Below are 56460 nucleotides of genomic sequence, written 5' to 3'. Positions count from 1 at the left end.
GCTCGGCCGACATCGTGCCGAGCAGCAGCATCTGGCTCGACTCGCGGACGATCTCGCTGCTCAGCATCTGATACAGGAAGTGCTGCATCGGCTTGATTTCGCGGCACGCCGCTTCGAGCGCGCCGAACGGGATGATGCACACGACGCTGTCCTCGAGCGCAATCGCGTCGCAGCAGTGCTGGCCGCCGCCGATGCCGTCCATCCCGAGCGTTTCGCCGGCGATCTGGAAGCCCGTCACGTGCTCGCGGCCGTCGCGATGCATCATCACCGTCTTGAACGAACCGGCCCGCACCGCGTAGATGCTGTGGAACGGATCGTCGGCGCGGAACAGCGCGTCACCCTGGCGAACGTGCCGGGTCGCGCAGATGATTGCGTCGAGCAGGCCGTATTCGGCCGCCGTCAGGTGCGGCGGCAGGCATATCGAACGCATCGCGCAGCCCGAGCAGCGCGCGGCGGGATAGGCGGGCGCGTCGGCGCGCGCGACCGCGTGAATCGGCGCGCGCGGCCTCGGGGCGACGAGCGCGTCTGCGACGCTGGCGGTGGCTGTTGACATGGGTCACTCCGGCACGGTCAGGGGTGGTGCATGCGCGCATGCACCAGGGATTCGATCACGCGGCATGCGGCGTCGAACTCGGCGGTCTTGTCGAAGAAGTAGTCCGCCCCGGCCGTCGCGCATGCCTCTCTGAATGCCGGTGCGGAATGGTTGGTCAGCACGATCGTCACGATGCGCGGCATGGCCTTCGACAGCATCCCGATCAGCTCCAGGCCGCTGCCGTCCGCAAGGCGCAGGTCGACGATCACCACCTCGGCCCGGCTGTCGTGGATATGCGCCCACGCGCCCTGGCCGTCCTCCGCTTCGCCCACCACCACGACACCGCGGATCGCGCCGACAAGCAGCGCGATCCTGCGCCGCACGGGGGCGGCGTGGTCGACGAGGAACACCCGGAGTGCGGCGGGCGACGGGCTGGCATTCATGGGGCCAGTATCGTGCTGCGCCGCCAAAAAGAAAATCGGCCGAATTGGAAGTTTGCGTAGGCCGGATCGTCGCGTTGTAGGGGTTTTCCTACAACGCGTGCGATAAATCGGCGTGGGCGCATGCGGGCCGCAGGCGCGCGCGCATGGCGGGACCGATGGTGCAGTGCGCGAAAACGGCCGGTTTCGCGGGCCGCGCCGTGAACGTTAACCCGCCCGGCGTGCGGCGAGCGCGTCGCGCGCGGTGCGGCACGCGGCAAGGTCCCACGCCGCGCAGCCGACGCTCTTGAACAGCAGCGGGCCGCCGCGCACGAACCTGCCGTTCAGCACGTCGGCGAGCGAGGCGACCTGCTGCCAGTCGACCTGCGCGAGGATCAGGTCGCCGGCCTCGTGGCGCGCGCCGGCCGGGTCGTCGACGACGAGCCGGCTCTGGCGCACGGTATTCGCGTCGATTTCGGCGGCGTCCGCCGTGAACGCGCCGACGCCGACCACCAGCCGCCCTTCGCGCGCCGCGTCGCGATAGACGGGGGTGCGGCTCGTCGTCAGCGTGACGACGACGTCGATCGCGTCGGGAATCGCGTCGCCGTCGAGCGGAACGAGCCGCGGCGCGTGCGCGCGATGCGCGTCGCAGAAGGCGGCCGCGCTTTCGGCGCGCGCGCCGCGCACGTGCAGGCGCGCATCGGGAAAGATCGTCGCGAGCGCTTCCGCGTGATTGGCGGCCTGCTTGCCGGTGCCGATCAGCAGGATGTCGCGCGGCGCGGCGCCGTGCAGCGCCTGGATGCCGAGCGCGGTGACGGCCGCGGTGCGGCGGCCGGTGACGGTCGGGCCGTCGAGCACGAAGCGCATCTCGCCGGTGGTCGCGTCGCAGGCGATCACCTGGCCGAGTATCGTCGGCAGCCCGCGTGCGCCGTTGCCGGGACACACGTTGACGAGTTTGTGGATCGCGAGATCGCGCGCGCTCGACGGCATCGACAGCATCACGCCGCCGGCCTGCAGCGGCACGACCAGACGCTCGGGGCTGACGATCTCGCCCGCCGCGTAGTCGGCGACGGTTTGCCCGAGCGTGACGAGCAGCGCGCGATAGTCGAGCAGCGCGGCCGTGTCGGCCGCATCGAAAACGGGAGTCTGGGCAAGGGCGGTCATCGTGTGCGTCGGTGGCGTCGGTGAACGTGGACGACGGGCGCGTCGTGCGCCCGCGGCTGGACCGCCGATTACGCGACACGTGGCAGTCTGGATCGAATCTATACCAGTTGCCCGCTCGCCGGCAAGCCAGAAAATAAAGCGCGGCGCCGCTTTTGGTTCTAATATCTGTCCAGAATGCCGCGCCTGCGGGCCGGCGCCGGCACAACTCCGGTATAGTGCGAACCCGTTTCAATCCACGCCCGCGACCGGGCAGGAGCCACGCATGATGTCTGCGCGTCCCGAATCACTGGAAGGCGGCTTCAGGCCGCTGCAAATCTACGAGCAGGTCGCCGAAAGGATCCGCGACGAGATTCGCGCGGGGCGCTACGCGGCCGATGCGCGGCTGCCGTCCGAGCGCGAGCTGGCCGCGCTGTTCCAGGTCGGCCGTCCGGCCGTGCGCGAAGCGCTCGGCGCGTTGCAGAACGAAGGCCTCGTGTTCACGAAGCGCAATTCGGGCACCTATGTCGTATCGGCGCCGCTCGACGTGCTTGCGCAGCGCGGCGACATGCGCGACGCATCCGAAGCCGACTTCAGCCCGACGTCGACGCTCGACGTGCGGCTGATCCTCGAGCCCGCGATCGCGCGCCTCGCGGCCTCGCACGGCCGCGCGGACCCCGTCGCCGAAAGCTATCTCGCGCAGATGGAAACCATCACCGACGTCGACGACCCGCAGCAGCGCGCGTTGTGGAACGAGAGCGACCGGCTGTTTCACCGGCAGCTCGCGCTGATGACCGGCGATGCGCTGATCGTGAAGATCGCGGACGAAGTCGCCAGGACGATGGACCAGCCGCTGTGGAAGCGGCTGAAGGACGACGGCATCTACGACGCGGGCCGCGTGCGGCTCTACGTGTCCGAGCACCGGCTGATCTACGAGGCGATCGTGTCGGGCGACGCCGACGCGGCCGCGTTCTACGTCGAGCAGCATATCCGGCGGGTGCGGCGCGACATCGCGCCGAAGTGACAGGGCGGGTGTCGTGGTTTGCTGTGCGACCAGAATTGCGGAAATTATTCTGAAATTGCTTGCGCAGCAACCACGCGTGCCCTACATTGGTCGCATGTCAAACCAGTTCGCCTGCTGAACCGAAGGGCGCGCCGATGGCACCATCGACGTGATCCGCAGCCGACAGCCGCGGCCGTCGTGCCACTGAGCAGCACACCCGCCGCCGTCCTTCGCCTTCACGCTCGCACACGCCGATGAAAATCTCCCGATCCCTGTCCACCGTCGAAGTCCACACCGGCGGCGAAGCGTTTCGCATCGTCACGAGCGGGCTGCCGCGCCTGCCCGGCGACACGATCGTGCAGCGCCGCGCGTGGCTCAAGGAGAACGCCGACGAGATCCGCCGCGCGCTGATGTTCGAACCGCGCGGCCACGCCGACATGTACGGCGGCTACCTGACCGAGCCCGTCTCGCCGTCCGCCGATTTCGGCGTGATCTTCGTGCACAACGAGGGCTACAGCGACCATTGCGGGCATGGCGTGATCGCGCTCGCGACGGCCGCGGTCGAACTCGGCTGGGTGCAGCGCACGACGCCCGAGACGCGGGTCGGCATCGACGCGCCGTGCGGCTTCATCGAGGCCTTCGTCGAATGGGACGGCGATCACGCCGGCCCGGTGCGCTTCGTCAACGTGCCGTCGTTCATCTGGCGGCGCGACGTGTCGGTCGATACGCCGTCGTTCGGCACGGTGACGGGCGATATCGCGTATGGCGGCGCCTTCTATTTCTATGTCGACGGCGCGCCGTTCGACCTGCCCGTGCGCGAATCGGCGGTCGAGCGGCTGATCCACTTCGGCGCGGAAGTGAAGGCCGCCGCGAATGCCGCGTATCCGGTCGTGCATCCGGAGATTCCGGAGATCAATCACATCTACGGCACGATCATCGCGAATGCGCCGCGCCATCCGGGCTCGACGCAGGCGAACTGCTGCGTGTTCGCGGATCGCGAGGTCGATCGCTCGCCGACCGGCTCCGGCACCGGCGGCCGCGTCGCGCAGTTGTACCAGCGCGGCTTGCTCGCGGCCGGCGACACGCTCGTCAACGAGTCGATCGTCGGCACGATCTTCAAGGGGCGCGTGCTGCGCGAAACGACCGTCGGCGACCTCCCGGCCGTGATTCCGGAAGTCGAGGGCAGCGCGCATATCTGCGGGTTTGCGAACTGGATCGTCGACGAGCGCGACCCGCTGACCTACGGCTTCCTCGTGCGCTGAGCGGCGGCGCCGGGCCGCCGCAGGGCGGCCCGCCGCGCGAGTTTTGGTACGATGCAGCCTTTTCCGGAAGCTCCCCAACCGCGTGAATCGCCGAAACGTGTCGTCAGTGCGTGACCTTCTTGCCAAATGGGTCGCGCGCGCCCAACCCGTCGCGGCTGCCGCCGCCGTGCCCGTCAAGCGTGTGCTGGCCGTTGCCTGGCACCATCTGCGTCATCCGACGCGTCGCGGCGTGCTGCTCGCGGTCGCCGCCGTGCCGTCGCTGTTCCTGCTGTACGCGCTTGCGCTGGTGCCGTTCACGCCGAGCATCGGCGACATCCGCAAGGCGCGCGTCGACCAGCCCGCGCAGGTGCTGTCCGCCGACGGCAAGCTGCTCGCCGAATTCAAGCCGTCGAACCGCGAGTGGGTGCCGCTCAAGCAGATCTCGCCGCACATGGTCGACGCGCTGATCGCGACCGAGGACCATCGCTTCTACCAGCACCACGGCCTCGACTGGAAGCGCACCGCGTCGGCCGCGCTGCATACGTTCTCGGGCGCGCGCCAGGGCGGCTCGACGATCACGCAGCAGCTCGCGCGCAACCTGTATCCGGACGAGATCGGCCGCGCGCCGACGCTCACGCGCAAGCTCAAGGAAGCGATCACCGCGCTGAAGATCGAGGCCGTCTACAGCAAGGACCAGATCCTCGAGACCTATCTGAACACGGTGCCGTTCCTGTACAACGCATACGGCGTCGAGATGGCTGCGCGCACCTACTTCGACAAGTCGGCCGACGAGCTCGACGTGCTCGACAGCGCGACGCTCGTCGGCATGCTGAAGGGCAACAGCTACTACAACCCGGTGCTCAATCCCGAGCGCGCGCTGCAGCGGCGCAACACGGTGCTCGGCCAGATGGTGAAGTACGGCAAGCTGTCGCCGGCGCAGTTCGCGCAACTGCAGCGCCGGCCGCTGCGCGTCGATTTCGAGCGCCAGAAGGAGCCGCCGGGGCCCGCGCCGCATTTCGCGCAACAACTGCGCAAATGGCTGATCGCATGGGCCGATCGCAACGACTACAACATCTATTCGGACGGCCTGATCGTCCGCACGACGATCGATGCCCGGCTGCAGCAGATGGCGACGCAGGCGCTGATGCAGCAGGCGAACCAGCTGCAGGGCATCGCGAACAATGCGTGGAGCGGCCGCGACGGCTGCGGCACCGACAGCGAGGTGTTCCGCACCTTCATGCGCGAGTCGCCGGAGTACAAGGCCGCGCAGGACGCCGGCAAGGACGACGCGGCCGCGATGAAGCAGCTCGCGGCCGATCGCGGCTTCATGCGCGCACTGTGCAAGACGAAGACCGACGTGCAGGCCGGCTTCGTCGCGATCGACCCGCGCGACGGGCAGGTCCGCGCGTGGGTCGGCAGCCGCGATTTCACGAACGAGCCATTCGACCATGTGGTGCAGGCGCGGCGCCAGCCGGGCTCGACGTTCAAGGCGTTCGTGTACGGCGCCGCGTTCGCGGGCGGCATGAAGCCGGACGACACCTTCATCGACCAACCGGTCGAGATTCCGCTGAAGGGCGGCGAGATCTGGCGGCCGAACGACGACGTGCCGCCGACCGGCAAGCCGATGACGCTGCGCGACGCGGTCGCGCTGTCGCGCAACCGGATCACCGCGCAGGTGATGGAAAAGGTCGGCCCGGCGGCCGTCGCGCGGCTCGCGCGCGACATGGGCGTGCGCGAAAGCCCGCTCGAACGCGTGCCGTCGCTCGCGCTCGGCACGAGCCCGGTGACGTTGAAGGAAATGGTCGCGTCGTACGCGACCATCGCGAACGGCGGGCTGTATGTCGAGCCGCAGATGGTCACGCGCATCGAGAACCGTCAGGGCGAGGTGCTCGCCGAATTCGCGCCGGCGCCGCCCGAGCGTGCGCTCGACGCCGAAACGGACAAGACGCTGCTCAGCGTGATGCGCGACGTCGTCACGCGCGGCACCGGTTCGAGCATCCGCACGCGCTTCGGTATCCGCGGCGATGTCGCCGGCAAGACCGGCACGACGCAGGACAACGCGGACGGCTGGTTCATCCTGATGCAGCCCGGGCTCGTGGCCGGCGCGTGGGTCGGTTTCGACGACGGCCGCGTGACGCTGCGCAGCGATTACTGGGGGCAGGGCGCGCACAGCGCGCTGCCGATCGTCGGCGATTTTTTCCAGCGCGCGCAGCGCGCACGGCTTGTCGACACGAAAGCGAAATTCGATACCGAGCCGTCGCCGGGATGGTTCGAATCGCTGCGCGAGCGTACGACGGACCTGTTCGATGCGTGGTTCGGCCGCGACGAGAAGAAGGCGCCGCCGACAGTCAGGGCGCAGCGGGCGCCGCGCAAGGTCGACGAGACCGAGGCCGGCGCGGCGTCGACTGCGTCGGCGGCAGCGGCTTCGGCGCCGGAAGCCGCGTCCAGCGGCATCGTCGAGGAATGGGTGCCGGCATCCGAAGTGGCGGCATCGGCGGCCGCGCTGTCGGCCGGGGCTTCGCAGTCCCAGTCGCAGCCCCAACCGGTCACGCCGCCGGCCGCTGGCGCCGGCCCGACCAATGGCGGCAACGCAGGCAGCGGGGCCGCCGCGCCGGGCCTGACGGCGCCGCCTGTCGCGCCTGCCTCGCCGGCCCAGCCGCCGGCACCGGCGCCTGTCGCGCCCGACACGGGCGCCGGCAGCGGCGCGCAGTAAAAGGGTACGTTCAGGTTTTACGCGCGGCTGCCGTAATCCAGTTGTCACGACAGCCGCGCGGCCGCGCCGCCCCTCACCGATGCGCAGTTCATCCGACTATGTCGTGCTCGCGCGCGACGATTTCGCCGCCGGCGCACCGCTCGGCTTCGATCTCTACGACGCCGGTGGCGCCGCGCTGCTGCCGGCCGGCGCGACGCTCGACGATCCGGCCCAGCACGCCTTCCTGTTCAAGCATTTCCGGCCGGTGCGCCGGCGCGACGCGGCGCAAGCCGATCCGCGCGCGACCGGCGCGATGCCGCCTGCGACGCACCTGGGGCTGTTGCCCGGCGCGGCGATCGGGATTCGCCGCCGGGTCGGCGCGACGCGCGCATTGCAGCGCTGCCGGCTGATCGGCGTCGGTGCGTCGGGCGCGCTGTTCGTCGAGCCGCAGCACGGTGGCGCGCTCGAGTTCGCGCGCGGCGACGATGTCGAGGCGGTGGCGATCGGTCGGGCCGCGGTGTCGCGCTTCGCGGCGACCGTCGAGTCGGTGCAGGCGGGCGGCGCAACGCCGTTCATCACGCTATCGCCGCCGGGCTTCGTCGATCGGCTGCGCAGCCGTGCGGAGCCGCGCGTGCCCGTGCGGATTGCCGCGTGCTGCGCCGGCGGCACCGACGAGGCGCGAGGCATCGGAATCGTGCGGGACCTCAGCCTGAGCGGGCTGTCGATCGCCGTCGAGCGGACCATCGCGCGCGTCGGCGAAGCGCTGTGCGTGCAACTGCCGTATCTGGCGGGCGAGCGCGTCGCGCTGCTGGCGCTCGACGGCACGGTGCGCGCGGTTCATGCCGATCCGGGCGCACCGGCGCTGACGCTGCATCACGCGGCGTTCGGCGAGATCGACGCTGAGGCTGCGATCCGGCTGAAGGCGCTGCTGTTCGACCGGCTGATGGCATCGGCCGACGCGGATGGCGGGCGCTGACGGCGAGGCGCCGGCCGGCCCGAATGATCAAGTGGGATTCGCGTCGCTCACGCCAATAATCATCTGACGATTCGGCGAAACGGCCGGCGATTGTATGGATTCCGTCAACAGTGAATTCGCGTTTTAGGTATTTACCCTGATAGTCACGCCTCCTAGAATTCAACTCATGCGCAACGACCCACGCGTCCGAAGCGCCTGACAAAACAATCTGGAGGTAATGCATCATGAAATCGCTGATCAAGGCAGTTGCGCTGGCCGCTCTGGTGGCCGCCCCGGTCGTGTCGTTCGCCCAGTCCAACCAGCAGCCGCTGACGCGCGCTCAAGTGCGTGCCGAACTGGTTCAGCTCGAAAAGGCCGGCTACAACCCGAACGACTGGCTGAACTACCCGGAAAACATCCAGGCCGCACAGGCAAAGATCGCCGCCGCACAGGGCGATGCAACGGGCTACGGCTCGAACGCCGCCGCGACGTCGCAATCGGGCGAGCGCGTGGTCGCGCCGGCCGCCAACGATCGTTCGTCGGTATTCTTCGGCCACTAAGCCTGCGCGCTGGCCGGGCGGCCCGCGCGGTCGCCCTCCAGGCCAGTCGAAATCAACCCGCACGCGGATTCGCGTGCGGGTTTTTTGCATTTTGTTTTTGCATTTTGCCGATCGATCGCGCCTCGCATCACGCGGCTGACAACCGCACGCGCGTGCGCTAGCATCGCGGTCGGTGACGCAGCGGGACGGCGGCCGACACGCGTTCGCGCGCGTCGGCCGCGCCCGCGGCGCCGTGCTCCGAGGCGCGGCAGGACGGCCAGTCCGGCACCGGGTTCCACGACTTCAATCAACAACAAAGGAGCATCCATGCGTGTCTTGACCGGTCTGCTGTGCTCGCTCGTGCTGGCGGCGAACGCCCATGCGCAGGCGAATTGCGCGAATGCGTCGGACCAGGCGTCGATGACGGCGTGCGCCGAGCGCGCGTACCGGCAGTCCGACGCGGTACTGAACCGGACCTATCAGGCCGTGACCGCGCGGCTGCGCGACGCCCGTCCGCTCGACGACAAACTCGTGGCCGCGCAGCGCGCGTGGATCGCGTATCGCGATGCCGAATGCCAGTTCTCGAGCGCGAACGCAGAGGGCGGCAGCGGCTATCAGATGGTCGTGTCGACGTGTCTCGACGACCTGACGAAAGAGCGGACCGAAACCCTGAAGGCCTATCTGTCCTGCGAGGACGGCGACCTCGCGTGTCCGGTGCCCGCCAAATAAGCTCCCGGCTTGCCGCCGCCGGCTGCCTGCGCTGCGGCCGGCGTGTTACTCCGGTCGCCGTTACACGTCGTCCGTCTCGTCGAGCAGTTTGTGCCGCAGCGCGTAGCGCACCAGCGCGGCTTCGTGCGGCATCTGCATCTTTTCGAGGATGCGCGTCTTGTACGTGCTGACCGTCTTCGCGCTCACGCACAGCGCCTGCGCGATCTCGGTCAGCGTCTGGCCGGCGGCGATGCGCCGGAACACGTCGAATTCGCGATCCGACAGACGCTGATGCGGCAGCGTCTCGGCCGGCTCGTTCAGGCTCTGCGCGAACTGCTCGGCCATCGCGAGGCTCACGTAGACGCCGCCCGACGCCACCTTCGTCACCGCGCCGACCAGCTCGGCGCTGGCGCTTTCCTTCGTCAGATAGCCCGACGCGCCCGCGCGAAACGCGCGCACCGCGTATTGCTGCTCCGCGTGCATCGTCAGCACGAGCACCCGCAGCGCGGGCTTCTCGTCCTTGATCTGCTTGATCAGCTCGACGCCGTTGCGGCCCGGCATCGACAGGTCGAGCACCAGCACCTGCGCGGGCGTCGCGCGCACCAGCGCGATCGTCGACGGACCGTCGTACGCTTCGCCGGCAACCTCGAAGCCGGTCGCATTCTGGAGAATGTGCCGCAGACCGTCGCGCACGAGCGTATGGTCGTCGGCGATGAGCACCTTGATCATGTGATGAGGGTTTCCTGTTGAACGGTGCTGAGCGGAAATGCGACGGTGATCGAGAAGCCGCGCGCGAGCGCGGTGTCGATCGTCACGCTGCCGCCTAGCATGTGCGCGCGTTCGCGAATGCCGATCAGGCCGAACGATTTGTCTTCGTGCGCGGGGCCGCCAGGCGGCGCACCGCGGCCGTTGTCGGCGACGTGCAGCACGCAGAAGCCTTCCTCGACGTCGAGCCGCAGCGCGACGCGCGTTGCATCCGCATGACGCGCGACATTCGTCAGCGCCTCCTGCACGATGCGGAACAGCGTGGTCGCGCCCGTGCTGGTGAACGTGATGCCGCCCGTCTCGATATGGCGCTCGACATCGATGCCGTAGCGGTTCGTGAAGTCGTTCGCGAGCCATTCGATCGCGGGCACGAGGCCGAGATCGTCGAGCATCACCGGTCGCAGATCCGCCGCGATGCGCCGCACCGATGCGACGGTCGCATCGATCAGCCGGCGCATGCCCTGCAGGTGCGCGAGCACGGCGTCGTCCGGTTGCGCGCGGCCCGGCGCGCGCAACTGCTGCTCGACCACCGACAGGTCCATCTTCAGCGCGGTGAGCTGCTGGCCGAGATCGTCGTGCAGTTCGCGCGCGATGCGCGTCTTTTCCTCTTCGCGCACCTTCTGCAGGTTCGCGGACAGCTCGCGCAGCTCCTCGCGCGACTGCTTGATCGCATTTTCGGCCCGCAGCCGCTCGGTGATGTCGCGCAGCATCACCGTATAGAGCTTGCCCGACGCGTCGCGGATCTGCGAGATCGACGCCTCGATCGGGAATTCCTCGCCGTTGCCGCGCAGCCCGAACAGCACACGCTGGCGGCCCATCTGCCGTTCGGACACACCCGTCACGCCGAACTGGTCGACGTGCTTCGCATGCGCGGCGCGGAACCGCTCGGGGATGAAGCGCGACAGCGGCGCACCGATCGCCTCCATCGCGGACACGCCGAAGACCTGTTCGGCCATCGGGTTGAAGATCACGACCGTCTGCTTCTCGTCGATCGTGATGATCGCTTCCATCGACGAACGGATGATGCCCATCATCCGCGCCTCGTTCAGGATGCCGCGGCTGCTGGCGCCGGCATCGACCGCCGCCGCGAGCCGGCCGCGCACCAGCGCGTACATCAGCGCCGCGAACGCGAACGACGCAATCAGCCCGGCGGCGAGCACCGTGCCGGCCGCGCGCTGCGCGCCGGTCGCGCTCGGCCGTCCGTCCGCGGAATAGGCGAGCGTCAGCGCGGTGCCGCCGAAATTCAGCACTTCGGTGCGCTGCATCAGGTCGGGCGACATCGACGCTTCTTCGGTCGTCGTCTCGGCGCTGGCGATCGGCCGCCGATCGCCGTCCGCCTGCATCGTCAGGTCGAGCCCGCGCTCCGCTTCGAGGGCGCGTTCGATCAGCCGGCGCGGACTCAGCGCCGCGAACAGCATGCCGTCGATGCCGCCGTCGTGCGGGGACGATGCGCGCGACGAAGCCATCGCGGGCAGGAACAGCGTGAGCGTGCGTGCGTCGTGCGACACGTCGTCGTCGGTCGGGTGCACGCCGAGCGCGACTTCGCCGGTCTGCAGCGCGCGGGCGAGCGGCGCCGCGTCGGACGCGCCGAAGCGCACGACGGGCGCGGTCGACGCCGGCGCGCTGAGCGTCGCGGCCGCGAGCGGGCCGGTCGGCAGCGCCGTCGTGCCGGCAAGCGCGCTGCGCGTCGCGGCAGGCAGCGGCGCATAGCCGAGCTGTCGAATGGGCGAACGGCTGCTGTCGAAATCGAGCGTTTCGGCGTACCGGTCCCATTGTGCGGACGTCATCTGCGGTACGAGGCCGAACGCGCCGCGGGCGCTTTCGAGCACGGCGACGCCGGACTGCAGCTCGTGGCGCAGCATCGCCGTCACGCGCGTCGTGCGGCGTTCGAAGCGTGCGTGGACGACGCTCTGCCATTGCTCGCGCACCAGCAGCGCGACGCCGAGCGACAGCGCTGCGCCGACGAACAGCGCCACGGCGCCGGCCGCGAGCGGCTGGCGTAACATGGTCGGAAAGCGCGTGGGCCCTCGGGCGCCACGGGTCTGGGTTCCATTGGCGGTCATTCGATGGCCATTCTGTTGTCGGCGCCGCCGAGGGCACGTCGGCGGCGCAAGCTGACCGGGCAAGGGCTGCGCCCGCAGTGTGCGACATCTGTTTTCAAGATGAAATTGTGCGCGTTTTATACGGTTTTTGTAATAGGGTCGGCTAAAAATGCAAGGGCCGGCGCGAGAGCGGGGCGCGCCGGCCGCGCTTGACGCGTATCAACCGGCGTGTCGGCGCGTGAGGCAGACTGTTCGGCAGGCGGGCCGGCAAGGGGCCGGTTCGCGGATGCGGGGCGCCGCGGCACGATGCGCTGCGCCCCGGTCGGAGGGACGGACATGTACAAGCGGATTTTCGTTGCGCTCGACGGTAGCCCGAGCGCGCGTCTCGCGCTGAACGAGGCGATCCGGATCGCGGCCGCGTCCGGCGGCACCATCACCTGTGCGTATGTGGTCGAGCACCGGCCGCAACTCGTCGATGTCGGCGCCGGCTTCACCGAAGCTGGCGACAACGGCGCATCGGCCGCCGATGTCGCGACGGCCGTACTCGACGCTGCGAAAGCGGTGCTGGCGGCGCAGCACGTGGCGGGCACCGTGCGTGCGCTCGACGCGTACGGCGAGGACGTCGCGACCGTGCTGATGCGCACGGCGGCCGAAGCCGATGCCGACCTGATCGTGATGGGCACCAGCGGACGCCACGGCTTGCGCCGGCTGCTGCTCGGCAGCGTCGCGGAATCGCTGCTGCGCGCGGCCGACCGACCCGTGCTGCTGGTGCGGCACGACGAGCCGCCCGCGCGCGCATAACGGGCGACAGGCGGTCGGGGCGGGAAGCGGTCGTCGAGCCGACGCCCGGCGCGACGCGCACCCGGTTGCATCCCGACACGCACTTCTGGCAGCATCGACACGCATCCGCTTCATCGTCGCATCCGTCCTCCGGATGCGGCACGGTCGCCGCGCGCATGGCCGCGACGATCGACGCAGCGGCATACGACGGCGTTCCGGCCGCTTCGGCGGCGGCGTCGTTTGCCGCATGCACGGTCCCTTACTTCACCGATACTTCGCCATGTCGATTTCCGCTGCCGACCTGATCCGCCAGTTCGATCTCCAGCCGCACCCCGAGGGCGGCTACTTCCGTGAAACCTACCGCGCGACCGAAGCCGTCGTGCGTCCGGCCGACGGCGCGCCGCGCGCTGCGTCGACCGCGATCTACTATCTGCTGTGCGACGGCGCCTATTCGTCGTGGCACCGGATCCGCTCGGACGAAGTCTGGCATTTCTATGCCGGCGACCCGCTCGAGGTGTGGGTGCTCGACGAGCGCGACGGGCTGACGATTCACCGGCTCGGCAATCCGCTGACGCATCCGGGCACCGTGTTCCAGGCGGTCGTCCCGGCCGGTCGCTGGTTCGGCGCGCGCTGCGCATCGCCCGACCATGTCGCGCTGGTGGGCTGCACGGTCGCGCCGGGGTTCGAGTTCGCGGAGTTCGAGCTGGCGGATGCGGCGGCGCTGGCCGCTGCATTTCCCGACTATGCGGAGCACGTCGCGCGGCTCGCGCAGCGCCCGCGCGCGTGAGATCCGGTCGCGCGGGCCGCATGCGTTCCGCGCGACGTCCGCCAAACCCGTTTAGAATGCCCGTCATGCAGCGGCGGCGGTGGCAAGGCCGCGCCGGCCGCTGCACCGCCGGATCGACGGCCGCTGCCGTCGTCCGGCCCGCGTGGCTTTCCAGGAGCGCCGTCGTGTGGCACTTTCCCATTGCAATTCCGTCGTCGCTCGGCCCGTGGGCCGTGTTCGCGAGCGTGCTGATCACGCAGCTCGGCGTGCCGGTACCGGCCGTGCCGATGCTGATCCTCGGCGGAACGATGGCGGCGATGGGGCAGGCGTCGTGGGCCAGCATGTTCGCGGCGGCGATCGGCGCGACGATGCTGGCCGATTCGCTGTGGTTCTTCATGGGCCGCACGCGCGGCCGGCGCCTGCTGAACGGGCTCGTGCGCTTCTCGCTGTCGCTCGACACGACGCTGCGCTTCGCGCGTAACGTATTCGAAAGATACGGCGCGCCGCTGCTGGTGCTTTCCAAATTCCTGCCGGGCCTCGGCCTCGTGTCGGCGCCGCTGCTCGGCACGACCGCGATCGGCGTCGGCGTGTTCCTGATCTGGGACCTGGCCGGCGCATCGCTGTGGGCCGCGTTCTGGCTGATCGGGGGCGCGGCGGTCCACGACCAGATCGTGCAGTTCGTGCTGTGGGTGCGCGCGAGCGGCGGCACGATCCTCGACGCGTTCCTCGCGATCTTCATCACGTTCCTGCTGTACCGCTGGGTGCGTCGCATCCAGTTCCGCCGCTATCTCGCGCAGGTGCGCATCTCGCCGCCGCAACTCGTCGAGATGATGACTTCGGCCGAGCCGCCGCTGATCTTCGACGCGCGGCCGAAAGCGATCCGCGAGCGCGAGCCGTACCGGATCGCCGGCGCGGTGCCGGTCGATCTCGATTCGCCGGACCTGCTCGATCCGGAAGTGCTGAAACGGCCGATCGTCGTCTACTGCGTGTGCCCGAACGAAGCGACGGCCAAGCGCATCATCGCGAAGATGCAGCGCAAGAAGATGATCCACAACATCAAGGCGCTGAAGGGCGGCCTCGATGCTTGGGAGAAGCATGGCTACCCGGTCGAGCCGCTGCCGGCCGATCTCGATGCGTCGCGGTACTTCTTGCGCCCCGAGCACGGCGCGCTCGAAGGCGAATATACGGTGCGGGCGACGTTGTCGAAATAACGCGGCCATTACCTCGCACGCATCCGAATTCCACCGCCATTTTCCCGAATCGTCATTTCCGAGAAAATCGGCTGGCGTTAAACCGCCGATCTTTCCTATAATCGCGCCTGCATATTGCGTGCGCTTGAATGCGCACCTTTGACGCGCGTTCGTTCGCGCCGAAAACGAAGGTTCCCGTTGCCGCTCGTCACGCGCACAGCCGCGTCGCACGGGCCGCCCGGTCGTATTCCGCGAAAGGCCCGAGCCGTTTTCCGGATTGTTCCGGAACCGGCCGATAATCCGCGGCGATTCCAGTCGGATTGACGCAATATCCGCGTCGTTTTCCAGCGGGAAAACGGCAGCGGGTATTTTTCGTTTTCGGTTGCCGTTATCGGCATGAACGGTCGCGCATTGACTTCACACAATGACGGCGGCCGGTTCGCGGCTGCCAGGAGACGGACTTGAAACACCAGCAAGACCAGCTGCACCGCGGGCTGGAAGAACGACACATCAACCTGATGGCGCTCGGCGCGACGATCGGCGTCGGCCTGTTCCTCGGCTCGGCCACCGCGATCCGCACCGCCGGCCCGGCCATCCTGCTGACCTATCTGCTGGGCGGCATCGTGATTTTCCTGATCATGCGCGCGCTCGGCGAGATGGCGATCACCAACCCCGTCGCGGGCGCGTTCAGCCGCTATGCGCGCGACTATCTCGGCCCGCTCGCGGGCTACCTGACCGGCTGGACCTACTGGTTCGTGTGGATCGTCACCTGCATGGCGGAGATCACGGCGGTCGGCGTCTACATGCACATGTGGTTCCCCGGCGTGCCGAACTGGATCTGGGCGCTCGCGGCACTCACGGCGATGGGCGCGGTGAACTTCATCGCGGTCAAGCTGTACGGCGAATTCGAGTTCTGGTTCGCGCTGATCAAGATCGTCACGATCGTGCTGATGATCGTCGGCGGCGGGCTGATGATCGCGTTCGGCATCGGCAACGGCGGCATCGCGACCGGCATCTCGAACCTGTGGGCGCACGGCGGCTTCATGCCGTACGGCCTCGGCGGCGTGATCGGCGCGCTGCCGATCGTGATGTTCGCGTATCTCGGCGTCGAAATGCTCGGCCTCACGGCCGGCGAGGCGCGCAATCCCGAGAAATCGCTGACGAAGGCCGTGAACTCGGTGTTCTGGCGCGTGCTGATCTTCTACATCGGCGCGCTGTTCGTGATCATGTCGCTCTATCCGTGGGACCAGATCGGCACGCAGGGCAGCCCCTTCGTGATGACGTTCTCGCGACTCGGCATCCCGGCCGCCGCCGGCATCATCAACTTCGTCGTGCTGACCGCGGCGCTGTCGTCGTGCAACAGCGGCCTGTTCAGTACCGCGCGGATGCTCTACAACCTCGCGCAGCAAGGGCAGGCGCCGCGCGTGCTCGGTCGCGTCAACCGCAACGGCGTGCCGGTGTACGGCGTGATCGTATCGGTCGTGCTGCTGCTGATCGGCGTGCTGCTCAACTATCTCGCGCCGCAGCACGTATTCGTGTGGCTGACGTCGGTGTCGACGTTCGGCGCGATCTGGACGTGGTGCGTGATCCTGATCGCGCAGATGCGCTTCCGCCGCACGCTGTCGGCCGACAAGGTCGCGCGCCTGGCGATCCGCGTGCCGTTCTATCCGCTCGGTTCGTATGTCGCGCTCGCGTTTCTCGCGTTCGTCGTCGTGCTGATGGCCTTTACGCCCGACACGCGCGTCGCGCTCGTGATCGGCCCGGTGTGGATCGTGCTGCTCGGTATCGCGTATGCGATGTTCTACGCGAACCGTCCGTCTGCGTCGCTGCCGACGAAGTCGTAATCCGGCAAGGCCGCGCGCCGCACGCGCGGCATGCTGCCGCCTGCGCGTGCGTTGATCCCGATCATGCACGCGCGGAGCGGACGCCTTATGCTTGTCTGCATTGCTGGTCCGCGCTTCGCGTGGCCAACCGCCGATTTCCGCCCGCGCCGGCCGCCATGGGCCGTCGCGCCGCGCGGCTGCCGCGCGAAGCTCCGGTCGTCGTTCCGCGACGACGCGCACGCACGGAGGCCTTCGCCATGCAGCCCGCCCGGTCCATCCCGCCACTCGAACGAATCGCACTCGCCGTCGACCAGACGCCCGAATCGCTGGCCGCCGCGCACTATGCGCGCACGCTGCTGCGTCCCGGCATGCAGTTGCGGATCATCTGCGCGATCGACAATCCGCGCCTCGTATTGCCCGACATCCCGCGCATCGACGCGCTGCTCACGTCCGCGCGCGAGGAGATGACACGCGACGCGCAGGCGACGCTCGAACGCATCACCGCGTTGTTCGCCGAAAGCGGCGTGGACGTCGAGCGGGTCGTGATCGATACGTCGGTCACGGGCGGCACGGTGGCCGACGCGCTCGCGAACGACACGTCGGCCTGGCGCGCCGACGTGCTCGTGGTCGGCGCGAATCCGCACCACGGGCTGCTGCGGCTCGTCGAAGGCGCGATGTCGGACACGCTGACGACGCGCGCGCACTGCGCGCTGCTGATCGTGCCGGCGTCCTATGCGCGTCCGTCGGACGGGCCGCTGCAGCGACTGATGTTCGCGGTCGACGGCAGCGAGCCGTCGCTGCATGCGGTTCGCGTCGGGCTCGGCTTCGCGGCGCCGACCACGCTGCTGTACGGCGCATACGTCGTCGATCGCGCGGTTCGTCTGACGGATATCGTCCCGGTGCGCGCGTTCGAGGATGCGTACCGCGCGGAGGGCGAGGATGCGCTGGCCCGCCTCGGGCCGCTGTTTCATGCGACCGGGAACCCGACCAAGCGCGGGATCATCGAAACCCGCCCGACCAGCGACGACGTCGCGCATGCGCTGATGCGCGATGCGGTGCACTGGCGCGCGGAATTGCTGGTGGTCGGCACGCACGGCCGGCGCGGGATCGCCGCGTGGCTGATCGGCAGCGTCGCGCGCCGCGTCGCGCATCTCGCGCAGGTGCCGGTGCTGCTCGTGCGCGGCGGCGACGCGTCGACCGAAAAAGCCGCGACGACTTGATTTGGGTCAGAGACGGCGTGCGGCGCGCGTGAGACAGTGGCGAACCATTCGGCGCGGCGCTCGGTCTATCGCGTGCCTGCGCATTTTCGCAGGCGCGCCGGCCGGCGCGAACCGCCGTCCGATGCAGGACGCGCGGCACGCGTCGGCATCGGCATCGTTTTTCGGCGACGGCCCGCAGCGCGCGGGCCGTCGCCCGATCCGACACTCTCTGGCACGAGGGTAGGCTGCCGACAGGCGGCCTTGGAAGACGGACGGGGTGCGATGCACCCCGTCCGGTTCCGATCCCGGTGTGCGTCCCTGTTCCCGTCCCGAAGAAGAATCGAATGCGTGCGAGCGTCGCTGCTTCAGCCGACACGCCATCGCGTGCACCGGCGTTGCACCGCCGCGAAGCGGCGGGCGGTCGGCGGCACGCGGACATGACGCGCGGCGGCTTGCTGCCGCCGTCGTCGCGATCGCGCCGCAATGCGGTGGTGCATCGGCGCGTTCATGCCGCGCGACGCAGCAACGCGGCATGCCTTCGGCGCGCATTCCGTCGCGCATGCACGCGTTGACGCGCGGGCCACGCGCCTGCCGGGGCGCGCAGCCGCGGCCAGCCGGGGCGCCCCTTGCGTCGCGGCCGGGAAGCTGCGCGCGTGTCGGCATCGACGCGCGCGCAGAGCGCGGCGGCGAAGCGTTGCAGCGCGCGCACCGGGCCTGCGACGCTCTGGTATTTCTCGCGGCCGATCTGCCCGTCCAGCGTGACGAGCAGGCCGGATTCGCGCGCGAGCGCGAGCAGGGTGTCGAGATCGTCGGGCGGCCGGATATCCGGCGCCGCCTTCAATGCGGGCTCGGCGCGCGTGTTGCCCGACGCGCGCCGCTGTCCGTCCCGGTTCGGATGGATGCGATGTGACATGGCTGGTCTCCTGCGCCAGACCCGCATGCCGGCTCGACGGCCGGCTGGGCGATGACCCGGCATGAACGTCGTGTTCATGGCAGGAGTATCGTCTGTCGATTGGGCGCTGCCAATCGGCGCACGCTGAAGTCGCTGTCGGAAATGGCGCGCGCGTATCGGAATCCGCTGACACGGGCGCCGGACGAAGTCCCGCCGCGCGTCAGCTTTCGTCGTCGGCGAACAGCCGGTGCTCGGGCTCGACGGCCGTCCCGTCGACGCACTGCAGGCGCCAGCGCCCGATCGTCGGCGCATGCTGCGCCTGCCGGCACCAGCGGGCTTCCCCCGTCGCGCCGGTCGTGGGCAGCCTGCGGTCGGCGCCGAGGAAATCCAGAAGCACGAACAGCGGACGATCGGCGTCGGGCGCCGCGAGCCGCAGCTCGCCCCGGGTGGCGCTCACCATGCCCCAGGCCGGCACGTGCATGTCTGCGTGACTTTCGCATGACCATTTGCGCTCGCCCGTATCGAGCCAGACGATCGCATACGCGGACGGCGTTTCATCGGTGAAGGTGTCGAGACGAACGGTAAGACGCATGGCGGCCTCCGGACGAAAGTGGTGTTGCGCCGGGCACGTTGCCGTCCCGGCCGGCGAGATCGTGAAAGCCGGGCGCAAGAAACGTGCGGTCGGTCGTATGAGGGAACATGCGGAGTTGCCGGGCCAGACTTCGACTATTTCCGTGACCGATTCGGCGACCGATTCGGCCGGCACGGGCCGCGCGACGCCCATCCGCGCGAAGGTCGCGTACGCAGGCTCGGTTCCGGGAGCAGCCGATTCACGATGCGCATCCCTTGACGCGTCATTTCGACCAGTCTAAGTTGCGCGTTACGCGGACCGTTGACACGCATCAAGCGTGCGACACAGCGGCCGCGGCGCGCCCGGGGTGGCGCGCTGTCGTCCGGTATCGGACGCGTGCGGCGCCCGCCGCGCATCCAGTGCAGTCCTCCGCCAGCGGGCCGGGGTCGGATCGTAACGGCTCTCGTTGATGTCACTCAAACAGGCAGCGGCGCAGCGCATGCCGTGTCTCATCCAACGCGTTAAGCTTCCAGTTGCAGTCCGTTTCGTTACTTCGACCGTCAGGAGTCCGTCGATGGCACAGGACAGTTTGCTTGATTCACTGAAGGAAGTCGCCGAGCAGCGCGAGATCGGCGCGGAACAGCTGCGCGCGATGCTCGACGACGAAGTGCGCGTGCTGTCGGACGGCGCGCGCGTGCACGACTACATCCACGTGTTCGCGATCCGGCATCTGCGCGACCGGATGCGGCAGCAGGCCGAGGCCGACCGCAACGCCGCGCCCGGAACCTCGCGCCCGGACGAGGCCGGTTCCCGTGCGAGCGCAGGTCTATGACGGGCGCTCGCCGGCGCTGACGCTGCGCGAACTGCCCGATCCGTCGCCCGGTCGCGGCCAGCTCCTGATCGACGTGCAGGCGTGCGGCGTGTGCCGCACCGATCTGCATGTGGTCGACGGCGATCTGACCGAACCGAAACGCCCGGTGATTCCCGGGCACGAAATCGTCGGCACCGTTGCCGCGCTCGGCGAGGGCGTGCACGGCTTCGCGCTCGGCGAACGGGTCGGCGTGCCGTGGCTGGGCCACACCTGCGGCCGCTGCGCGTTTTGCGCGGCGGGGCGCGAGAACCTGTGCGACGCGCCGGGCTTCACCGGTTATACGATCGACGGCGGCTATGCGGAGCGCACGGTCGCCGACGCCCGCTATTGCCTGCGCGTGCCGCCGAACTACGACGACGTGCACGCGGCGCCGCTGCTGTGCGCGGGACTGATCGGCTATCGCACGCTCGCGCTCGCGGGCAACGCGCAGCGGATCGGCCTGTACGGCTTCGGCGCAGCCGCGCATATCGTCGCGCAGGTCGCGCGGCATGAAGGGCGCCGCGTCCATGCATTCACGCGACCTGGCGACACGGCCGCGCAACAGCTGGCGCTGCGGCTCGGCGCCAACTGGGCCGGCGGCAGCGACCAGCGGGCGCCCGAACCGCTGGACGCCGCGCTGATCTTCGCGCCGGTCGGCGCGCTCGTGCCGCTCGCGCTGGCGGCCGTCGTGAAGGGCGGCAGCGTCGTATGCGGCGGCATCCACATGTCGGACATCCCGTCGTTTCCCTATGCGCTGCTGTGGGAGGAGCGCCGGCTGCTGTCGGTCGCGAACCTGACACGCGCGGACGGCGAGGCGTTCATGGCGCTCGCCGGCCGGATCCCGCTGGAGATCGAGGCGACGCGCTATGCGCTCGCGGACGCGAATCGCGCGCTCGACGACCTGCGCGCCGGCCGCCTGTCGGGCGCGGCCGTGCTGACGATGCGCTGACGGACGCGCCATTCCGCGCGTTTCGCCGATTTATCGGAACGACCCTCAAGTAAATGACGGCGCTGCCGTTTACCCGGTGAATCCGTCCACCGGGTGCTCACGCTCCCTTACCGAGTCGTTGCCATGTTCTCGTCCATCCGCGCACGCATCCTCGCCGCGTGCGTTGCCATCGTCGTCTTTGCGCTCGTCGCCACCACGCTGATCAACTATTTCATCGCGCACTCGTACAACGACGACGCGATCGACCGGAACCTGACTTCGGTCGCGAGCGGCCACGTCGTCGGGATCGCGGACTGGGTCGCGACCAAGAGCCGGATGGTCGCGTCGCTGCAGGACGCCGCGCTGTCGCCCGATCCGCTGCCGGTGTTCAAGCAGATGGCGGCGGCGGGCGGCTTCACGAACGTCTATGCCGGCTATGCGGACAAGGTGTTCCACTTCTCCGACCCGACCGGCATTCCGCCCGACTACGATCCGACCGGCCGCCCGTGGTACCGGCAGGCCGCGCAGGCCGGCAAGCCGGTGGTCACGCCGCCGTACGTCGATGCCGGCACCGGCAACCTGGTCGTCACGTTCGCGGTGCCGATCCTGCGCGACGGTGCGCTGAAGGGCGTGGTGGCCGCGGACGTCGCGATGGACAGCGTGATCGCGAACGTGAAGTCGATCCACCCCACGCCGGCCAGCTTCGGGATGCTGATCGACAGCAGCGGCCACGTGGTCGCGCACCCGGATGCCAAACTCACGCTGAAGCCGGTCGCCGACGTGTCGCCGGAGCTCGGCGGCATCAGCCCCGCGTCGCTGGCGGGCGCGAGCGCGCCGGTCGAGGTGCAGGTCGGCGGCGACGCGAAGCTGGTGCGCGCGCAGCCGGTGCCGGGCACCGACTGGTACGCGGTGGTCGCGCTCGACAAGTCAGATGCGACGGCCGGGATGCGTTCGCTGCTGACCGCGTCGCTGATCACGATGATCGTGATCGTCGCCGTCGCGTCGCTGATCGTCGGCGCGATCACGGCGACCGCGTTCCGCCGCCTGTCGCAGGTGCGCCAGGCAATGGCCGAGATCGGCTCGGGCGCCGGCGATCTCACGCAGCGCCTGCCGGCCGAAGGCCGCGACGAAGTGGCCGACATCGCACGCTCGTTCAACAGCTTTGTCGACAAGCTGAACGACGTGATGCGCCAGATCCGCGATGCGAGCGAATCGGTGCGCACGGCCGCGAACGAAATCGCGGCCGGCAACGTCGACCTGTCGTCGCGCACCGAATCGGCCGCCGCGAGCCTCGAGGAAACGGCCGCGTCGATGGAGGAGATCACCGCGACGGTCGGCCAGTCGGCGGCCGCGGCCGGGCAGGCCGACGAGCGCGCGGCGGCGGCGTCGCGAATCGCGTCGCACGGCGGCGCGGTCGTGTCGGAGGTCGTCGCGACGATGGCGAAGATCGAGGAAGCGTCGGGCCGGATCGGCGACATCATCGGCGTGATCGACGGCATTGCGTTCCAGACCAACATCCTCGCGCTGAACGCGGCGGTCGAAGCCGCGCGCGCGGGCGAGCAGGGCCGCGGCTTCGCGGTGGTCGCGCAGGAAGTCCGCAGTCTCGCGCAGCGCAGCGCGCAGGCCGCGCGCGAGGTGAAGGTGCTGGTCGAATCGACGGTCGAGAGCGTGTCGGCAGGGTCGGGACAGGTGCGTCAGGCCGGCGAGACGATGCGCGAGATCGTGTCCAACGTGACCAACGTGACGACGATCATCTCCGAGATCACGCATGCGGCGAACGAGCAGACGCGCGGCATCCAGGAAGTGAATCGCGCGGTCACGCAGCTCGACGAGATGGTGCAGCAGAACGCGGCGCTCGTCGAACAGTCGACCGCGGCGGCGTCCGCGCTGCAGACGCAGGCGAACGCGCTCGCGTCGACGGTCGGGCAGTTCAAGGTCGCGTGACGCGACCCGCACGCCGGCCGCGCGCGGGGTGGCCGCCTACGAGCGGCCGCTGTCGCGCATCAGCGCGAGCCGGTTGTACAGCGTCTTCAGGCTGATGCCGAGCGCCTTCGCGGCGCGCGGCTTGTTGCCGTCGAAATGGCGCAGCGTCGCCGCGATGAAGCGCTGCTGCGCATGGTGCAGCGTCGCGCCGAGCGGCAGCGACATCGCGTCGTCGCGCGTCAGCTCGGCCGGCAGCGCCTGCTTCGGCAGCGTGACGTCGATCCCTTCGTCCGCCAGGATGTACGCGCGCTCGATCGTGTTGTGCAGCTCGCGCACGTTGCCCGGCCACGAGTAGGCGCGCAGCGCGGCGATCGCCGCGTCGGTCAGCCGCTTGTGCGAGCGGTGCCGCGCATTGAGCGTCTCGACGTATTCGTGTGCGATCGTCTCGACGTCGCCGTCGCGCTGCCGCAGCGGCGGCACATACAACGCGAAGACCGCGAGCCGGTAGAACAGGTCTTCGCGCAGCCGGCCGTCGCGCACGGCTTCGGCCGGATTGTGGCGCGTCGCCGAGACGATGCGCACGTCGAGCGGAATCGACTCGGTGCCGCCGACGCGGACGATCGCATTCGATTCGATCGCACGCAGCAGCTTCACCTGCAGCGCGGGCGGCATTTCGGCGATTTCGTCGAGCAGCAGCGTGCCGCCGCGCGCCGCTTCGAAGAAGCCCGTGTGCTGCGCGACCGCGCCCGTGAAGCTGCCTTTTTCGTGGCCGAACAGGTGCGATTCCGCGATGTCGGGCGGAATCGCGCCGCAATTGACCGGCACGAACGGGCCGTCGCGGCGCGCACTGAGATCGTGCAGGCGGCGGGCGACGATGTCCTTGCCGACCCCGCTTTCACCGGCAATCATCACGTTGGCGCGGGTCGGCGCGATTTTCTCGATACGGCCGAGCAGCGTGCGCATCGCGACGGAGCGCCCGGACAACCGGCGTTCGTCTGCGCGCTGCCTCGGCCGGTGGCTGGATTCGGTCATTGGCATGAGCGGGCCGATTTGAAAATCGGCGTCGCGCGATTCGGTCGTTGCAATATTTACTATCGACAGCACCGGGCGCGCGAAGGTGCCGCGAAATAGAAATTTCCAATGCAGGTCGCGACGGCGACAGGGGACGTCGATCGATCCGCGGCGCCTCGGTCCGTCCCTCGATCGGCGATGCCTTTTTACAGACGGCGACGGAAAAAACAGACGACATGCCCGGAGGGTCAGGTCGACGCGGAACCGCGCCGATCCTCGCCTCTCTCGCCCGACGCGGAACCCTGTCCGGCGCGCACGTCACGCACGGAAAACCGTCGCAACCGGCCTGAGGTATCGGCGCCACCGCCCCCCGGCGGGTACGTCGTTTGCTTGCGGCTGTTCGCTCGCCCGGCACGCCCGACGGCATGCCGGATTGCCCGAACGGCACGCCGCCGCGTACAGGGAGCCGGTGCGATGCAAGGATGCAATGAGGACCATCACCCGTGAGCTGTTTCGGCAGGGCGCATGGGTCGTGCTCGCCGTCGGGCTGGCGTCCGCGCTCCAGGCGTGGGCGATTCGCCTGGTCGGCATGCATGCGCCGTTTGCGCCGCTGCCTTTCTATGCCGGTGTCGCTGCCGCCGCGTGGTTGACCTCGCTCGCCGGCGGCGTCGCCGCGACCGTCGCCAGCGCGGCCGTGATCGGCGCACTGTGGTGGCGCGATGCGCCGCTGCCGGTGCTGCTCGCCCAGGCGGGCGCGTTCGTCGCGATCTGCTTCGTCGAATGCGCGCTGGTGGCGGCCGTGAAGCCGCTGTTCGCGAACGACGACGCCGGCGACGACGACGCGCGCGTCCCGCACCGCGAACCGGCGCCCGCGTTGCGGCAGCCGGACGACGCGCTGCTGCGCCGCGTGGTCGACGCGTCGCCCGACGCGATCGTCGGCGTCGACGTCGAGCGGCGGATCACGAGCTGGAATCCCGCCGCGCGCAGCCTGTTCGGCGCCGATGCGGACGCGATGATCGGGCGCGACGTGACGTCGCTGATCGTGCCGCGCTGGCTGCGGCGGCATCCGGTCCCCGCATCGTTTGCCGACATGCGCGCGCCGCTCGGGCCGCTCGACGTGCTGTGCGTGCGGCGCGACGGCCGGCGCTTTCGCGCGACCTTCTCCGCGTCGCCGATCGTCGATGCGAGCGGGCGCTGCGACGGCCTGTCGATGACGCTGCGCGAAGCGCGCGAACGCCGTCGCGACGAGCGGCGCTCGCTGCGTTCGCTGCGCGGCGCGCGCGACGCACGCGAGCAGGCCGACACGTCGAACCGGCTGAAGGACGAACTGCTGGCGACGGTATCGCACGAACTGCGCACGCCGCTGAACGTGATCTACGGATGGGTCGAGGTATTGCGCAGCGTCGACGGGCAGGGCTTCGCGCACCAGGCCGTCGACGCGATCGACCGCAGTGCGCGGTCGCTGTCGCGCATGGTCGGCGACCTGCTCGACGCGTCGTCGCTCGCGACGGGCAGGCTGCGCCTGGAGCGCGTGCCGGTCGATCTGGTGCGCATCGTGAACGACGCCGCGCGCGAACTCGGCACGACCGCGCAGGCGCGCGGCGTCGTGCTGACGACCGAATGCGCGATGCCGAGCTGCCTGATTTCGGCGGATGCCGAGCGGCTGCGGCAACTGCTGTCGAACCTGTTGTCCAACGCGATCAAGTTCACGCCGTCGGGCGGCCACATCACCGTGGGGCTCACGCGCGCGGGCGCCAACGTGCGACTGTCGGTGGCCGACACCGGGCAGGGCATCGCGCCCGAATACCTGCCGCATCTGTTCGATACGTTCAGCCGCTCCGGCAATGCGCCCGCGTCGCCGCAGCGCGGGCTCGGGCTCGGCCTGTCGATCGTGCGCAATATCGCGCAGCTGCACGGCGGCGCGGTGGCGGCCAGCAGCGAAGGCGTCGGGCACGGCACGACGATCACCGTCACGCTGCCCGCCGGCTGGGAGCACGACGATCCCGTCGTGCGGGGCCGCGCGAGCGGCGAGCTCCCGGCCGTCGCGCTCGACCACCAGCGCGTGCTCGTCGTCGACGACGATCCGACGACGCGCGCGAGCGTGGCCGCGGCGCTGGAAACGCTCGGCGCGAAGGTGTCGACCGCGCGCTCGGGGCACGATGCGCTGACCGTGGTCGAGCGCGATCCGCCGACCGTCGTGCTGTCGGATCTCGCGATGCCGGACGGCGACGGCTACTGGCTGCTCGACCGCATCCGCCAGTTGCCGGATGGCGTCGGCCGGCTGCCGGTCGTGGCGGTGACCGCGCATGCAGGCGTCGCGGATCGCAACCGCGTGATGGCGGCCGGCTTCGACGCGTATCTGTGCAAGCCGGTCGACATGCCGACGCTGGCGAGCGTGATCGTCGACGTCGCGCCCGACCGCGCAAAAGACGACAGCGACGGAGCCGGCCCCCACCGGTGATGCGCCGGTGCGTGGCGCGCCGGCGGCGCCCGCGGCCCGGCAAAGGAGGCACCATGAAGCGAACGGAAAACATCCGCGGACGCGCGCCGGTTGCGGCGATCGCGAGCATACTGATGCTGTCGTGTGCAGGAATCGCCGTACCTCGCCACGCATCGGCCGGGGAGGGCGCCGGTGCGAAGCTCGCGAGCGAGGCGTCGGCCGTCGGCGGCCAGATCCGCGATGCGACGCTCGCCTCGCGCGTCCGGGCGGCGCTCGTCGCGGAGCGCGGCCTCGCGTCCGGCGACATCGACGTGCAGGTCCACGGCCGCGTGGCCGAGTTGACGGGCACTGTGCCCGACGAACGGCAGCGCGCGACGGCGATCCGCGTGGCACACGACGTCGACGGCGTACGCGGCGTGCGCGACAGGCTGCAGATACGCCGGAAGTAACGTGATGCGCGGGTCAGCGCCGGACCGGTCGGGCGTCGCGCGCCCTGCGGTCCTGCGCGGCACCGGGCAGGAGGGTTCGACATGGACACGATCATCGCGGGCCGTTTCTCGACGCTCGAACAGGCGGAGCGCTGCGCGCAGCAGCTGCGCGGCCACGCCATGCATCGGGACGACGTGAAGGTCTTCTTTCTCAATCCGCCCGGACAGCATGCGCTGTTCTGGCTCGGCGGCGACGCCTATGCGGATTCCGCCGCGCGCCCGGGCGGCATCGGCGCGCTGGAGGGCGTGGGCGTCGGTGCGATCGTCGGGCTGGTCGGGGCCGGGCTGTTGTATCTGGGCGGGCTCCATTCGCCGCTCGCGTGGATCGGGGTGCCGCTCGTCGGCGGCTACGTCGGCGCATTGTGCGGCGCGCTCGGGCGGATGGACGGCGATGCGCCGGAAGGGCACGGCGCGCTGCGCGAATGCGAGAACGGCGTCGTGCTGGCCGCGCACGTGACGCGGCGCACGGAGACGTTCGCGCAGCGCACGCTGCTGGCCTGCGGCGCGCTGTCGGTCGAGCGCGTCGAAGGCGCATGGCAGCGCGGCGCGTGGACCGATTTCTTCACGTCCGCGCATCGGCCCGCATGACGGCGCAGCCCTGCGGCGCGTCGGCCGCCGCGTCGCGACACCGGGAGGCCGGATGAAGCCGGACGATAAGCGCGACGACGCGCATCGTCCGGTCGCACGCGTGCGGCGTGCGATCGCGTCGGCCTTGCTGGCAGTCGCCGGCGCCGCGCTGTCGAGCGCGTCGCCGCATGCCGAGGCACAGACGCCGCCCGCGTCGTCGACGCAGGTCGCGCCGGGCGTGGTGCGCCCCGGCCCGACCCGCGACGAAGCGGACATGACGCGCCGGCCGACCGGCATCGATGCGGAATTCGTCGACAAGGCCGCGATGATCGGCAAGACCGTCGTCCAGGCGAGCCGGCTCGCGCTCGATCGCTCCGCGAATCGGCAGGTGAAGGCGTTCGCGCAGCGGATGGTCGACGACCACGAACGCATCGCGGGTACGCTGCGGCAAATCGGTGCGGACAAAGGCGTGCCGGTGCAGACGCGGATGCTCGTGGATCCGGCGCTCACGGCGCTGCGCAAACGCAGCGGACCGGCGTTCGATGCGGGCTATCTCGAGCTCGCGGGCCCGCGCGCGCACGAGGCGGCGATTCGCGTGTACGAGGCCGAGGCGCGCGACGGGCGCGATTCGCAGCTTCGCGCGTTCGCGACGAGCACGGTGCCGGCGCTCCGCGCACATCTCGCCGCAGCGCGCCAGCTTGCGCGGAAGATCGGCGCGACGCACTGACGGCCGCGCCGGTGCGAAGGAAAGCCGGCCGCGTCGCCGAGCCGGCGGCTCAATTCCGGCGCGGCTCGTCTTCCGGGCCGCCCGGCGACGCCTCGTACGGCGGCGAGTCGAAGTCCGTTTCACCTTCCTCGATCAGCCAGTACGGCGGGCTGCCGTAATACGCGTGCAGCGCCTCGGCCCAGGCCGGGTCCGCCATCGCGGGCCAGCGGTCCTTCGAGAAGCCCGGCGCGGCGCGCACGCGGTCGGTGTCGACCGGCAACACGAAACACTTGCGCTCGACGTCGAGCGCCAGCACGTTCCACGGGACCGCGAGCAGCTTGTCGCCGATCCCGGCCAGGCCGCCCGACGACACGACCGCATAGGCGACGCATCCGGAGCGAACATCGAGCATGATGTCCGCGATCTTGCCGACGTCGTCGCCGTCCATCGTCAGCACGCGATCGCCGGTCAGCGTGCCGGCGGCCATCACGTCCGGCCCCGGCCCGCGCGGCGTGCGCCGGCTGGCGCCGACGATCTGCGCGCCGTCGCGAGACTGTCTGTCCGTAGTCATCGAAAACCTCCTGGTCGAAGCGGCGCGCGCTGCCGTCGCCGGTGCACGCCGGGCCGAAGATCGGCCGAAGTCGCGAACGCGGGCCGCTGCGCGATCAGCGACGTCGCGGCAGCGAGACGTCCTCGAGCGTGTTGGCCAGTTCGTCGCGCTCGGCGCCACCGGCCCGCGTCGCGATGTCGCCGAGCGACACCATGCCGACGAGCTTCAGGTTGCGGTCGAGCACCGGCATCCGGTGCAACTGCACGTCGGCCATCCGCTGCTGGACGTCGCCCACGCCGTCGTCCTCGACGCACCATTGCACGGGCGCGGATGCGACCGCGCGCACCGGCGTGTCGGGCGAATGTCCGTGCGACAGCGCGCGCACCGCGAGGTCGCGGTCCGTCACGATCGCGACCAGTTCGGCGCCGTCGCACACCGGCAGCACGCCGACGTCGAAGCGCTGCATCAATTCCGCTGCTCGGCGAATCGTGTCGGTGGGCGCGACGCATACCACGTCGCGCGACATGATCTCGTTGACGCGATACATGAACGCCTCCTTGATGAGCCGGACGATCGGCAAGCAGGCAACGTGCCGCAAGCGTCGGGCGCGCGTCGGGCCGCGCCGCCGAGGGGACGGAGAAATTTGCCAGCCGGCTTGTACATCTTCCACGGCACACCGCCGTGGCCGGGCCGTCGGCGTCGGTCAGTGTCCGACGCCCGTCATCGCGACGATCGCGAGCACCACGGCGCTCTCGATTGCCGCCAGCGCCGCGACGCTGGCGGCGCCGCTGACTTCCTGCCATCTGCGTTTGATGCGGTTCATCGCTTCACTCCGGATGTCGCCGGCCCGGCGACGCGCCGCCGCGCATCGCGGACCGGTTGCCGCCGTCAGCCGTGATCGCGGGGCGGGGGCGGGGCGTCCGGCGTGCGCTGCTTGCGCTCGCCGGACGGTCTGGCGGGGTCGATACGCGTCCCGCCGCCGACGGCGGGCGGGTCGCTGGCCGGAAACGTTTCTTCGAGCCCTTCGTCGATGCGCTCTTCCGTCTTGTCGTCGGAAGGCGGGCGCGGCTGGCCGGCGGCCGCTGACACGGCGTCGCGGTTGCCGGTGGCGTGAACGGTCATGATCGAAACCTCCTTGTCGATGACGAAAGGCGCAAGCGTCGTGCCCGCGCGGGCGCCGCGGCACAGCGCTTGCGCGCCCCGGCGATCGGCGGGGGCGCGCCGGGGGCATGACGAGCACGCCCCGCCGGCGTGAACGTGAGGACATCGAGATGAATGCACCCAAGGAAAGAATACGTTACGACGCGAACGTATGCGGCGGCGATTTCGCGCATGTTCGCGAGCGTTTCGAGACGTGGAAGCGCGAATCGCTGGTCTATCGGCCCGAGCGGCGGATGTTCGACGGCAAGGACGAGGTTCGTCAGATGAACGACACAGTCTACGAAGGCCCGGAGAGCGCCCAGCGTGCGCTGATCGCGCAGTGCGATCCGTCCGATCCGTTCGCGCTGGCCGTGCGGCTGACCGCGGAAGGGCGCAATATGTGGCTCGTGATGGCCGCCTACGACGACTGACCGGCACGCGACCGGCACACCCTTGCGCGGGGGAGCAGGCACGTCGCTTGCGCACGTCGCCGCGCCATCGACACGCGCGAGCCGTCGCGCAGGAGAGTCATGAACACGCGATCCATGCTGCACCGCCCCGAACCGACGCCCGACGACTATCCCGAGCCGACGCCGCCCGGGCACGACGACCCGGTCGATCCGCCCGTGCCCGTCGGCCCGCCGCACGGCGATCCCCCGTCGCAACCGCCGCCGATGCGGATGCCGGGCGGGAACGGCGCGCCGCAGCCGGCCGCGCGAACCCTGAAAGGAGGACCACCATGGACATTCACGTGCAATCGCCCGACAAGCGCGCGATCGCTCAGGTGCTGGGCCGCTATTTCGAGTCGCGCTCGTTGCGCTATCACATCGAGGAACTGCCGGGCGGCGTGCTGCACATCGGTTTCCGTGCCAGCGGCCGCCCGGTTGCCGTCACCGTGTCGTTCGACGACAACGCGTACGACACCTATACGCACTGGGACGCGAGCCAGAAGCAGCTCGCGCTCGGCCGGCTCGCCGACGGCTTCGCGCAGATGATGGCGAAGCGCAGCCCCGCCGCGCTGGCCGGCGACTACCACGTCGAGCGGTTCTGAACCCCGCTCCGTTCCCGCGTCGAGAACCGGCAAAGTGCCCATATGCCGCGGGCGCTTTGCGTCTGTGCGCGTCGCGCGTAGGATATTCACTTATTCAGCGCATGCTGCAATCGCGCGAGCGGTCGTCCGCGAGGACGGCCGCCCGCGTGCGGCGTGCGTGCCTTTCGTTCATTCTGTGCAATCGACGGAGATCGACCCTCATGGCCCCTGTACGCCCGCTGCTGTCACCCGGCGCTCGCCGGTTCGTATCCGGACTGTCGACGCTCGCCGCGTTCGCTGCCGTCGGAGCCCGCGACGCGTCGGCGCAGACGCCGTCGCCGCTCGGCGAGTGGCAGTATTCGGCGGGCGTGCCGCTACGGAAGCTGTACGAACCGACGCCGTCGACGTGGGACGTGAGCGTCGGCGCCGCGATGACGCTGCAGCCGCGTTATGCGGGCTCCGACCGCTATCGCGTGATGGGCGGGCCGAATCTCGACGTTCGCTATCGGGACCTGTTCTTCCTGTCGACCGGCGAGGGCCTCGGCGCGAATGTGCTGCGCGGGCCGAACTGGCGCGTGAGCCTGTCGGTCGGCTACGACCTCGGCCGGCGGTCGGCCGACGATCTCGACCACCTGAACGGCCTCGACAACATCAACGCCGCGCCCGTGATGAAGCTGGCGGCCGACTACGTGATCTCGAAGGACTTTCCGCTGGTGCTGCGCGCGGACGTGCGGCGCAGCATCGGCGGCTCGAACGGCTGGGTCGGCGATTTTTCCGCGTACATGCCGATGCCGGGCAGCAACGAGCACTTCTTCTGGTTTGCCGGGCCGACCGTATCGTGGGCCGATTCGCGCTACATGAACAGCTGGTTCGGCGTGAACCAGGGCGCCGCCGCGCGCTCGGGGCTGCCCGCGTATTCGTCCGGCGCGGGCTTCAAGTCGGTCGGCGCGGGCGTGACGATGGTCTGGTTCGTGAACAAGCACTGGTTCGTGACGATGGACGGCGCGATCGAGAAACTGGTCGGCCGCGCGGCGCGCAGCCCGATCACGCAGCAGTCGGCGAACGGCGTGTTCGACATGTCGGTGAATTACCAGTTCTGAACCGCACGGGGCGCGCCGACGCGGGACAAAACCCGCGCGCGGCGGGCGTTGCGGCCGTCACATTTGCTATGATTCGAACCTGTACAAACGTACAGTGATCGAATTTCCGTGACGCCATCCTCGCCGACGCCGCCGGCGTTTTATTACCTGACCAATTTCGAACGCGCGCTGGCCTGGCTCGGCGAGCGCTACGACGACCTGCTCGACGATGCCGAGCACGCATTCCTGCGGCATTTCCCGACGCTGCCGCAGGCGTCGCGCGCGCTGCTCGTGCGGATGCTGATGCGCAACGGCGCCGATTTTCGCGCAAGCAAGCTCGTGTACGACGAGATCGGCTGCCCGCTCGAAGCGGCCGAACCGCTCGTCGCGCTCGGCTGGGTCGATCCCGCGCCCGCGTTGACGCTCGACGCGCTGTTCGCGCTGTCGACCAAGGCCGATCTGCTGCGGATCTTTCCGTCGCTCGCCGCGCATGCGGCCGAGCGCAAGCCGGAATGGCTCGAACGGCTGCGGCCCGCGCACGATGCCGCACAGCCGCTCGACGCGTGGTGCCCGACGGCCGGCGACCGCGTGCTGCGCGTGACGGTCGGCGCGCTCTGCGACCGGCTGCGGCTGATGTTCTTCGGCAATCTTCATCAGGACTGGAGCGAATTCGTACTCGCCGATCTCGGCGTGTTCCAGTACGAAAGCGTGCCGTTCGCGCCGTCGTCGCGCGCGTTCCGGCAGCGCGGCGACATCGACGCCTATCTCGCGCTGCACGCATGCCGCGATGCTCTCGATGCATGGCCCGACGAGTTGCCGTTCGACGCGCTGCTGCACGCGATCGACACGGTGGACTGCGCGGCCCAGCCGTGGCTCGCGACGCGTCGCGCGAAGCTGCTGTTCTCGCTCGGGCAGGCGGCCGAGCGCCGCGCCGACTGGGACGCCGCGCTCGACGCGTATGCGCGCAGCGCGTGGCCGGGCAGCCGCCACCGGCGCATTCGCGTGCTCGAACGCTGCGGACGCGATGCGGACGCGCTGGCGCTGGCGCTCGACGCGCGCCGCGGTTTCGAAAGCGACGAGGAGCGCCAGCGTGTCGAACGCATGCTGCCGCGCCTGCAGCGCCGCGCCGGGCAGCCGGTGGAACGCGCGGCCGCGGCGCCGGACGTGCCGCGCGAGACGCTGGTGCTGGCTCGCCCCGACGCATTCGTCAGCGTCGAGTTCGCGGTGCGCGATCATCTCGCGCAGCCCGGCGCGCCGGTTCACTACGTCGAGAACACGCTGATCAATTCGCTGTTCGGGCTGCTGTGCTGGGAACCGGTGTTCGCGGCCGTGCCCGGCGCATTCTTCCACCCGTTCCAGCGCGGGCCGGCCGATCTGCATGCGCCCGATTTCGCCGCGCGCCGCGCGGACGCGTTCGCCGCCTGCTTCGCGCAACTCGATTCGGGCGCCTATCGCGAAACGATACGCCGCCACTATGCGACGAAGATGGGGCTGCAGTCGCCGTTCGTGTTCTGGGGCGTGCTCGGCGACGAACTGCTCGACCAAGCGCTCGCCTGCCTGCCGCCCGCACACCTGCGGCTGTGGTTCGAGCGCCTGCTCGCGGACATCCGCAGCAACCGCTCGGGGCTGCCCGATCTGGTGCGCTTCTGGCCCGACGAGCGGCGCTACGAGCTGATCGAAGTGAAGGGCCCGGGCGACCGGCTGCAGGACAACCAGACGCGCTGGCTCGCGTACTGCGTCGCGCACGGGATCCCGGTGCGCGTCGTCGACGTCGAATGGGCCGGTGCGAGCGTCGCGCCCACGGCCGCGATGGGGCTGTCCGCATGAGCTATGTGGTCGCGGTGCGGGCGATGTGCGAGTTCACCGCGCGGCGCGGCGATCTCGACCTGCGCTTCACGCCCGCGCCGACCGCGCTCGAAGGCATTGCCGGCCACGGCGTGGTGACGTCGAACCGCGGCGCGCGCTACGAGACCGAGATCGCGCTGACCGGCAGCTGGGGCACGCTTACCGTGCGCGGCCGCGCGGACGGCTACGATCCGGTGTCGAACCGTCTCGAGGAAATCAAGACCTATCGCGGCAGCCTCGACGCGATGCCCGCGAACCATCGCGCGCTGCACTGGGCACAGGCGAAGGTCTACGCGCATCTGATGTGCGCTGCGCGCGGTCTCGCGGAAATCGACGTCGCGCTCGTCTACTTCGACATCGTGTCGGAACGCGAGACCGTGCTGACCGAGACGCTGAGCGCAAGCGCGCTCGCGGCGTTCTTCGCGGAGCAGTGCGCCTGCTTCGTCGGCTGGGCCGAGCGCGAGACCGCCCACCGTGCGGCCCGCGACGCGGCGCTGCGCGCGCTTGCGTTTCCGCACGGGCGGTTTCGCAGCGGACAGCGCGAGCTGGCCGTGTCCGTCTATCGCGCGGCCCGCGACGAACGCTGCCTGATCGCGCAGGCGCCGACCGGCATCGGCAAGACGCTCGGCACCGTGTTTCCGCTGCTGAAGGCATGCGGCGAGGGCGAGATCGACCATGTGTTCTTCCTGACCGCGAAGACGCCCGGGCGCGCGCTCGCGCTCGAAGCGGCGGCCATGCTCGGCGCCGGCACGCCGGCGCTGCCGCTGCGCGTGCTGGAACTCGTCGCGCGCGACAAGGCCTGCGAGCATCCGGACAAGGCCTGCCACGGCGAGTCGTGCCCGCTCGCGCAGGGCTTCTACGACCGGCTGCCGGCCGCGCGCGACGCCGCGATCGGCGCGGGGCTGCTCGATCGTGACACGGTGCGCGCGGCCGCGCTCGCGCACGACATCTGCCCGTACTACCTCGCGCAGGAACTGGCGCGCTGGTCCGACATGGTGATCGGCGATTACAACTACTACTACGACGGCAGCGCGATGCTGCATACGCTCGCCCAGCAGAACCAGTGGCGCATCGGCGTGCTCGTCGACGAGGCGCACAACCTGCTGGACCGCGCGCGCAAGATGTACAGCGCGTCGCTCGACCCGTTCGCATTCGCCGCCGCGCGCGAGGCCGCGCCGGCGGCATTGCGCAAGGCGTTCGACCGGCTCGCGCGCGCGTGGGGCGCGCTGAATCGCGCTCAGGCCGAGCGCTACGCCGCCTATCCGGATATCCCCGGGCCGATCGTGTCGGCCGTGCAGAACCTCGTCGCGGCGATCGGCGAGCACCTGGCCGATGCGCCGCGCGCGAACGGCGACGCGCTGCTGCGCTTTCATTTCGACGCGATCCAGTTCGGCGTGCTCGCCGATGCGTTCGACAGCGCATCGATCTTTGACGCGACGCTGCACGGCGAGCCGCTGCCGCGCCAGCCGGCGCTCGACGGCGTCGTGCCCGCAGGCCGGCGGCGGCGCGTGCAGTCGACGCTGTGCGTGCGCAACGTGATCCCGGCCGGTTTTCTCGCGCCGCGCTACGACGCCGCACGTGCGACCGTGCTGTTCTCCGGCACGCTGAGCCCGTTCCATTTCTACCGCGACACGCTCGGGCTGCCCGCCGACACGGGCTGGCTCGACGTCGACGGGCCGTTCCGTGCGGAACAGCTGACGGTGCGCGTCGCGAGCCACGTGTCGACGCGCTGGCGCGATCGCGACCGCTCGCTCGAACCGATCGCGGACCTGATCGCCGCGCAGTATGCGACACGGCCCGGCAACTATCTCGGTTTCCTGAGCAGCTTCGACTACCTGCAGCGCGTGGTGTCGCTGATGCAGGTGCGTCATCCGGACGTGCCCGTATGGGCGCAGGCGCCCGGCATGGCCGAGAGCGAGCGCGACGCGTTTCTCGCGCGCTTCGACGCAGGCGGCCGCGGCGTCGGCTTTGCGGTGCTCGGCGGCGCATTCTCGGAGGGCGTGGATCTCGTCGGCGAGCGGCTGATCGGCGCGTTCATCGCGACGCTCGGGCTACCGCAGGTCAACGACGTCAACGAGCAGATGCGGCGCGCGATGGACGCGCGCTTCGGCAACGGCTACGACTACATGTATCTGTATCCGGGCCTGCAGAAGGTCGTGCAGGCGGCCGGGCGCGTGATTCGCACCGAGCACGACGAAGGCGTCGTGCACCTGATCGACGACCGCTACCGGCGGCGCGAGGTGCGCGACCTGCTGCCGCGGTGGTGGCGGATCGGCTGATGCGGCGGGCGTTCGCGCGCGGCGGGCGCTACAGCACGTTGAGCATTGCGAGCGCGGTTTCCTGCAGATGCGGCAGCACGCGGCGCACGGCCGCGTCGGTCGTTTCCGCGCCGATCGGCATGTTCGTGCTGAGCGCGGCGACGACTTCGCCGTGACGATTCTTCAGCGGCACCGCGATGCCGCGCACGCCCACCTGCAGCTGCTGTTCGATCGCCGCGAAGCCGGCGTCGCGTGCGCGGTCGACCTGTTCGAGCAGGCGCGCCTTGTTGGTGATCGTGTGCGGCGTGAACGGCGGCAGTTCGGTGCTGTCGAGCCAGGCGCGCACGGCTTCGCGATCGGGATGGTGCGCGAGCAGGACGACGCCCGGCGACGTCAGCGGCGCCGGCACGCGCGCGCCGAGCACGAATCCGGTCGTCATCACGCGCGACACGCCGTTGCGCGCGATGAACACCAGCTCCCAGCCGTCGAGCACGCTGACGTACGCCGATTCGTTCAGCGACGCGCTCAGCTGCTGCAGATACGGCTGGACCGTGCGCGGCAGCCGCGCGGAATCGAAATACGACCAGCCGACCCGCAGCACGCGCGGCGTGAGGCCGTACAGCTTGCCGTCGGTATAGACGTAGCCGAGCGATTCGAGCGTCAGCAGGTAGCGCCGCGCGGCCGTGCGCGTGAGGCCGGTGCGCGCGGCGGCCTGGGTGGGCGTCATGCGCGCGTGCTGGCTGTCGAAGGCCTCGAGGATCGCCAGGCCTTTTTCGAGGCCGGCAATCCAGTCGCGTCGGTCGAGTTCGGGCTTTTTCATCGTCTGAGGGCGGCGCAGGGGTGCGCGGTGATCGCGCAGGATTGGGCGATTATCGCGCAGATTCGATGTATCGGATGCGCCGCCTCGACACCGTGCGGCCGGCCGAGCGGCTTTTTGCGATGCCGCCTGCCGGACGATCCTGGCGTCCCGTTGATAGCCCGCGGCATGAAGCGACACGTCGCCGCCGCCGATCGAAGGCGAAAACCGGACGCGGCACGAACCTCATGCGCACCGCATCCGGCACGGCCTTACTCGCCGCTCGTCCACTCCACATTCGCGCCGACCGAACGCAGGTTCTCGACGAAATGCGGGTGCGCGCGGCGGATCGGCAGCGCGTTCATGATTTCCGAGCGGCCTTCGATGCTCGCGGCCACCATCAGCAGCGCGATCGCGACGCGGATGATGTACGGGCTTTCGACACGCGCCGGCGTCAGCTGCAGCCCGCCGAACGTGATCAGCCGGTGCGGGTCCGACAGCAGCACGTGCGCGCCGAACTTCGACAGCTCGCCGGACCAGCCGAGCGCGCCGTCGTAGACCTTGTTCCAGAACATTGCACTGCCTTCCGCGCGCACGCCGAGCGCGATGAAGATCGGCAGCAGGTCGACCGGCAGGTACGGCCACGGCGCAGCCTCGACCTTGGTCAGGATGTTCTGTGTAAACGGCCGGCGCACGCGCAGCGGGCCGTCGCGTTCCGCGCGCGACCAGCCGTCGCGATGCGTGACCTGCACGCCGAATTTCGCGAAGGTGCGGTCGATCAGCGGGAAGTGCTCGGGCGACGAGTTGCGCACGGTAATGTCGCCGCCGGTGATCGCGCCGAGCGCGAGGAACGTCGCGATCTCGTGGAAGTCCTCCGCGAAGCGGAACTCGCCGCCGCCGAGCTTGCGGCCGCCCGTTACGCAGAGCCGCGACGTGCCGAGGCCCTCGATGGCGACGCCGATCATCGCGAGGAACTGGCAGAACTCCTGCACGTGAGGCTCGGAGGCGGCGTTCATCAGCGTCGACGTGCCGTTCGCGGCCGTCGCGCACAGCGCGAAGTTCTCGGTGGTCGTCACCGACGCATAGTCGAGCCAGTGATCGTTGGCCGTCAGCGGGCCGTCGGCGCGGACGATCAGCGAATCGGGCGTGCGCTCGATATGCGCGCCGAAGCGCTCGAACACCTCGACGTGCGGATCGATCTCGCGCACGCCCAGCGTGCAGCCTTTCACGTCGTTCTCGAGGCGCGCGACGCCGAAGCGCGCGAGCAGCGGCGGGATCAGCATGATCGACGAGCGCATCGCTTCCGGCAGCCGATGGACGGCCGGGTCGAAGGTCGTATTGCGGTGATGGAGTTCGAGCAGGCCCGTCGTGAAATCGACCGACACGTCGCTGCCGAGCGTACGGAAGATGTCGAGGATCTTGCGCACGTCGGTGATGTCCGGCACGCCGACGAGCCGCAGCGGCTGGTCGGTCAACAGGGTCGCACACAGGATCGGCAGGACGGCGTTCTTGTTCGCGGACGGCTTGATGTCCCCGCGCAGCGGAGTGCCGCCGTGGACGATGAGATTCGACATGATATGGGGGCGTATCGGGTGACTGACGTAGGCCCATATGATGCCATTGGTCGGCGGCCGGCGTGGAATGTTCGGAGCGGAAAAGGGGCTATCGGCGGGCGGGTTGACAGTGTTTGACCTGTTGCGCGGCACCTTGCGCACGCGCTTGCCCGACGCGCGCCGCGCGCGGGAAAAAGCGACGGCCGGCCGCGACGAGGGCCGGCCGTCGCGTCATCGCAAAGCCGTCACTGCGCGGCCCGCATCCGCGCGGCCACCACCAGCGAGATCAGGCAGCCGGCCGCGAGATAAGCGGCGACGAGGTGCCACGAACCGCCGGCAAGACTGACGAGGCCGACCGCGATGAACGGCGTGAACCCGCCGCCGACGACGCTCGCGAACTGGTAGCCGACGCCCGCGCCGCTGTAACGGTATTCGGCGCCGAACAGTTCCGTGAACAGCGGCTGCTGGACGCTCACGACCATGTCGTGCGCGGCGTTCGCAAGCAGGATCGCGAAGATCACGATCCACGCGATCGATCGCGCTTCCAGCGCGAGGAAGAACGGCACCGCGGACGCGAGGCCGATCAGCGCGCCGATCAGGTAGATGCGGCGCAGGCCGAAGCGGTCGGCCAGCCATGCGAAGCAGGGGATCGTCACGCAGCTGACCGCGCCGACCAGCAGGCCAATGTTCAGGAACAGGTCGCGCGACATGCCGAGGTTCGACGTCGAATAGCTGAGCGCGAACGCGGTGACGATATACATCGTGAACAACTCCGCCAGCCGCAGCGCGACGATCAGCAGGAACGCCTTCGGATGGCGCGTCAGCGCTTCCAGCACCGGCAGGCGCAGCTTGCGGTTGCCGTGCTCGACCTGCTCGACGAACTCCTGCGATTCGTCCATGCTCTTGCGCACCCACAGCCCGATCAGCACCAGCACGATGCTGAACAGGAACGGCAGGCGCCAGCCCCACGACTTGAACGCGGCGTCGCCGAACGTATGGCTCAGGATCGACACGATGCCGGTGGCCAGCACCAGCCCGACGCCGTAGCCGACCTGCACGCCGCTGCTGTAGAACGCCTTCTTCTGCTTCGGCGCGCTCTCGACGGCCATCAGCGCCGCGCCGCCCCATTCGCCGCCGACCGCGAAACCCTGGATCGCGCGCATCAGCACCAGCAGCACGGGCGCCCACCAGCCGATCGTCGCGAACGTCGGCAACAGGCCGATCGCGACCGTCGACAGCCCCATCAGCATCACCGTCAGCACGAGCATCCGCTTGCGGCCGAGGCGGTCGCCGTAGTGGCCGAACACGACGCCGCCGAGCGGGCGGAACAGGAAGCCGACGCCGAAGGTCGCGAACGCCGCGAGCGTGCCCATCGTCGGGCTGACTTTCGGGAAGAACTCGGAGTTGAATACCAGCGCGGCGACGATCCCGTACAGCAGGAAGTCGTACCAGTCGACGACGGCGCCGACAAAGCTGCCGACCGCGGCCTTGCGGGCCTGGCTGCGCGCCCGGCGGCCGGCGGCGGCGTCGAGCGTGTCGAAGGTGGGGGTCATGGCGGTGTCTCCTGGCACGGCGCATCATGGAGCGTGGCGGCGCCGCGTCCGATGCTGCATTGAATCGATGAGTGAACGGAGGATAGGGCGCATGCCGCGCGGCGGCAATTGGCCGATCGGTCAAGGTGGGCGATTATCGTTCAAATCCGTGCGATTATCGAACGCTTTTCGGGTTTGCACTAGGCGCGGCGGCGATATCCCGTTCGGCCAGGGTGTGCCGGCGTGAACGATCTGGTTAAAATCTGCACCATCGAAAACTCGCCCGGTCCGGGCGGAGGCCCGTCGCCGTGTCGACCGGGCGTACCGCACGCGCCGGGCGCCACCCCATCGACCGCATGCCTTCGGAGACTGGAATGCCCGGCAATCCCCACCCACTGTCCAGCGATACGCCGCCCGTCGCCGATCCGGCCGCCAATCCGCTCGGGATGGCCGGGCTGGAGTTCGTCGAGTTCGCCGCGCCGGTGCCGGACGCGCTCGCGCAACGCTTCGAGCAGCTCGGGTTCAAGGCGATCGCACGGCATGTCAGCAAGGCCGTCACGCTGTACCGGCAGGGCCAGATGCATTTCCTGATCAACGCCGAGCCGGATTCGTTCGCCGCGCGTTATGCGGAGGAATACGGGATGGGCGTCTGCGCGATCGGCATTCGCGTGGCCAGCGCGCGGCGCGCGTTCGAGCGCGCGATCGAGCTGGGCGCCTGGGCGTTCGAGGGCGAGCGGGTCGGGGTCGGCGAGCTGAAGATCCCGGCGATCCAGGGCATCGGCGATTCGCACCTCTATTTCGTCGACCGCTGGCGCGGGCGGGACGGCCAGCGCGGCGGCGTCGGCGACATCTCGATCTTCGACATCGATTTCCGGCCGATCGACATCGCCACCGCGCATACCGATCTCGACTGCGCGGGCACGGGGCTGCTGCAGGTCGACCACTTCACGCAGACGGTCGGCGCGGGGCGCATGCAGGAGTGGCTGGACTTCTACCACGACCTGCTGCATTTCCGCGAGATCCATGAAATCGACGCGCACTGGCATGTCTCGGAGGAATCGCGCGTGATGGTGTCGCCGTGCGGCGCGGTGCGCATTCCGGTGTACGAGGAAGGGACGCGGCGCACCGAGCTGATGCACGCGTATCTGCCCGACCATCCGGGCGAGGGCGTACAGCACGTCGCGCTCGCGACCGACGATATCCTGGCGTCCGTCGATGCGCTGCGGGCGAACGGCGTCGAGTTCATCGAGCCGCCCGCGCGCTACTACGACGAGGTCGACGCGCGGCTGCCGGGGCACGGCGTCGATCTCGACGCGCTGCGCCGCCGCGCGGTGCTGGTCGATGGCGAGGTCGACAGCGACGGCGTGCCGCGGCTGTTCTTCCAGACCTTCGTCAAGCGCCGGCCCGGCGAGATCTTCTTCGAGATCGTGCAGCGCAAGGGGCATCACGGGTTCGGCGAAGGCAACCTCGCGGCGCTGGCCCGCGCCCGCGACGCAGGCTGAGCGGTTCCGCCTCGCCCCGGCCGCGTCCTCCCGGATGCATCACGCGCCGGCGGCCGGCACGCGGTTCGGCGCGGGATCGTTCGGCTCGCGCAGCACGCAGGCGGTGCCGCCCGGCGTATACATCGACACGACGCAGCGGTTGCACGACGTGCAGCCCGACTGCGCGAGCCGGCCGTCGCGCAGCCCGTTTACGAAATCCGGGTCGAACACGAGCGCACGGGCGAGCGCGACCGCATCGAAGCCGTCGCGCATCGCCTGCGCGACGTTCTCGCGCGACCGCACGCCGCCGAGATACGCGAGCGGCATCCGGACGGCCGCACGCACCTTGCGCGAGTGCTCGAGGAAATACAGCTCGCGAAACGCGCCCATCTTCGGCTCGGTCAGTTTCTGCAGCGCCATCGCGGCGCGCACGATCGCGTTGTCGGCGTTCGCGCGCGCATCGCCCGGCAGCGGACTGCCGAACAGCTGCCACACCGATTCGACGTTCATTCCGCCGCTGAGCACCAGCAGGTGCGCGCCTTCGGCTTCGAGCCGCCGCGCGATCTCGCACGCGTCGTCGGCAGTCCCGCCGCCGCGTACGCCTTCGGTCACGCCGATCTTGCAGACGACGGCGAGATCGCGGCCTACCGCGTCGAGCACGCGGCGCAGCACCTCGACCGGAAACGCCGCGCGCCGCGCCGCATCGCCGCCGTAGGCGTCGCGGCGGCGGTTGTAGAGCGGCGACAGGAACTGGCTCAGCAGGTAGCCGTGCCCCATGTGGATCTCGACCGCGTCGAAGCCGGCATCGCGCGCATGGCGGGCCGCCTGCGCGAACTCGTCGGCGACGGCCGTCATCTGGTCGCGCGTCATCGCCTGCTTCAGGAAGCGGCCGCTCATCACGCCGACCTTGTTGAAGCCGCCCGACGCGCTCAACGGGCGCTTCGTCGACAGCGACGGCAGGAACGTGAAGCAGCCGCCGTGCGTGATCTGCGCGGAGGCCGCCGCGCCATGACGGTGGACCGCGTCGGTCAGCGCGCGGAAGTGCCGGACCGTCGGCGCGTCGAGCTGCGCCTGGTCGACGAAGGTGCGGCCGTCCGCGCTGATCGCGCAGTACGCGACGGTCGTCAGCGCGGCGCCGCCCTCGGCGATGCGCTCGTGAAACCGCACGAGCGCGCGCGACGGCACGCCGTTCGGCGTCATCCCTTCGTTGGTCGCGGATTTGATCAGGCGATTGCGCAGCGTCAGCGGGCCGATGCGCAGCGGGCTGAACGCGGTGGAGAATTCGGCGGATTCCATGTCGGGCGGCGTCGGGAATGGGCACGCCGGTCATTGTGCGGCGATGGGGCGGGCGCGCATCGTCCGGGTGGATGAGGTCGCGGGCGAGGTGTGAGGCGGTCCTTCGGAACGCCAGGCCGATGGCCTGTTCGGAAGGAGGCCGGGCGTGCGCATTGCACACGGTTGTTGTCGATCCTTCCACTGCAACGCACACCGTCGAAAAACCTCACCCCGCGTCGGTCGCGCCCAGCTTGCGGCTCTGGCGACGCATCCCCTCGAAAATCGCGTCGGCCACGTCGGCCGGGAAATCCGCCGGGATCTGCGACGCGACTTCCGCGATCGCAGGCTCGGTCCGCGCGACCACGCCCGCCATCACGGCGCGCACGTCGTCCTCGGTCAGCCCGACGCGCCGGCCCTGCGCGATCCAGTGGCGCGGCTGGATGTCCGCGATCGCGTAATGGCGGTTCTTTCCGCTGACGGCCATCGCCAGTCGCGCGCGCCGCGGCGCAAGCTGGTTGCGCCGCGTGCCGATGATCGGATGCGCGGACAGCACGTCGTACAGCGGCGTGCTGCGATACGTGTTGCCGGGCAGGTGCGCGATGCTGAAGTTCTTCGCGTGGCCGTCGATCGCCGCGAGCACCCAGAACACGAGCTGCGCGACGAAGAAATGCATGCGGTCGCGCGCGGCGTCGGCGGAATTGGCGAGGATGCCCATGATCGTCTCGATCCCCGGGCCGCCGTCCGATTCGTATTTCGCGCCGGACGGCGTGCCGGTCGCCTGGCACATGTCCTCCTGCGGCAGTCGCAGGATCCACGTGCCGTCGCGGGACGGGCGCCGGTCGAAACGCTCGACGATCAGCGCCTTCTGGTCGTCGAAATGGCCGATGTCGCAATGCGCGACCGGCAGGCCGTAGGCCGCGACGAGCTTCGAACACAGCCATTCGTTCTCGACCGAGGTGCGCATGTCGGCCTGCATGTTGCCGACGCGCCCCAGCGGCAGCTTGAAGATATGGGTGGTCGGCGTGCTGCCCGACGGCAGCAGCCAGCGCCGGCCGTGCCGCAGCAGCGCGGTCTTTTCCTGCGCGCCGGCGATCGACAGGCGCAGATCGCCGTCCGGCTCCGCGTGGCCGGGCAGCGGTGCGGCGGTGGCGTGGCGCAGCACCTCGGCCACGGCCGCGTCGTCGAGCACGGTGCCGTCGATCGCCTCGAGATCGACCGGCGTTTCGTCGGGCGGCAGCAACTGGAGCGCGCCGACGCAGTCGCGCCCGATCGATGCGAGCAGTTCGAACGGCGCGGTCGACCCGAGCCGGTATCGCTGCGCGATGCGGCGGCGGATCGGCTGGCTGTCCGGCAGCAGGTTGTCGAAATAGTCGGCGACGACCGCGCCCTGATGCGGCTGGTTGCCGGGCGTGAAGGGCAGCGACAGCGATAGCGGACGCCCTTGCGGATCGTCGATCCACGCCGGCAGATAGACGAGGCGTTCGACGCCGCGCCGGACTTCCCAGTAGCCGACCGGGATACCGTTCATCCACAGGTCGAGCCGATCGTGACGGGATGTGCGCCGCGCCATCGTCACCAGTCCTCCCGTTTCGCGACGGTGCGTCTGGCGCGCGCGGCCGCCGGCCGCTTGCGCGCGGCGCCGTCCGGTGTCTTGACGGTGGCTTTCGTCACGCCGGCCGCACGCCGGGGCGCGGCCTTCTTGCGCGCAACCGGCGCGGTTTTCGCGTCCGCCGGGCCTGCGCCGCCCGCGTCGCCCGCTTGCGGGCGGTCAGAGCCGCCAGATTCCGCGGTCTCGTCCGGCAAGACCGGATCGAGCGTCAGGCGCACGCCGAGCGCGTTCAGCACCTTGAACAGCCGTTCGATGCTGACCGCGGACGGATTGGATTCGAGCTGCGCGTACGATTGCTGCGTGACGCCGAGGCGGGCGGCGAGCTGCGCCTGCGTGAGTCCCGCCGACTTGCGGAAGCCGACGAGTATCGGGCGCAGCTGGCCCAGGGTCTGGACAGGAAATGCCATGAGGCGCTCCGCGAAATGACAGGCGATCGTTTGTAATCGGGAAATACAGTCTATGGTATGTATCTGAAAAATACAAACCGAAGACTGTATTTGATAAAAACAAACGATAGCCTGTCAGGCGGGACACCCTCGCCGATGCGGTCGCCGCACCGACGCCCGCATGTCATGCCGCGCGAAGCGGGTTCACGTGCGCGGCCCGCGCGCTTTCCGGATCGTCGTCGCCGAGCGGGATGAACGCCATGATCTCCAGATCATGGCCCGACAGCGCGGGCAGCCGAAACGGGCTCGACAGCACGTTCAGGCGCCGCACGCCGATATCGCGCAGGATCTGCGAGCCGATTCCCGTCGCACGTCCGTCGCGGCGCGCGTTGCCTGCCGGCGCGCGCATCGCGTCGCCGTGCAGGTCGCAGTCGAGCAGCACCGCGACGCCGCAGCCGGCCGTATCGATCCGCTGCAGCGCTGCGTGCAGCGGCCACGAATGCGCGGACGGCTCCGCGTCGAGCAGGTCGAGCAGCGAATGGCATTCGTGCACGCGCGTGAGGACCGGCGTCGCCGGATCGGGTTCGCCGCGCACCAGCGCGAGATGCGGCGCGCCGTGCACGGTATCGCGATACTGGATCGCGTGGAACCGTCCCCACGGCGTATGCAGCGGCCGCTCGCCGATGCGTTCGACGAGCGATTCGTGCTCGCGGCGGTAATGGATCAGGTCGGCGATCGTGCCGATCTTCAGCCCGTGATGCGCGGCGAACGCCTTCAGCTCGGGCAGCCGCGCCATCGTGCCATCGTCGTTCATCACCTCGCAGATCACCGACGCGGGCGTGAGCCCCGCGAGCGCGGCCAGATCGCAGCCGGCCTCGGTATGTCCGGCGCGCACCAGCACGCCGCCCGGGCGCGCGGCGATCGGGAACACGTGGCCGGGCTGCACCAGATCGTCGGGGCGGGCGCCCGCGCGCACGGCGGTGCGGATCGTATGCGCACGGTCGGCGGCCGAGATGCCGGTCGTCACGCCTTCGGCCGCCTCGATGCTGACGGTAAACGCGGTGCCGAACGGCGTGCCGTTATGGTCGGCCATCGGCGGCAGGCGCAGCTGTTCGCAGCGTTCCGCCGTCAGCGTCAGGCAGATCAGCCCGCGTCCGAAGCGCGCCATGAAATTGATCGCGTCGGGCGTCACGTGATCGGCCGCGATCACGAGATCGCCTTCATTCTCGCGATCCTCCTCGTCGACGAGCAGCACCATCCGGCCCGCCCGCAGCTCGTCGACGATCTCGACGGTGCCGGCCAGCGTCATCGGGCCTCCGTCGCGTCGAACGCGCGGCGCAGCGCGTCCGCGCCGAAGCTCAGCACGCGGTCGGCCGCGTCGACGGCGCCGAGCATGCTCGCGAAGCCGTGCAGCTGGCCCGGCCAGCGCACCAGCGTGACCGGCGTGCCGGCCTGCGCGAGCCGCAATGCATAGGCTTCCGCCTCGTCGCGCAGCGGATCGAATTCGGCGCTGACGATCGTCGCCGGCGGCGCGCCCGCGACATCCGGCGCGGCGAGCGGGCTGGCGAGCGGCGAGGCGCGATCGGCGCCGTCGTCGAAATACTGGCGCTTGAACCAGCGCATCATGTCCGCCGTCAGGAAATAGCCGTCGCCGAGCGATTCGTACGACGGATGCTCGGTCGCGCAATCGACGACCGGATACAGCAGCAGCTGATGCGCGATCGCGACGCCCGAGCCGCGCAACTGCAGCGCTGCGACCGCTGCGAGGTTGCCGCCGGCGCTGTCGCCGGCCAGCGCGATCGCGCCGGCGCGCGCGCCGAGGTCGCGCGCACTGGCGGCCGCCCAGCGCACGGCGTCGCATGCGTCGTGCGCGGCGGCCGGGAAGCGCGCTTCGGGCGCCAGCCGGTAGTCGACCGACAACACCAGCGTGCGGGCGCGTCGCGCGAGGCTGCGGCACAGGTTCGCGTGCGAATCGATGCCGCACGCGACGAAGCCGCCGCCATGGAAGAACACGGTCAGCGGCAAGGGCCCGTCGGCGCCGGGACGATACAGTCGTGCGGATAACTGACGACCCGACGCCGGGATCTGCCAGTCCTCCTCGGCGGCAATCGTGTCGCCGGGCGCGAATGCGCCGCCGGCGGCGAGACTGGCCCGGTACGCGGGGACGGTCAGTCGATCGAAATCGATCGCGGGCGCTTGCGCGAACGCGGCGAGCAGCGCCTGCGCCTGAGGGTCGAGCGGCATGAAAACTCCTGTCTGGATCGGATGCGGTCTGAATCAGGTAAACCCGGATCGCGGTTTCCCTGAGTCCGCGCCGGACACCTGTCGGCACGGCCTGACGGGCATTCCAGCGCAGCGACCCGCGCGCCACATCATCCGATTGGACGATGGTGCGCGCCGCCGGATGGCCAAAGCTCACTGTTCAGTGAATCTACCGATGACGCCGGAATTAAGACGCGTCTTAATCACGGCGACGCACTGGAATCACACCGGAAACAGTCGCATGGAGGATGGAGCGTGCTGATGGAGACAAGATGGGCTCCGCAAGAGAGCCAGGCAAGCAGCGACGAGGCCGATATCGGCGTCGCGGATTTCAGCGAGCTGATGGCGCTGATCTACCAGGGGCCGCTGGAAACGCCGCCGTGGGCGGGGGCGCTCGAACTGATTCGCCGCTTGCTGCAGGCCAACTACGTGACGCTGATCCTGCGCGCGGCCGCGAGCGACCGCCGCGCGCCGCTGTCCGTGCACGCGTCGGAGTTCGGCCCGGTCGTGCCGGGCGACGGCGAGGCGTCCTACAACAACTACTACTATTCGCTCGATCCGTTCGTCGGCCTGCCGGCCGATCGCATGGTGACCGTCGACGAGGTGTTCGGCGATACGGGCTGGCTGTCGAGCGAACTGTACAAGCAGTTCCTGAAGCCGCAGGACGTGCGCTACATCCTCGGTGCGGACCTGCGCACGCCGTCGGGCGTCGAATGCCGCTTCCGCGTGTGCCGCAACCATGCGTCGAAGCAGTTTTCCGCACGCGACAAGGCGGTCTGCGCGCTGCTGCTGCCGCATCTGAAGCGCGCGGTCGAACTGCATTCGCGGCTCGACACGGCCGAGGTCGAGCGCTCGATCTATGCAAACGCGATCAACCGGATGCAGATCGGCACGATCACGCTCGACGAGAACGGCACGATCATCGACATGAACAGCGTCGCCGACGAAATCCTCAAGCAGGGCAACGGACTGACGGTCGCGCGCGGCACGATCGAGGCGACCGACGCGCAGGAGAACCGCACGCTGAAGCGGCTGATCCGTCATGCGGTGATGGGGCACCACGGCACGGCCGCGGCGATCGTCGAGGCGATGCCGATCACGCGCAGCTTCGACAAGCCGCGCCTCGGGCTGCTGGTGCGCACGGTGCTGCTGTCCGACTGGTCGGAGGACAACAAGCGGCGGCCGGCCGTCACGCTGTTCCTGCGCGACCCCGACCGCAAGCCGCAAGGCGCGCAGGAAATCATTCGCAAGCTGTTCGATCTGACGCCCGCCGAAACGTCGCTCGCGCTGCTGCTGACCAACGGGCTGACACTCGAGGAAGCGGCGGAGGAATCGGGTATCAGCAAGAACACCGCGCGTACGCATTTGCGCGCGATCTTCTCGAAGACGGGCGTCACGCGTCAGGCGACGCTCGTGCGCATCCTGCTCGGCAGCGTCGTGCCGCTGGGCTGAGCGGCCGCCCGGGCGGCGCCGGACGGTGCGGGCCGCGCGTCGTTGCCGCGCACCGTTACGATCCGCGTGTGGAGCGACGGATCCATGCGGCCGGCCACGGCCACTGCGCGCCGCCGCGCAGGACGAAACCGGCGCCGGTCCGGATCACGATCGCGCCGATCGCGAGTGCGGCAATCTCGTCGAGACGGCCGAGACCGACCAGCGCCGCGCTCATCGCCAGCGCGGCGAGCAACGCCGACAGCGCATCGGTGCGCACGTGCCAGCCGCTCGCCTCGAGCAGCGCGGAGCCCGTTTCGCGCGCCTTGCGCAGCATCCAGCGCGACAGCGCAGCCTTGCCGACGAGCGTGACAGCGACCAGCGCGAGCGTGGCCGCGCCCGGCTGCACGGCGGGCGACGCATCGAAGCGATTCGCCGCCTGCCAGATCATCTGCACGCCGGTCGCGACGAGCAGTGCACCGAGTCCTGCGAGCGCGACCGGCTCGAAAGTCGGGCGTCGCTCCGGCGGCAGGCGCGCATCGAGACGGCACGCGACGAGGATCAGCGCGTCCGCCGCGAGATCGATCGCTGCGTGCACGACATCCGCGAGCAGGCCGGACGAGTGCGCGGCCGCGGCGGCGATCGCCTCGACGGCGAGCAACAGCAGGTTGATCGCGAGGCTGACGGCGAGGGCGCGGGACGTGGCTGCGTAGAGCGGGGACGGGACGCGCGGCGGGCGCTGCATGGCGGATTTGTCTGTCGAGAGCGGAAGCCAGACTCGCACGCTACCGGGTAGCGGTTGCAAGCAAATGACAGACGAATGGTGGCGCGGGAGGGCGATCGATCACACGGTCGACAGGTTTTCATCGGTTCGATAATGTCGCCCTGTCGTAACGGATACCTTTGTGCTTCGGCCGGATTCGCAAAGAAACACCGAAAATGAAAATCGCCGCTGGGATTTTTCGATTGTCGTCTCGACCGCCTATCTGATATAAACGGCTGCGATCGACCGGCAGTATCTCGGGCATTCCGATATCGCGCAGCATAATCCACGTGCCGGACGATCGGCGATATACCTTTACCCCATCATAAACAGGAGAGCCTTGGTGACTCCCAATGAGAAACGGGCGCGCATCATCCGCCAGATTGCGATATTCGGCACGGTCGTGGTCGTTTTCTTGATTTATACGCTTTACCGCCTCAAAGTCGACAATCTCGGCTGACGCCGGCACGGAACGGCCCGGTCACGGTCGCGTGCACGACGCCACCCTGATTCGGGCCGGGTGTCGCGATAAGGCGGATCGCCGACAACGGTTTGCCAAAATCATCTTTTCAGGACGCCCCGATTATCAGCCTGTCAACCGCCGACGATCGCCTTGACGGCCATTCCGACCGCGATCAGAACCAGAATGCCGGCAAAACCCATCTGAATATGGCGGACCGATAATTTCCGGGCAACCATTCGCCCCGTGACCATGCCGAGCGCGGTGGTGACGGTAAATAACGCGGTGAATTCGAGCGGCGGCGCGGCGCCTTGCAGCATCGTCGACGCAATCCCGCCGATGCCGACCAGCGCAATGACCATCAGCGACGTCGCGACGATGCCGTGCATCGTGATATTGGTCAGCTTGCGCAGCATCGGCACGATGATGAATCCGCCGCCGACACCCAGCAATCCCGTCATCAGCCCTGTCAATGCGCCGGTCGCGGCGAGCGAGAGCGCCGAGAGCGGGTTCCACGCGATGCGTCCGGAATCGGGATCGATGCGGGCGACACACCAGCGCGATTCCGTCGAAACGATTGCGCCGCGCGCGGCCTGCCGAAGCAGACGGATCGCGACGACCAGCATCACGAGCGCGAACATCAGCATCAGCAGACGCTGCGGCAGCCGATGCGCGAGCCGCACGCCGAGCGACGTCATCGGCATGCCCGCCGCCGTCATCACGAGCGCCGCGCGATAGCGCACGAGCCGGCGGCGCCACGCTTCCGCCGTGCCGATCGCCGCACTTCCGGCTACCGCGATCAACGCGACCGGCGTCGCCTGCTGCATCGACCATCCCATGCCGGCCACCAGTGCCGGCACGGCCAGGATGCCGCCGCCGGCGCCCGTCATGCCGAGCACCGCGCCGACAAGGCTGCCGAGAATCAGCGAGGTCAACATGGCATGAGGCGGCAGCCGGCACGCCTTCCGGTTCGAATGGAAGCCGCCCTCATGCCGTCACGGCACGACGCGCGAGCAAGCGGCTCCACAGCGTTGCGGAGCGCTTGCCGCTGCCGCAGTAGGCGAGCACCGGTTTGGGCAGCGCTTCGAGCATCGCACCGAAGGCGTCGATTTCCGCGTCGCCGATGCGGGCGCCGTCGACCGGCAGGTATCGCGCGTCGAGGCCCAGCGCCCGCGCGGCCGCGGCAATCTCGGCGAAGGCCGGCTGGTCGGCGCTTTCGCCATCGGGCCGGTTGCAGAGGATGGCGCGAAAACCGGCGCTGCGAATCGCCTTCAGGTCGTCCGTCGCGATCTGGCGCGACGCGGCGAAGCCGTTCGACGCGGTCGACCGGCATTGTTCGATCGCGCGGCGGAAGCAGTCGACGGCGAAGTCGATGTCCTGTTCGGTCGTAAAACGGCCGATGCTGATGCGCACGGTCCGGGCGGCCGCATCCGCGTCCAGCCCGAGCGCGGTCAGCACGTGCGACGGCGCGCCGGCGGCCGAATTGCACGCCGACGTCGACGACACCGCGAGCCCGTCGCCGAGCATGAACGGAAAGAAGCCGGGCGCGGTCACGGTCAGGCTCAGCGTATGGGGAATCCGCTGCGCGGCGCGGGCATTCTGCGTCACGTCGCCGAGCGCGAGCACTGCATTCGCCAGTCGCGCGGCGAGCGCCTCGGTCCGTGCCGTTTCGCGTTCGAGCGATTCAGCTGCCAGTTCGCACGCGGTTCCCATCCCGACGATCTGGTGAGTCGCGAGCGTGCCGGAACGCAGTCCGCGCTCGTGTCCGCCGCCGTGCATTTGCGGTGCGATCCGGTCGGCGATCTCGCGACGTACGAACAACGCGCCGATGCCCTTCGGGCCGTAAACCTTGTGCGCCGACATCGACATCATGTCGATGCCGAGCGCGCGCACGTCGATGGGCGTCTTGCCGAGCGCCTGCGCGGCGTCGACGTGGAGCAGTGCGCCGGCCGCGTGGACGATCCGGCTGATCTCGCGGATGTTGGTCAGCGTGCCGATTTCGTTGTTCACGAGCATCAGCGACACCAGGCCGGTGTCGGCGCGCATCGCGCCTGCCACGGCTTCGACCGTGATCTCGCCGTCGGCGGTGGGCGTCACGCAGGTCACCGGGAAGCCGCGCTTCGACAGGCTCGCCATCGTGTCGAGAATCGCCTTGTGTTCGATGCTGCTCGTGATCAGATGCGGCTTTCCGGCTGCCGCATCGGCATAGCCCTTGAGCGCGAGGTTGTTGGATTCGGTCGCCCCGGACGTCCAGACGATCTCGTCCGCCGCCGCGCCGATCAGTGCGGCGACCTGCGCACGCGCCCGTTCGACTTTTTCCCGCGCGATCCGGCCGGCCGCGTGGGAACTCGATGCCGGATTGCCGAACACGCCGTCGGCGCCGAGACAATCGGCCATCGACGCGATCACGCGGGGATCCGCCGGGGTGGTGGCCGCATAGTCGAGGTAATGCAGCTTGTCGTTCTCGCTCATTTCTTTCGTCTTTCACATGCCTGCTGGAATGCGAGAAATGATACGTCCGGATCCGGGGAAAAATACTCCAAAGTCAACTTCGGATTGGGGTTTGGATAGATTTAAATTCTATCTATGCTTGAAATTTAAGGATGTGATTCCAATCGCCGCTGCGCGGCGCAAACGGCACCTGTTGTCGCCGGACGATCGGGCTGTTCGCCGCTCGCGGCAAGTCCGCCACGAATACGCCGGACTGCGGCCGAAGACTCATGAAGGTTCGTGACACTTCCGATGGCCACGCTGCCGCAGGGTGACCGCTGCGCGCACGCATGGCGGAACGAACGAGCGCGCGAATAACGATCGGCTACCCGAGCCGACCGCCCAACCGCGACGGTCAACTCGACCCGAAGGAGGGGCGCCGCTCCTCGGCTTCAAGCCGACTTGCCCGCAAGCTTGTCGAATACCCCCAGAAGATCGCGCATCGCAGTCGAGCAGTCGGCCTGCGTCGGATGATCGGCGCGCAGCGCTTCGAGCGCGCGGTCGATCGCCTTGTCGAGTACGTGCCAGTCGTCCGCCGCGCGCGGCTTGAGGCCCGCTTCGGCTTCGTCCCACGCCACTTCCAGATCCTTGATGCGCGCCTTGCCGCCGGCCAGATCGCCCTTCGCGACCCGCGCGGAAACGTCGGCGGCAATCGTGCGGAACCGGGAGAGATCGCCGAGTTTCGACGCCTGCGCGGGAGCGGCCGCAATCGCGGGCGCGGAAGCAGTCGCGGCGACGGCACTGTCGGCCTGCTTCGAGCAACCGGCCGCGGCGGCAAGCGCGGCGCACGCGGAACAGGCAACGAGCAGGCGGGAAAGCATGGTCGGATAGCGCATGAAAGAGTCTCGATTCGGTTATGAGCGGGACAAGCAGGTCATTTGGCTGATTCTTCGCGCGCCCGACTGCTGGCACTGAACTGCGCGACAGCGACCAGCGCGACGATCACGGACAGGAATAACACGCTCGTCATCGCGGCGCCCAGGCCGAATCCGCCGTAGCTGCGCGACTGCGTGAGCAGGTCGCCGAGCGACGCGCCGAACGGTCGCGTGAGGATGTACGCGATCCAGAACGTCAGCACCGCGCTGACGCCGCTGCTCCACGCGACGTAGACGAGGGCGAGCAGCACGCCGAATACGACGGCGCCGAGCGAGAAGCCGAGCCCGAGCGCTTCGGTCGCGAGATCGCCGGCAGCGGTGCCCAGCGCGAACGTGCAGAGGATCGCGGCCCAGTAGAACAGCTCGCGCTTCGGCGAGTCGATCGCATCGATCGACAGCGTGTGCTCGACCCGATACCAGATCGCGAAGATCGCGGCGAGCGCGACCGCGAATACGCCCGTGCTGACATAGAGGCTGACGCCGAGCCCGTCGGTCAGCAGGTCGGTGATCTGCGTCCCGACGATGCTCACGAGGACGACCGTGAGCCAGTAGATCCATGGCGTATACCGGCGCGTGCGCAGCTGCAGCACGAGCGCGATCGCGAGCAGCGACATCATCAGCCCGCGCGTCAAACCCTGACCCCAGCCCGCGTTGACCGCGAGATAGTCGGCGCAGGTTTCGCCGACCGTGGTCGACATGATCTTGATGACCCAGAAAGCGAGCGTGATCTCGGGCACCTTGTTGAACCAGCGTGCAGCAGGGCGAGCGACAGCGGGGGGCATGGGGCGGCTCCAGGAGCGTGCGGTGCCATGCAGTCTAGGGACGCAGCCTTATCGGAACCTTAGCAAGGGGTGGTGGTGGCCGGATCGAGCGGGTGTGGCGGGGCGGGGGAAGTTCGGCGAACCACGACGACGCATCCTTCCTGGCATCGCGTCGTGCGATCGATAACGCTCGTCCGCTCAAAATCTCAACATTATAGAAATAATGTCAAATCGCCGAATCGCAAGAATTGGATATTTAACGGTTTACGTTATATTATTTACGAAATTCTCTCGAACCCAGCCATGTCCGACCTTGCCGCCGACGAACCCCGCCTGACCGCCGAAATCGAGCGTCTCAAGGCCGCCTTCCCGAAAACGCGCGAGCTCTACCGCGAGGTCTGCGCGCTGCTGTTCTTCCGCTTCGGCGTCACGCCCACCGCCAACCGCCTGTACCAGCTCGTCCGCAAGGGCAGCATGAGTACGCCGACGGCCGTGCTCGGCGAATTCTGGGCGGAGCTGCGGGAAAAGAGCCGCGTGCGCATCGAGCATCCGGATTTGCCGGCCGACCTGCAGGCCGCCGCAGGCGAACTCGTCGCCGCGCTGTGGAGCCGCTCAACCGCCGACGCGGCATCGGCGCTCGACGCGCTGCGCGCCGACGTCGAGGCGGAGCGCGCGACAGCCCGGGCCGAGGTTGCCGCCTTGCAGGCGGAGCTGGCGCGCACCGAAACCGCGCTGGAGCAGCGCACGGCCGCGCTGCTTGCCGCGCAGGTGCGAATCCAGGAACTCCAGCAGGAGCGGGCGGCGGACGAAGCGTCGCGGCGCGCACAGCAAGCGGAAATCGAGCGTCTGAAGGCCGACAATGCGGAGGGCGACCGCGCGCTCGCGCAGGCCCGCGCGGATTTCAGCGCGCAACTCGACCGGCTGCGCGACGATGCGAGCCGGGCGGAAGAGCGCTTGCGCGCATCGGAAAAGCGGGCGCTGCAGGAGATCGACCGCGAACGGCTCGCGACCGCGCGACTGCAAAAGGAATTCGACGCAGCGACCGCGCGCGCCGAACAACGCGATGCGCAATACCGCAAGGACACCGCCACGCTGCAGGCGCAACTCGCCGACATGCAGCACCGCTGCGGCATGCTGGAAGGACAGCTCGACGGCGCGCGCGCAGCCCACGCGGCCAGCGTCGCCGAACTCGATGCGTTGCGTGCCGAACGCGCCTCCGCGGCGCGAGCGCCGGTGCGCCGCGCGGCCGTCCGGCCATCGGCAGGCCTGCGTCCTGCCAAGCCGGTCGGGAAACGGCGCACGCCGAAATCCGCCTGAGACGCACTACAACAGGCGACGGCCCCGCATCCTCCCGGCCGCCCCGCGCGAATCGGGTAAAGTGCCGCTCAACCTGCCGGGCCGACGTCATTAGACGACCGGTCTAATCGCTGCTACCATACGCCATCATGAATGCATCTTCGGGCGCGGAAGTCCGCCAGCACATCCTGAACATCGCGAAGCCGATCATGCTCCACAAGGGGTTCTCGGCGGTCGGTCTGAACGAGATACTCGCCGCGGCGGGCATCCCGAAGGGCTCGTTCTACCATTACTTCGGTTCGAAGGAAGCATTCGGCGAAGCGCTGCTGGAGTCGTATTTCGAGGGCTATCTCGCGCATCTCGACAAGCTGCTCCGGCATCAGGGCGGCACGGGCGCCGAGCGGCTGATGACGTACTGGAGCAACTGGCTGCATACGCAGTGCGCGGACGATCCCGAAGGCAAGTGTCTCGCGGTGAAGCTCGGCGCGGAGGTCTCAGATCTGTCCGAAGCGATGCGCGCCGTCCTGCGGCGCGGCACGAGCCAGATCGTCGAGCGGATCGCGGGCGGCATCGACGCCGGGCTGGCCGACGGCTCGCTGAGCGGCATCGACGATCCGCCGCAGACGGCCGCGCTGCTTTACGAGCTGTGGCTCGGCGCGACGCTGCTGGAAAAGATCCACCGCAACCGCAAGCCGCTCGAAACCGCGATGGCCGCAACACGGCGAATGCTGAACCTGGCGCCGTCCGGGCATGACGGAGCGCAGTCATAAATCAGGCGCGCATCGGCGCGCCTTGTTTTTACCCCGATACTAGACGACTGGTCTACTTATGACGCAGACTCTATCGCCGTTCCGATTGCTTCACCTGCGTGCGTGCGGGCAGCGCGACTTCGCCGTCGCTGCGCCGGCCGGCGCGCACGCCGCACCTGTCGTCCATCCCTGACCGAATCGTGTGCCCGCACACGCATTCCTCGTTGAATTTCCCGTTGACGGAGGCTCACATGCCGCAAAGCAAGACTGTAAACCGCCGCATCGTCCTGAACTCGCGCCCGGTCGGCGCGCCCACCACGAACGACTTCCGCACCGAAACCGGCGACGTGCCGGTGCCCGGCGCGGGGCAGGTGCTGCTGCGCACGGTCTGGCTGTCGCTCGATCCTTACATGCGCGGCCGCATGAGCGACGCGCCGTCCTATGCCGCATCGGTCGAACTCGGCCAGGTGATGGTCGGCGGCACGGTCAGCCGCGTCGTGTCGTCGAACCTGCCGGCGTTCCGCGAAGGCGATCTGGTCGTCGCGGGCGGCGGCTGGCAGGACTATGCGCTGTCCGATGGACGCGACCTGATTCCGCTCGGCCGCGACTTCGCGCATCCGTCGTATGCGCTCGGCGTGCTCGGCATGCCCGGGTTCACCGCCTACACCGGAT

At 69.3% G+C, this 56460-nt stretch carries 52 protein-coding genes (2 of these 52 only partly in view); 28 read left to right on the top strand and 24 right to left on the bottom strand.

Going from position 1 to position 56460, the window contains the following annotated elements:
• The 3 genes from WS57_RS06765 to lhpI all read right to left on the bottom strand — a co-directional run.
• Nucleotides 1–553, bottom strand: the 5' portion of a protein-coding gene (locus tag WS57_RS06765) for a helix-turn-helix domain-containing protein (protein ID WP_059515549.1). Its footprint begins 227 nt before the window's first position; only the first 553 of its 780 coding nucleotides appear in the window; the start codon lies at nt 551–553; the stop codon falls past the left edge of the window.
• A gap of 17 nt (nt 554–570) precedes the next feature.
• Nucleotides 571–975, bottom strand: a complete 405-nt coding sequence (locus WS57_RS06760) for a response regulator (RefSeq protein WP_009694391.1) — start codon at nt 973–975, stop codon at nt 571–573.
• A gap of 204 nt (nt 976–1179) precedes the next feature.
• Nucleotides 1180–2115 carry a bifunctional Delta(1)-pyrroline-2-carboxylate/Delta(1)-piperideine-2-carboxylate reductase gene (gene lhpI / locus WS57_RS06755; protein ID WP_059515547.1) on the bottom strand — a complete coding sequence of 312 codons (936 nt, stop codon included), beginning with the start codon at nt 2113–2115 and terminating at the stop codon, nt 1180–1182.
• 262 nt (nt 2116–2377) lie between these two features.
• Between lhpI and WS57_RS06750 the strand changes: the two genes are divergently transcribed.
• The 6 genes from WS57_RS06750 (at nt 2378) to WS57_RS06725 (ending at nt 9250) form a co-directional block, all read left to right on the top strand.
• Nucleotides 2378–3115, top strand: a complete 738-nt coding sequence (locus WS57_RS06750) for a FadR/GntR family transcriptional regulator (protein ID WP_059515545.1) — start codon at nt 2378–2380, stop codon at nt 3113–3115.
• A 233-nt stretch (nt 3116–3348) separates the two neighbouring features.
• Nucleotides 3349–4356, top strand: coding sequence for a trans-3-hydroxy-L-proline dehydratase (gene lhpH / locus WS57_RS06745; RefSeq protein WP_059515544.1), 1008 nt, complete (start codon nt 3349–3351; stop codon nt 4354–4356).
• A 106-nt stretch (nt 4357–4462) separates the two neighbouring features.
• On the top strand, nt 4463–7048 hold the full coding sequence (locus WS57_RS06740; protein WP_069243932.1) for a penicillin-binding protein 1A: 2586 nt from the start codon (nt 4463–4465) through the stop codon (nt 7046–7048).
• Nucleotides 7049–7127: 79 nt separating this feature from the next.
• Nucleotides 7128–8003 (top strand): PilZ domain-containing protein, encoded by an 876-nt coding sequence (locus WS57_RS06735; protein WP_059515540.1) that lies wholly within the window; start codon nt 7128–7130, stop codon nt 8001–8003.
• Between the two features lie 224 nt (nt 8004–8227).
• A complete protein-coding gene (locus WS57_RS06730) occupies nt 8228–8542 on the top strand; it encodes a DUF4148 domain-containing protein (RefSeq protein WP_009695266.1) in 315 nt (104 codons plus the stop codon).
• A gap of 306 nt (nt 8543–8848) precedes the next feature.
• Nucleotides 8849–9250 (top strand): lysozyme inhibitor LprI family protein, encoded by a 402-nt coding sequence (locus WS57_RS06725; RefSeq protein ID WP_009695268.1) that lies wholly within the window; start codon nt 8849–8851, stop codon nt 9248–9250.
• A 60-nt stretch (nt 9251–9310) separates the two neighbouring features.
• Here WS57_RS06725 and WS57_RS06720 read toward each other — a convergent pair whose 3' ends face one another.
• On the bottom strand, nt 9311–9958 hold the full coding sequence (locus WS57_RS06720) for a response regulator transcription factor (RefSeq protein WP_040129260.1): 648 nt from the start codon (nt 9956–9958) through the stop codon (nt 9311–9313).
• Nucleotides 9955–12057 carry a PAS domain-containing sensor histidine kinase gene (locus WS57_RS06715; protein WP_069243931.1) on the bottom strand — a complete coding sequence of 701 codons (2103 nt, stop codon included), beginning with the start codon at nt 12055–12057 and terminating at the stop codon, nt 9955–9957. Before WS57_RS06715 ends, WS57_RS06720 begins: the two co-directional genes overlap by 4 nt.
• A gap of 315 nt (nt 12058–12372) precedes the next feature.
• On the opposite strand from WS57_RS06715, the gene WS57_RS06710 reads away from it, so the two are divergent.
• The 5 genes from WS57_RS06710 to WS57_RS06690 all read left to right on the top strand — a co-directional run bounded on the left by WS57_RS06710 (nt 12373) and on the right by WS57_RS06690 (nt 17815).
• Nucleotides 12373–12837 (top strand): universal stress protein, encoded by a 465-nt coding sequence (locus WS57_RS06710; protein ID WP_040129257.1) that lies wholly within the window; start codon nt 12373–12375, stop codon nt 12835–12837.
• A gap of 259 nt (nt 12838–13096) precedes the next feature.
• On the top strand, nt 13097–13603 hold the full coding sequence (locus WS57_RS06705) for a cupin domain-containing protein (RefSeq protein ID WP_040129255.1): 507 nt from the start codon (nt 13097–13099) through the stop codon (nt 13601–13603).
• A gap of 164 nt (nt 13604–13767) precedes the next feature.
• Nucleotides 13768–14793, top strand: coding sequence for a DedA family protein/thiosulfate sulfurtransferase GlpE (locus WS57_RS06700; RefSeq protein ID WP_040131740.1), 1026 nt, complete (start codon nt 13768–13770; stop codon nt 14791–14793).
• Nucleotides 14794–15233: 440 nt separating this feature from the next.
• Nucleotides 15234–16616: an amino acid permease gene (locus tag WS57_RS06695; RefSeq protein WP_069243930.1), complete on the top strand. Its 1383-nt coding sequence runs from the start codon at nt 15234–15236 to the stop codon at nt 16614–16616.
• A gap of 236 nt (nt 16617–16852) precedes the next feature.
• Nucleotides 16853–17815, top strand: a complete 963-nt coding sequence (locus tag WS57_RS06690) for a universal stress protein (protein WP_069244349.1) — start codon at nt 16853–16855, stop codon at nt 17813–17815.
• Between the two features lie 484 nt (nt 17816–18299).
• Here the strand turns inward: WS57_RS06690 and WS57_RS06685 are convergent, their stop codons facing one another.
• Both WS57_RS06685 and WS57_RS06680 read right to left on the bottom strand, forming a co-directional pair.
• Complete coding sequence (locus WS57_RS06685; protein ID WP_069243929.1) at nt 18300–18707, bottom strand: hypothetical protein; 408 nt, start codon at nt 18705–18707, stop codon at nt 18300–18302.
• Nucleotides 18708–18906: 199 nt separating this feature from the next.
• Nucleotides 18907–19278, bottom strand: a complete 372-nt coding sequence (locus WS57_RS06680; RefSeq protein ID WP_069243928.1) for a DUF3564 family protein — start codon at nt 19276–19278, stop codon at nt 18907–18909.
• A 553-nt stretch (nt 19279–19831) separates the two neighbouring features.
• On the opposite strand from WS57_RS06680, the gene WS57_RS06675 reads away from it, so the two are divergent.
• The 3 genes from WS57_RS06675 to WS57_RS06665 all read left to right on the top strand — a co-directional run bounded on the left by WS57_RS06675 (nt 19832) and on the right by WS57_RS06665 (nt 22979).
• Nucleotides 19832–20089, top strand: coding sequence for a DUF3562 domain-containing protein (locus tag WS57_RS06675; protein ID WP_009690469.1), 258 nt, complete (start codon nt 19832–19834; stop codon nt 20087–20089).
• A complete protein-coding gene (locus tag WS57_RS06670; RefSeq protein WP_009690468.1) occupies nt 20070–21056 on the top strand; it encodes a zinc-dependent alcohol dehydrogenase family protein in 987 nt (328 codons plus the stop codon). The genes WS57_RS06675 and WS57_RS06670 overlap by 20 nt, the downstream gene beginning before the upstream one ends.
• Nucleotides 21057–21179: 123 nt before the next feature.
• Nucleotides 21180–22979: a methyl-accepting chemotaxis protein gene (locus WS57_RS06665; RefSeq protein WP_069243927.1), complete on the top strand. Its 1800-nt coding sequence runs from the start codon at nt 21180–21182 to the stop codon at nt 22977–22979.
• A gap of 36 nt (nt 22980–23015) precedes the next feature.
• Here the strand turns inward: WS57_RS06665 and WS57_RS06660 are convergent, their stop codons facing one another.
• On the bottom strand, nt 23016–24053 hold the full coding sequence (locus WS57_RS06660) for a sigma-54 interaction domain-containing protein (protein WP_040131736.1): 1038 nt from the start codon (nt 24051–24053) through the stop codon (nt 23016–23018).
• A gap of 403 nt (nt 24054–24456) precedes the next feature.
• On the opposite strand from WS57_RS06660, the gene WS57_RS06655 reads away from it, so the two are divergent.
• The 4 genes from WS57_RS06655 to WS57_RS06640 all read left to right on the top strand — a co-directional run bounded on the left by WS57_RS06655 (nt 24457) and on the right by WS57_RS06640 (nt 28191).
• Nucleotides 24457–26430: a hybrid sensor histidine kinase/response regulator gene (locus WS57_RS06655; RefSeq protein ID WP_069243926.1), complete on the top strand. Its 1974-nt coding sequence runs from the start codon at nt 24457–24459 to the stop codon at nt 26428–26430.
• 53 nt (nt 26431–26483) lie between these two features.
• The gene (locus tag WS57_RS06650) at nt 26484–26858 is read left to right on the top strand and encodes a BON domain-containing protein (RefSeq protein ID WP_060300524.1); all 375 of its coding nucleotides are present in this window, start codon (nt 26484–26486) and stop codon (nt 26856–26858) included.
• 81 nt (nt 26859–26939) lie between these two features.
• Nucleotides 26940–27485, top strand: coding sequence for a hypothetical protein (locus WS57_RS06645; protein ID WP_040129243.1), 546 nt, complete (start codon nt 26940–26942; stop codon nt 27483–27485).
• Between the two features lie 52 nt (nt 27486–27537).
• The gene (locus WS57_RS06640) at nt 27538–28191 is read left to right on the top strand and encodes a DUF4142 domain-containing protein (protein ID WP_059515521.1); all 654 of its coding nucleotides are present in this window, start codon (nt 27538–27540) and stop codon (nt 28189–28191) included.
• A gap of 49 nt (nt 28192–28240) precedes the next feature.
• On the opposite strand, the gene WS57_RS06635 is transcribed toward WS57_RS06640, so the two are convergent.
• The 3 genes from WS57_RS06635 to WS57_RS06625 all read right to left on the bottom strand — a co-directional run bounded on the left by WS57_RS06635 (nt 28241) and on the right by WS57_RS06625 (nt 29842).
• Nucleotides 28241–28741 carry a PRC-barrel domain-containing protein gene (locus WS57_RS06635; protein ID WP_069243925.1) on the bottom strand — a complete coding sequence of 167 codons (501 nt, stop codon included), beginning with the start codon at nt 28739–28741 and terminating at the stop codon, nt 28241–28243.
• Nucleotides 28742–28835: 94 nt separating this feature from the next.
• On the bottom strand, nt 28836–29267 hold the full coding sequence (locus WS57_RS06630) for a CBS domain-containing protein (RefSeq protein ID WP_009694190.1): 432 nt from the start codon (nt 29265–29267) through the stop codon (nt 28836–28838).
• A gap of 341 nt (nt 29268–29608) precedes the next feature.
• Complete coding sequence (locus WS57_RS06625) at nt 29609–29842, bottom strand: hypothetical protein (protein WP_060237990.1); 234 nt, start codon at nt 29840–29842, stop codon at nt 29609–29611.
• Between the two features lie 149 nt (nt 29843–29991).
• Here WS57_RS06625 and WS57_RS06620 point away from each other — a divergent pair, with 149 nt between their 5' ends.
• The 5 genes from WS57_RS06620 to WS57_RS06600 all read left to right on the top strand — a co-directional run bounded on the left by WS57_RS06620 (nt 29992) and on the right by WS57_RS06600 (nt 36093).
• Nucleotides 29992–30291 (top strand): hypothetical protein, encoded by a 300-nt coding sequence (locus WS57_RS06620; RefSeq protein ID WP_060237989.1) that lies wholly within the window; start codon nt 29992–29994, stop codon nt 30289–30291.
• A gap of 308 nt (nt 30292–30599) precedes the next feature.
• On the top strand, nt 30600–30911 hold the full coding sequence (locus WS57_RS06615) for a hypothetical protein (RefSeq protein WP_009690260.1): 312 nt from the start codon (nt 30600–30602) through the stop codon (nt 30909–30911).
• 200 nt (nt 30912–31111) lie between these two features.
• Nucleotides 31112–31990, top strand: a complete 879-nt coding sequence (locus WS57_RS06610; protein ID WP_009690261.1) for a MipA/OmpV family protein — start codon at nt 31112–31114, stop codon at nt 31988–31990.
• Nucleotides 31991–32098: 108 nt separating this feature from the next.
• On the top strand, nt 32099–33796 hold the full coding sequence (locus tag WS57_RS06605; RefSeq protein WP_069243924.1) for a VRR-NUC domain-containing protein: 1698 nt from the start codon (nt 32099–32101) through the stop codon (nt 33794–33796).
• Nucleotides 33793–36093 (top strand): ATP-dependent DNA helicase, encoded by a 2301-nt coding sequence (locus WS57_RS06600; protein ID WP_069243923.1) that lies wholly within the window; start codon nt 33793–33795, stop codon nt 36091–36093. The genes WS57_RS06605 and WS57_RS06600 overlap by 4 nt, the downstream gene beginning before the upstream one ends.
• A 28-nt stretch (nt 36094–36121) precedes the next feature.
• On the opposite strand, the gene WS57_RS06595 is transcribed toward WS57_RS06600, so the two are convergent.
• The 3 genes from WS57_RS06595 to shiA all read right to left on the bottom strand — a co-directional run bounded on the left by WS57_RS06595 (nt 36122) and on the right by shiA (nt 39974).
• Nucleotides 36122–36892: an IclR family transcriptional regulator domain-containing protein gene (locus WS57_RS06595; protein ID WP_040129235.1), complete on the bottom strand. Its 771-nt coding sequence runs from the start codon at nt 36890–36892 to the stop codon at nt 36122–36124.
• A gap of 248 nt (nt 36893–37140) precedes the next feature.
• Nucleotides 37141–38442, bottom strand: a complete 1302-nt coding sequence (locus tag WS57_RS06590; RefSeq protein ID WP_009692605.1) for a UDP-N-acetylglucosamine 1-carboxyvinyltransferase — start codon at nt 38440–38442, stop codon at nt 37141–37143.
• A gap of 224 nt (nt 38443–38666) precedes the next feature.
• Nucleotides 38667–39974 carry a shikimate transporter gene (gene shiA / locus WS57_RS06585; protein ID WP_040129233.1) on the bottom strand — a complete coding sequence of 436 codons (1308 nt, stop codon included), beginning with the start codon at nt 39972–39974 and terminating at the stop codon, nt 38667–38669.
• Nucleotides 39975–40327: 353 nt separating this feature from the next.
• Here shiA and WS57_RS06580 point away from each other — a divergent pair, with 353 nt between their 5' ends.
• Nucleotides 40328–41455 carry a 4-hydroxyphenylpyruvate dioxygenase family protein gene (locus tag WS57_RS06580; RefSeq protein WP_009692602.1) on the top strand — a complete coding sequence of 376 codons (1128 nt, stop codon included), beginning with the start codon at nt 40328–40330 and terminating at the stop codon, nt 41453–41455.
• 39 nt (nt 41456–41494) lie between these two features.
• Here the strand turns inward: WS57_RS06580 and WS57_RS06575 are convergent, their stop codons facing one another.
• The 5 genes from WS57_RS06575 to WS57_RS06555 all read right to left on the bottom strand — a co-directional run bounded on the left by WS57_RS06575 (nt 41495) and on the right by WS57_RS06555 (nt 46948).
• Nucleotides 41495–42730, bottom strand: a complete 1236-nt coding sequence (locus WS57_RS06575; RefSeq protein ID WP_059515511.1) for an NADH:flavin oxidoreductase — start codon at nt 42728–42730, stop codon at nt 41495–41497.
• A gap of 205 nt (nt 42731–42935) precedes the next feature.
• The gene (locus WS57_RS06570) at nt 42936–44279 is read right to left on the bottom strand and encodes a type II toxin-antitoxin system HipA family toxin (RefSeq protein WP_060334455.1); all 1344 of its coding nucleotides are present in this window, start codon (nt 44277–44279) and stop codon (nt 42936–42938) included.
• A 2-nt stretch (nt 44280–44281) separates the two neighbouring features.
• A complete protein-coding gene (locus tag WS57_RS06565; protein WP_069243922.1) occupies nt 44282–44725 on the bottom strand; it encodes a helix-turn-helix domain-containing protein in 444 nt (147 codons plus the stop codon).
• A 163-nt stretch (nt 44726–44888) separates the two neighbouring features.
• Nucleotides 44889–46013: a bifunctional 3,4-dihydroxy-2-butanone-4-phosphate synthase/GTP cyclohydrolase II gene (gene ribBA / locus WS57_RS06560; RefSeq protein ID WP_059515505.1), complete on the bottom strand. Its 1125-nt coding sequence runs from the start codon at nt 46011–46013 to the stop codon at nt 44889–44891.
• The gene (locus WS57_RS06555; RefSeq protein ID WP_069243921.1) at nt 46010–46948 is read right to left on the bottom strand and encodes an alpha/beta hydrolase; all 939 of its coding nucleotides are present in this window, start codon (nt 46946–46948) and stop codon (nt 46010–46012) included. Before WS57_RS06555 ends, ribBA begins: the two co-directional genes overlap by 4 nt.
• A 279-nt stretch (nt 46949–47227) precedes the next feature.
• Between WS57_RS06555 and WS57_RS06550 the strand changes: the two genes are divergently transcribed.
• Entirely contained in the window at nt 47228–48418 is a 1191-nt protein-coding gene (locus WS57_RS06550; RefSeq protein WP_009690763.1) for a helix-turn-helix transcriptional regulator, read from the top strand.
• Between the two features lie 55 nt (nt 48419–48473).
• Here WS57_RS06550 and WS57_RS06545 read toward each other — a convergent pair whose 3' ends face one another.
• From WS57_RS06545 to WS57_RS06525, 5 genes are all read right to left on the bottom strand, one after another.
• Nucleotides 48474–49139 carry a cation diffusion facilitator family transporter gene (locus WS57_RS06545; protein WP_069243920.1) on the bottom strand — a complete coding sequence of 222 codons (666 nt, stop codon included), beginning with the start codon at nt 49137–49139 and terminating at the stop codon, nt 48474–48476.
• A 612-nt stretch (nt 49140–49751) separates the two neighbouring features.
• Nucleotides 49752–50555: a sulfite exporter TauE/SafE family protein gene (locus WS57_RS06540; protein ID WP_069243919.1), complete on the bottom strand. Its 804-nt coding sequence runs from the start codon at nt 50553–50555 to the stop codon at nt 49752–49754.
• Between the two features lie 49 nt (nt 50556–50604).
• A complete protein-coding gene (locus tag WS57_RS06535) occupies nt 50605–52089 on the bottom strand; it encodes an aminotransferase class V-fold PLP-dependent enzyme (protein WP_059602872.1) in 1485 nt (494 codons plus the stop codon).
• Between the two features lie 410 nt (nt 52090–52499).
• Nucleotides 52500–52943, bottom strand: coding sequence for a hypothetical protein (locus tag WS57_RS06530; RefSeq protein WP_059602869.1), 444 nt, complete (start codon nt 52941–52943; stop codon nt 52500–52502).
• A gap of 38 nt (nt 52944–52981) precedes the next feature.
• Nucleotides 52982–53764: a hypothetical protein gene (locus WS57_RS06525; protein ID WP_059602866.1), complete on the bottom strand. Its 783-nt coding sequence runs from the start codon at nt 53762–53764 to the stop codon at nt 52982–52984.
• 282 nt (nt 53765–54046) lie between these two features.
• Here WS57_RS06525 and WS57_RS06520 point away from each other — a divergent pair, with 282 nt between their 5' ends.
• The 3 genes from WS57_RS06520 to WS57_RS06510 form a co-directional block, all read left to right on the top strand.
• Nucleotides 54047–55060, top strand: a complete 1014-nt coding sequence (locus WS57_RS06520; protein ID WP_069243918.1) for a DNA-binding protein — start codon at nt 54047–54049, stop codon at nt 55058–55060.
• 128 nt (nt 55061–55188) lie between these two features.
• Entirely contained in the window at nt 55189–55809 is a 621-nt protein-coding gene (locus WS57_RS06515) for a TetR/AcrR family transcriptional regulator (RefSeq protein ID WP_040129212.1), read from the top strand.
• Between the two features lie 230 nt (nt 55810–56039).
• Nucleotides 56040–56460, top strand: the 5' end (the start) of a protein-coding gene (locus WS57_RS06510) for an NADP-dependent oxidoreductase (RefSeq protein ID WP_069243917.1). 623 nt of this gene lie beyond the right edge of the window; 421 of the gene's 1044 nt are visible here — the first part of the coding sequence; its start codon is at nt 56040–56042; its stop codon lies beyond the right edge, outside the window.

It is taken from the genome of Burkholderia pseudomultivorans (assembly GCF_001718415.1).
Classification (GTDB): domain Bacteria; phylum Pseudomonadota; class Gammaproteobacteria; order Burkholderiales; family Burkholderiaceae; genus Burkholderia; species Burkholderia pseudomultivorans_A.
Note: the sequence above shows the minus strand (reverse complement) of the source record. Positions and strands in the feature narration are given on the sequence as shown.

Coding starts and splice junctions, on each gene's coding strand:
- WS57_RS06635 (WP_069243925.1), bottom strand. CDS start 28,741: ATGACTACGGACAGACAGTCTCGCGACGGCGCGCAGATCGTCGGCGCC.
- WS57_RS06600 (WP_069243923.1), top strand. CDS start 33,793: ATGAGCTATGTGGTCGCGGTGCGGGCGATGTGCGAGTTCACCGCGCGG.
- WS57_RS06545 (WP_069243920.1), bottom strand. CDS start 49,139: ATGCAGCGCCCGCCGCGCGTCCCGTCCCCGCTCTACGCAGCCACGTCC.
- WS57_RS06565 (WP_069243922.1), bottom strand. CDS start 44,725: ATGGCATTTCCTGTCCAGACCCTGGGCCAGCTGCGCCCGATACTCGTC.
- WS57_RS06555 (WP_069243921.1), bottom strand. CDS start 46,948: ATGCCGCTCGACCCTCAGGCGCAGGCGCTGCTCGCCGCGTTCGCGCAA.
- ribBA (WP_059515505.1), bottom strand. CDS start 46,013: ATGACGCTGGCCGGCACCGTCGAGATCGTCGACGAGCTGCGGGCGGGC.
- WS57_RS06615 (WP_009690260.1), top strand. CDS start 30,600: ATGGACATTCACGTGCAATCGCCCGACAAGCGCGCGATCGCTCAGGTG.
- WS57_RS06515 (WP_040129212.1), top strand. CDS start 55,189: ATGAATGCATCTTCGGGCGCGGAAGTCCGCCAGCACATCCTGAACATC.
- WS57_RS06730 (WP_009695266.1), top strand. CDS start 8,228: ATGAAATCGCTGATCAAGGCAGTTGCGCTGGCCGCTCTGGTGGCCGCC.
- WS57_RS06625 (WP_060237990.1), bottom strand. CDS start 29,842: ATGACCGTTCACGCCACCGGCAACCGCGACGCCGTGTCAGCGGCCGCC.
- WS57_RS06750 (WP_059515545.1), top strand. CDS start 2,378: ATGATGTCTGCGCGTCCCGAATCACTGGAAGGCGGCTTCAGGCCGCTG.
- WS57_RS06535 (WP_059602872.1), bottom strand. CDS start 52,089: ATGAGCGAGAACGACAAGCTGCATTACCTCGACTATGCGGCCACCACC.
- WS57_RS06715 (WP_069243931.1), bottom strand. CDS start 12,057: ATGACCGCCAATGGAACCCAGACCCGTGGCGCCCGAGGGCCCACGCGC.
- WS57_RS06640 (WP_059515521.1), top strand. CDS start 27,538: ATGAAGCCGGACGATAAGCGCGACGACGCGCATCGTCCGGTCGCACGC.
- WS57_RS06595 (WP_040129235.1), bottom strand. CDS start 36,892: ATGAAAAAGCCCGAACTCGACCGACGCGACTGGATTGCCGGCCTCGAA.
- WS57_RS06650 (WP_060300524.1), top strand. CDS start 26,484: ATGAAGCGAACGGAAAACATCCGCGGACGCGCGCCGGTTGCGGCGATC.
- WS57_RS06655 (WP_069243926.1), top strand. CDS start 24,457: ATGAGGACCATCACCCGTGAGCTGTTTCGGCAGGGCGCATGGGTCGTG.
- lhpI (WP_059515547.1), bottom strand. CDS start 2,115: ATGACCGCCCTTGCCCAGACTCCCGTTTTCGATGCGGCCGACACGGCC.
- WS57_RS06630 (WP_009694190.1), bottom strand. CDS start 29,267: ATGTATCGCGTCAACGAGATCATGTCGCGCGACGTGGTATGCGTCGCG.
- WS57_RS06620 (WP_060237989.1), top strand. CDS start 29,992: ATGAATGCACCCAAGGAAAGAATACGTTACGACGCGAACGTATGCGGC.
- WS57_RS06760 (WP_009694391.1), bottom strand. CDS start 975: ATGAATGCCAGCCCGTCGCCCGCCGCACTCCGGGTGTTCCTCGTCGAC.
- WS57_RS06580 (WP_009692602.1), top strand. CDS start 40,328: ATGCCCGGCAATCCCCACCCACTGTCCAGCGATACGCCGCCCGTCGCC.
- WS57_RS06720 (WP_040129260.1), bottom strand. CDS start 9,958: ATGATCAAGGTGCTCATCGCCGACGACCATACGCTCGTGCGCGACGGT.
- WS57_RS06645 (WP_040129243.1), top strand. CDS start 26,940: ATGGACACGATCATCGCGGGCCGTTTCTCGACGCTCGAACAGGCGGAG.
- WS57_RS06590 (WP_009692605.1), bottom strand. CDS start 38,442: ATGTCGAATCTCATCGTCCACGGCGGCACTCCGCTGCGCGGGGACATC.
- WS57_RS06710 (WP_040129257.1), top strand. CDS start 12,373: ATGTACAAGCGGATTTTCGTTGCGCTCGACGGTAGCCCGAGCGCGCGT.
- WS57_RS06525 (WP_059602866.1), bottom strand. CDS start 53,764: ATGCCCCCCGCTGTCGCTCGCCCTGCTGCACGCTGGTTCAACAAGGTG.
- WS57_RS06570 (WP_060334455.1), bottom strand. CDS start 44,279: ATGGCGCGGCGCACATCCCGTCACGATCGGCTCGACCTGTGGATGAAC.
- WS57_RS06520 (WP_069243918.1), top strand. CDS start 54,047: ATGTCCGACCTTGCCGCCGACGAACCCCGCCTGACCGCCGAAATCGAG.
- WS57_RS06725 (WP_009695268.1), top strand. CDS start 8,849: ATGCGTGTCTTGACCGGTCTGCTGTGCTCGCTCGTGCTGGCGGCGAAC.
- shiA (WP_040129233.1), bottom strand. CDS start 39,974: ATGACCCCCACCTTCGACACGCTCGACGCCGCCGCCGGCCGCCGGGCG.
- WS57_RS06680 (WP_069243928.1), bottom strand. CDS start 19,278: ATGCGTCTTACCGTTCGTCTCGACACCTTCACCGATGAAACGCCGTCC.
- WS57_RS06610 (WP_009690261.1), top strand. CDS start 31,112: ATGGCCCCTGTACGCCCGCTGCTGTCACCCGGCGCTCGCCGGTTCGTA.
- WS57_RS06530 (WP_059602869.1), bottom strand. CDS start 52,943: ATGCGCTATCCGACCATGCTTTCCCGCCTGCTCGTTGCCTGTTCCGCG.
- WS57_RS06550 (WP_009690763.1), top strand. CDS start 47,228: ATGGAGACAAGATGGGCTCCGCAAGAGAGCCAGGCAAGCAGCGACGAG.
- WS57_RS06675 (WP_009690469.1), top strand. CDS start 19,832: ATGGCACAGGACAGTTTGCTTGATTCACTGAAGGAAGTCGCCGAGCAG.
- WS57_RS06685 (WP_069243929.1), bottom strand. CDS start 18,707: ATGTCACATCGCATCCATCCGAACCGGGACGGACAGCGGCGCGCGTCG.
- WS57_RS06690 (WP_069244349.1), top strand. CDS start 16,853: ATGCAGCCCGCCCGGTCCATCCCGCCACTCGAACGAATCGCACTCGCC.
- WS57_RS06735 (WP_059515540.1), top strand. CDS start 7,128: ATGCGCAGTTCATCCGACTATGTCGTGCTCGCGCGCGACGATTTCGCC.
- WS57_RS06575 (WP_059515511.1), bottom strand. CDS start 42,730: ATGGAATCCGCCGAATTCTCCACCGCGTTCAGCCCGCTGCGCATCGGC.
- WS57_RS06705 (WP_040129255.1), top strand. CDS start 13,097: ATGTCGATTTCCGCTGCCGACCTGATCCGCCAGTTCGATCTCCAGCCG.
- lhpH (WP_059515544.1), top strand. CDS start 3,349: ATGAAAATCTCCCGATCCCTGTCCACCGTCGAAGTCCACACCGGCGGC.
- WS57_RS06665 (WP_069243927.1), top strand. CDS start 21,180: ATGTTCTCGTCCATCCGCGCACGCATCCTCGCCGCGTGCGTTGCCATC.
- WS57_RS06540 (WP_069243919.1), bottom strand. CDS start 50,555: ATGTTGACCTCGCTGATTCTCGGCAGCCTTGTCGGCGCGGTGCTCGGC.